At 44.9% G+C, this 52,905-nt stretch carries 46 protein-coding genes and 1 pseudogene; 19 read left to right on the top strand and 28 right to left on the bottom strand.

The window, feature by feature from the left end; translation table 11 throughout:
• Together AC4MRV_RS10860 and AC4MRV_RS10855 are read left to right on the top strand one after the other, a co-directional pair.
• Positions 1 to 621, top strand: a 621-nt coding sequence (locus AC4MRV_RS10860; RefSeq protein ID WP_491187365.1) for a helix-turn-helix transcriptional regulator, incomplete at its 5' end; no start/stop codon positions are given.
• Positions 622 to 763: 142 nt separating this feature from the next.
• Complete coding sequence (locus AC4MRV_RS10855; protein ID WP_491187364.1) at positions 764 to 1,612, top strand: tetratricopeptide repeat protein; 849 nt, start codon at positions 764 to 766, stop codon at positions 1,610 to 1,612.
• A 43-nt stretch (positions 1,613 to 1,655) separates the two neighbouring features.
• Here AC4MRV_RS10855 and AC4MRV_RS10850 read toward each other — a convergent pair whose 3' ends face one another.
• Positions 1,656 to 2,159, bottom strand: a complete 504-nt coding sequence (locus tag AC4MRV_RS10850; protein ID WP_491187363.1) for a GNAT family N-acetyltransferase — start codon at positions 2,157 to 2,159, stop codon at positions 1,656 to 1,658.
• A gap of 327 nt (positions 2,160 to 2,486) precedes the next feature.
• On the opposite strand from AC4MRV_RS10850, the gene AC4MRV_RS10845 reads away from it, so the two are divergent.
• Complete coding sequence (locus AC4MRV_RS10845) at positions 2,487 to 2,984, top strand: copper resistance protein NlpE (RefSeq protein WP_491187362.1); 498 nt, start codon at positions 2,487 to 2,489, stop codon at positions 2,982 to 2,984.
• Between the two features lie 53 nt (positions 2,985 to 3,037).
• Here AC4MRV_RS10845 and AC4MRV_RS10840 read toward each other — a convergent pair whose 3' ends face one another.
• From AC4MRV_RS10840 to AC4MRV_RS10825, 4 genes are all read right to left on the bottom strand, one after another.
• Entirely contained in the window at positions 3,038 to 4,318 is a 1,281-nt protein-coding gene (locus AC4MRV_RS10840; RefSeq protein ID WP_491187361.1) for a DEAD/DEAH box helicase, read from the bottom strand.
• A gap of 188 nt (positions 4,319 to 4,506) precedes the next feature.
• Positions 4,507 to 5,493, bottom strand: coding sequence for a cytochrome-c peroxidase (locus tag AC4MRV_RS10835; protein ID WP_491187360.1), 987 nt, complete (start codon positions 5,491 to 5,493; stop codon positions 4,507 to 4,509).
• A 408-nt stretch (positions 5,494 to 5,901) separates the two neighbouring features.
• The gene (locus AC4MRV_RS10830) at positions 5,902 to 8,331 is read right to left on the bottom strand and encodes a M9 family metallopeptidase (protein WP_491187359.1); all 2,430 of its coding nucleotides are present in this window, start codon (positions 8,329 to 8,331) and stop codon (positions 5,902 to 5,904) included.
• 236 nt (positions 8,332 to 8,567) lie between these two features.
• Entirely contained in the window at positions 8,568 to 8,906 is a 339-nt protein-coding gene (locus AC4MRV_RS10825; RefSeq protein WP_491187358.1) for a GFA family protein, read from the bottom strand.
• 183 nt (positions 8,907 to 9,089) lie between these two features.
• Here AC4MRV_RS10825 and AC4MRV_RS10820 point away from each other — a divergent pair, with 183 nt between their 5' ends.
• Positions 9,090 to 10,418, top strand: a complete 1,329-nt coding sequence (locus tag AC4MRV_RS10820; protein ID WP_491187357.1) for a sphingomyelin phosphodiesterase — start codon at positions 9,090 to 9,092, stop codon at positions 10,416 to 10,418.
• A complete protein-coding gene (locus AC4MRV_RS10815) occupies positions 10,415 to 11,374 on the top strand; it encodes a chromosome partitioning protein ParA (RefSeq protein ID WP_491187356.1) in 960 nt (319 codons plus the stop codon). Before AC4MRV_RS10820 ends, AC4MRV_RS10815 begins: the two co-directional genes overlap by 4 nt.
• An 87-nt stretch (positions 11,375 to 11,461) precedes the next feature.
• Here the strand turns inward: AC4MRV_RS10815 and AC4MRV_RS10810 are convergent, their stop codons facing one another.
• On the bottom strand, positions 11,462 to 12,016 hold the full coding sequence (locus AC4MRV_RS10810) for a hypothetical protein (RefSeq protein WP_331400782.1): 555 nt from the start codon (positions 12,014 to 12,016) through the stop codon (positions 11,462 to 11,464).
• 266 nt (positions 12,017 to 12,282) lie between these two features.
• On the opposite strand from AC4MRV_RS10810, the gene AC4MRV_RS10805 reads away from it, so the two are divergent.
• Positions 12,283 to 13,236, top strand: coding sequence for an AEC family transporter (locus tag AC4MRV_RS10805; RefSeq protein WP_491187355.1), 954 nt, complete (start codon positions 12,283 to 12,285; stop codon positions 13,234 to 13,236).
• Positions 13,237 to 13,274: 38 nt separating this feature from the next.
• Here AC4MRV_RS10805 and AC4MRV_RS10800 read toward each other — a convergent pair whose 3' ends face one another.
• Positions 13,275 to 15,227, bottom strand: a complete 1,953-nt coding sequence (locus AC4MRV_RS10800; RefSeq protein ID WP_491187354.1) for an amidohydrolase — start codon at positions 15,225 to 15,227, stop codon at positions 13,275 to 13,277.
• A gap of 160 nt (positions 15,228 to 15,387) precedes the next feature.
• Between AC4MRV_RS10800 and AC4MRV_RS10795 the strand changes: the two genes are divergently transcribed.
• On the top strand, positions 15,388 to 16,278 hold the full coding sequence (locus AC4MRV_RS10795; RefSeq protein WP_491187353.1) for a LysR family transcriptional regulator: 891 nt from the start codon (positions 15,388 to 15,390) through the stop codon (positions 16,276 to 16,278).
• A gap of 75 nt (positions 16,279 to 16,353) precedes the next feature.
• Here the strand turns inward: AC4MRV_RS10795 and AC4MRV_RS10790 are convergent, their stop codons facing one another.
• Positions 16,354 to 17,145 carry a hypothetical protein gene (locus AC4MRV_RS10790; RefSeq protein ID WP_491187352.1) on the bottom strand — a complete coding sequence of 264 codons (792 nt, stop codon included), beginning with the start codon at positions 17,143 to 17,145 and terminating at the stop codon, positions 16,354 to 16,356.
• Positions 17,146 to 17,269: 124 nt separating this feature from the next.
• The gene (locus AC4MRV_RS10785; protein ID WP_491187351.1) at positions 17,270 to 18,169 is read right to left on the bottom strand and encodes a LysR family transcriptional regulator; all 900 of its coding nucleotides are present in this window, start codon (positions 18,167 to 18,169) and stop codon (positions 17,270 to 17,272) included.
• 120 nt (positions 18,170 to 18,289) lie between these two features.
• Here AC4MRV_RS10785 and AC4MRV_RS10780 point away from each other — a divergent pair, with 120 nt between their 5' ends.
• A complete protein-coding gene (locus tag AC4MRV_RS10780) occupies positions 18,290 to 19,975 on the top strand; it encodes an amidohydrolase (protein ID WP_491187350.1) in 1,686 nt (561 codons plus the stop codon).
• Between the two features lie 153 nt (positions 19,976 to 20,128).
• On the opposite strand, the gene AC4MRV_RS10775 is transcribed toward AC4MRV_RS10780, so the two are convergent.
• The 12 genes from AC4MRV_RS10775 to AC4MRV_RS10720 all read right to left on the bottom strand — a co-directional run bounded on the left by AC4MRV_RS10775 (position 20,129) and on the right by AC4MRV_RS10720 (position 32,636).
• Positions 20,129 to 20,407, bottom strand: a complete 279-nt coding sequence (locus tag AC4MRV_RS10775) for a hypothetical protein (RefSeq protein WP_491187349.1) — start codon at positions 20,405 to 20,407, stop codon at positions 20,129 to 20,131.
• A 149-nt stretch (positions 20,408 to 20,556) separates the two neighbouring features.
• Positions 20,557 to 21,561, bottom strand: a complete 1,005-nt coding sequence (locus AC4MRV_RS10770; RefSeq protein WP_491187348.1) for a porin — start codon at positions 21,559 to 21,561, stop codon at positions 20,557 to 20,559.
• Positions 21,562 to 21,747: 186 nt separating this feature from the next.
• Positions 21,748 to 23,007 carry a hypothetical protein gene (locus AC4MRV_RS10765; protein WP_491187347.1) on the bottom strand — a complete coding sequence of 420 codons (1,260 nt, stop codon included), beginning with the start codon at positions 23,005 to 23,007 and terminating at the stop codon, positions 21,748 to 21,750.
• A complete protein-coding gene (locus AC4MRV_RS10760) occupies positions 23,000 to 24,589 on the bottom strand; it encodes a vWA domain-containing protein (protein WP_491187346.1) in 1,590 nt (529 codons plus the stop codon). Before AC4MRV_RS10760 ends, AC4MRV_RS10765 begins: the two co-directional genes overlap by 8 nt.
• Entirely contained in the window at positions 24,589 to 25,611 is a 1,023-nt protein-coding gene (locus AC4MRV_RS10755) for a VWA domain-containing protein (RefSeq protein WP_491187345.1), read from the bottom strand. Before AC4MRV_RS10755 ends, AC4MRV_RS10760 begins: the two co-directional genes overlap by 1 nt.
• Positions 25,604 to 26,107 carry a DUF4381 domain-containing protein gene (locus AC4MRV_RS10750; protein ID WP_491187344.1) on the bottom strand — a complete coding sequence of 168 codons (504 nt, stop codon included), beginning with the start codon at positions 26,105 to 26,107 and terminating at the stop codon, positions 25,604 to 25,606. The genes AC4MRV_RS10755 and AC4MRV_RS10750 overlap by 8 nt, the downstream gene beginning before the upstream one ends.
• Positions 26,097 to 27,047 (bottom strand): DUF58 domain-containing protein, encoded by a 951-nt coding sequence (locus AC4MRV_RS10745; RefSeq protein ID WP_491187343.1) that lies wholly within the window; start codon positions 27,045 to 27,047, stop codon positions 26,097 to 26,099. The genes AC4MRV_RS10750 and AC4MRV_RS10745 overlap by 11 nt, the downstream gene beginning before the upstream one ends.
• Before the next feature lie 9 nt (positions 27,048 to 27,056).
• Entirely contained in the window at positions 27,057 to 28,016 is a 960-nt protein-coding gene (locus AC4MRV_RS10740) for an AAA family ATPase (RefSeq protein WP_491187342.1), read from the bottom strand.
• Positions 28,009 to 28,992, bottom strand: coding sequence for a HEAT repeat domain-containing protein (locus AC4MRV_RS10735; RefSeq protein ID WP_491187341.1), 984 nt, complete (start codon positions 28,990 to 28,992; stop codon positions 28,009 to 28,011). The genes AC4MRV_RS10740 and AC4MRV_RS10735 overlap by 8 nt, the downstream gene beginning before the upstream one ends.
• Positions 28,989 to 29,507 carry a hypothetical protein gene (locus AC4MRV_RS10730; protein ID WP_491187340.1) on the bottom strand — a complete coding sequence of 173 codons (519 nt, stop codon included), beginning with the start codon at positions 29,505 to 29,507 and terminating at the stop codon, positions 28,989 to 28,991. Before AC4MRV_RS10730 ends, AC4MRV_RS10735 begins: the two co-directional genes overlap by 4 nt.
• Before the next feature lie 8 nt (positions 29,508 to 29,515).
• On the bottom strand, positions 29,516 to 30,811 hold the full coding sequence (locus AC4MRV_RS10725) for an anaerobic sulfatase maturase (protein WP_491187339.1): 1,296 nt from the start codon (positions 30,809 to 30,811) through the stop codon (positions 29,516 to 29,518).
• 247 nt (positions 30,812 to 31,058) lie between these two features.
• Complete coding sequence (locus AC4MRV_RS10720) at positions 31,059 to 32,636, bottom strand: arylsulfatase (RefSeq protein WP_491187338.1); 1,578 nt, start codon at positions 32,634 to 32,636, stop codon at positions 31,059 to 31,061.
• A 264-nt stretch (positions 32,637 to 32,900) separates the two neighbouring features.
• On the opposite strand from AC4MRV_RS10720, the gene AC4MRV_RS10715 reads away from it, so the two are divergent.
• The 5 genes from AC4MRV_RS10715 (at position 32,901) to AC4MRV_RS10695 (ending at position 37,732) form a co-directional block, all read left to right on the top strand.
• The gene (locus tag AC4MRV_RS10715) at positions 32,901 to 33,689 is read left to right on the top strand and encodes a helix-turn-helix transcriptional regulator (protein ID WP_491187337.1); all 789 of its coding nucleotides are present in this window, start codon (positions 32,901 to 32,903) and stop codon (positions 33,687 to 33,689) included.
• A gap of 78 nt (positions 33,690 to 33,767) precedes the next feature.
• Entirely contained in the window at positions 33,768 to 34,586 is an 819-nt protein-coding gene (locus AC4MRV_RS10710; protein ID WP_491187336.1) for an SDR family NAD(P)-dependent oxidoreductase, read from the top strand.
• A gap of 171 nt (positions 34,587 to 34,757) precedes the next feature.
• Entirely contained in the window at positions 34,758 to 35,084 is a 327-nt protein-coding gene (locus tag AC4MRV_RS10705; RefSeq protein WP_491187335.1) for an MFS transporter, read from the top strand.
• On the top strand, positions 35,078 to 36,301 hold the full coding sequence (locus AC4MRV_RS10700; protein ID WP_491187334.1) for an HlyD family secretion protein: 1,224 nt from the start codon (positions 35,078 to 35,080) through the stop codon (positions 36,299 to 36,301). The genes AC4MRV_RS10705 and AC4MRV_RS10700 overlap by 7 nt, the downstream gene beginning before the upstream one ends.
• A 210-nt stretch (positions 36,302 to 36,511) precedes the next feature.
• Positions 36,512 to 37,732 carry an OmpP1/FadL family transporter gene (locus AC4MRV_RS10695; protein ID WP_491187333.1) on the top strand — a complete coding sequence of 407 codons (1,221 nt, stop codon included), beginning with the start codon at positions 36,512 to 36,514 and terminating at the stop codon, positions 37,730 to 37,732.
• 34 nt (positions 37,733 to 37,766) lie between these two features.
• Here AC4MRV_RS10695 and AC4MRV_RS10690 read toward each other — a convergent pair whose 3' ends face one another.
• Positions 37,767 to 38,555: a hypothetical protein gene (locus AC4MRV_RS10690; RefSeq protein WP_491187332.1), complete on the bottom strand. Its 789-nt coding sequence runs from the start codon at positions 38,553 to 38,555 to the stop codon at positions 37,767 to 37,769.
• A 123-nt stretch (positions 38,556 to 38,678) separates the two neighbouring features.
• Between AC4MRV_RS10690 and AC4MRV_RS10685 the strand changes: the two genes are divergently transcribed.
• Both AC4MRV_RS10685 and AC4MRV_RS10680 read left to right on the top strand, forming a co-directional pair.
• Complete coding sequence (locus AC4MRV_RS10685; RefSeq protein ID WP_491187331.1) at positions 38,679 to 39,614, top strand: LysR family transcriptional regulator; 936 nt, start codon at positions 38,679 to 38,681, stop codon at positions 39,612 to 39,614.
• Positions 39,615 to 39,698: 84 nt separating this feature from the next.
• Positions 39,699 to 40,142 carry a hypothetical protein gene (locus AC4MRV_RS10680; RefSeq protein WP_491187330.1) on the top strand — a complete coding sequence of 148 codons (444 nt, stop codon included), beginning with the start codon at positions 39,699 to 39,701 and terminating at the stop codon, positions 40,140 to 40,142.
• Between the two features lie 25 nt (positions 40,143 to 40,167).
• Here AC4MRV_RS10680 and AC4MRV_RS10675 read toward each other — a convergent pair whose 3' ends face one another.
• Both AC4MRV_RS10675 and AC4MRV_RS10670 read right to left on the bottom strand, forming a co-directional pair.
• A complete protein-coding gene (locus AC4MRV_RS10675; protein ID WP_491187329.1) occupies positions 40,168 to 40,812 on the bottom strand; it encodes an isochorismatase family protein in 645 nt (214 codons plus the stop codon).
• A 22-nt stretch (positions 40,813 to 40,834) separates the two neighbouring features.
• Positions 40,835 to 41,548, bottom strand: coding sequence for an NUDIX hydrolase (locus tag AC4MRV_RS10670; RefSeq protein WP_491187328.1), 714 nt, complete (start codon positions 41,546 to 41,548; stop codon positions 40,835 to 40,837).
• A gap of 270 nt (positions 41,549 to 41,818) precedes the next feature.
• Between AC4MRV_RS10670 and pncB the strand changes: the two genes are divergently transcribed.
• Positions 41,819 to 43,072, top strand: coding sequence for a nicotinate phosphoribosyltransferase (pncB, locus tag AC4MRV_RS10665; protein WP_491187327.1), 1,254 nt, complete (start codon positions 41,819 to 41,821; stop codon positions 43,070 to 43,072).
• A gap of 4 nt (positions 43,073 to 43,076) precedes the next feature.
• On the opposite strand, the gene AC4MRV_RS10660 is transcribed toward pncB, so the two are convergent.
• Positions 43,077 to 44,030: a LysR family transcriptional regulator gene (locus AC4MRV_RS10660; protein WP_491187326.1), complete on the bottom strand. Its 954-nt coding sequence runs from the start codon at positions 44,028 to 44,030 to the stop codon at positions 43,077 to 43,079.
• Positions 44,031 to 44,134: 104 nt separating this feature from the next.
• Between AC4MRV_RS10660 and AC4MRV_RS10655 the strand changes: the two genes are divergently transcribed.
• Together AC4MRV_RS10655 and AC4MRV_RS10650 are read left to right on the top strand one after the other, a co-directional pair.
• Positions 44,135 to 45,475: an MATE family efflux transporter gene (locus AC4MRV_RS10655; protein ID WP_491187325.1), complete on the top strand. Its 1,341-nt coding sequence runs from the start codon at positions 44,135 to 44,137 to the stop codon at positions 45,473 to 45,475.
• Positions 45,476 to 45,511: 36 nt separating this feature from the next.
• Complete coding sequence (locus AC4MRV_RS10650; RefSeq protein ID WP_491187324.1) at positions 45,512 to 45,970, top strand: hypothetical protein; 459 nt, start codon at positions 45,512 to 45,514, stop codon at positions 45,968 to 45,970.
• Here AC4MRV_RS10650 and AC4MRV_RS10645 read toward each other — a convergent pair.
• Both AC4MRV_RS10645 and AC4MRV_RS10640 read right to left on the bottom strand, forming a co-directional pair.
• The gene (locus tag AC4MRV_RS10645) at positions 45,945 to 49,646 is read right to left on the bottom strand and encodes an AAA family ATPase (protein ID WP_491187323.1); all 3,702 of its coding nucleotides are present in this window, start codon (positions 49,644 to 49,646) and stop codon (positions 45,945 to 45,947) included. The genes AC4MRV_RS10650 and AC4MRV_RS10645 overlap by 26 nt on opposite strands.
• A 393-nt stretch (positions 49,647 to 50,039) precedes the next feature.
• Positions 50,040 to 50,174: pseudogene (locus tag AC4MRV_RS10640) on the bottom strand (phenylalanine--tRNA ligase subunit beta-related protein); the annotation flags it as partial.
• Between the two features lie 382 nt (positions 50,175 to 50,556).
• Here AC4MRV_RS10640 and AC4MRV_RS10635 point away from each other — a divergent pair.
• Positions 50,557 to 52,065: a DUF3360 domain-containing protein gene (locus AC4MRV_RS10635; RefSeq protein ID WP_491187322.1), complete on the top strand. Its 1,509-nt coding sequence runs from the start codon at positions 50,557 to 50,559 to the stop codon at positions 52,063 to 52,065.
• A 167-nt stretch (positions 52,066 to 52,232) separates the two neighbouring features.
• Here the strand turns inward: AC4MRV_RS10635 and AC4MRV_RS10630 are convergent, their stop codons facing one another.
• A complete protein-coding gene (locus AC4MRV_RS10630; protein ID WP_491187321.1) occupies positions 52,233 to 52,361 on the bottom strand; it encodes a hypothetical protein in 129 nt (42 codons plus the stop codon).
• Positions 52,362 to 52,905 lie beyond the last annotated feature (544 nt).

The following is a 52,905-nucleotide window of genomic DNA, read 5'->3' as shown; positions in this document are numbered from 1 at the left end:
ATTGGTTATAACTGCATTCAAAACCAATTCATTCGACGCGAAATCGAGAAGAAAGGAAAATTTGAGTTTACGAGAAAAGCACCACAACACTTTTGCGAACATAGAACTCCGTCATCGAACAAACAGAACATTTGTCTGGTTTCATTCAATGTACTGAACAATGCGACTGAGGATATCCTAGATTTTTTCTCTCATAAGAATAGCAATTTAGTCGTGTATGACGTACCCGATGGAAATGCAGATATTGAACTGTGCAAATATAGAAGCCTTAAAGGTATTCTTTATCAAGATGCTCCTATTGAGCACCTGTTTAGATGTTTAGATGCGGTAAGTACGCATGACATGTGGCTACCACGTAAACTAATGGTGCGAATGCTCAAAGAGTCTAGACCTTACGTATTAAACTACAAGGAATTGAGCACTAATCTGACTAAACGAGAACAACAAACTTTAGAGCGATTGGTTCAAGGCCAATCAAATTTAGAGATTGCAGAGGCACTTTTTGTCGCTGAAAGCACCGTAAAAACACATGTCTACAAACTATACAAAAAACTCAACGTAAAGAGTCGAAAAGAAGCAATTAGTAAGATGTCTCATCAACTATTTGAACACAGCAAGTAGAAAATATTCATGGCTGAAGGAAGGGTAACTTCAGCCAAAACTCATTAGTAAGCCCGCGAAAAACTTCTTGTCACTGATATTCAATCATGTTTGATTTTGCTACTGTTTACCTATCTACTACAACTATAAGCGTAAAGTCAGTATGCGAATTCTCCTCATTCTTATTGCATCTTTTCTTACATTTTCCCAACTTAGCTTTGCCGAGCCTGTCAAACACTCAGACAGTGAACTATTGGACCGTCCGCTCATGGAGCGGTATATCCTTGATGAGCTAAAATCTTTGCGCCAAGACCAGCAGGATCTTGAAAAGAAACTAACAATACAAATGACAGATCGTGAACTTGCCGTTGCTGACAAATCACTTAACTATGCCAACGTAACCGTTACCTACTTTTTCTATATTATCGCGGGAGTTGCATCCTTGATAGCATTTGTAGGTTGGCAGTCTTTACGTGAGTTTAAGAACAACACCAAAGAAATGGCTGACAAACGCTTAGAAGCCATCGCTGAAGAGTATGAGAAAAAATTCAGCGCTCTTGAAAGAGATTTGAAAAGAAAGACGCGTATTATCAGCGAGAATAACAAAGAAATTGAACGAATTAACGAAATACACAATCTATGGCTTCGCGCTCAAAACATGCCAACTGCAGAGCAGCGTATCGAGGTTTACGACGAAATCCTATCCATTCGACCAGGTGATCTAGAAGCACTCACATACAAAGCCGATGCCGCCATGGAGATAAAAGAGTACAACTGGGCATTAAGCTTGTGTAACCGCGTCTTAGAGCTCGATACAACAAATGGGCCGGCTCTCTATCAACGCGCATGTGCATTTTCACGCTTAGGTATTGAAGAGCAAGCTATTGAAGATCTTGAGCGCGCAATTGAAGCGACACCATCAATTAGAGACTTGATCAATACTGAACCAGATTTGGAAGGGCTTCATGGGAACCCGCATTTTGAATCACTGATATCAGCTAATGATGAGTAAATAGCGAGACGTGAACAAAGTTAACGTTAGTTTCCTAGCCTAACTAACTCAAAATGTATTCGAAAAAGACAACGTTACTGTCTTGCGCAGCTAGCTTTTTAAAACCAAGCTTTGTCAGTAAACCTGCTGACGCTTGGTTTTGAGAGTCCACTCCACCAACCAAACGCTTCCAGCTGGTTTGAGTCAACGCGAACTCAATAAAAGCTTTAAGCAGCTCTTTTGCAAATCCCTTCTGCCAATGGGGCTCTCCTAATAGAAAACCTATATGCACATCACCATCGCAGCCTTCATAAGTAAAAAGAAAACCGAGCGCCTCACCAGTTTGTATACTCCTAACCAAATAGAGCTGACTCTCCGATAGCATTTTATTTAACCACTCTTTAGCAGCGCTTTTAGTCGTCAAATCATGAAAGTAAGGAGGTAGGTTCTCTACTACATTTTCCGTTAATATATCAGGCAGTTGTGTAACCAGCGTGTCTTTTTTAAGCGAGTCAAAATCAGAGTTAATACTGATAATCTCAAGCCGTTCTGTCATTAACGTTGCCATATACGCTCCTCTAATCACCTTCAAAAATCATCTCTATCATTTACAGCATTTCTACATAAGTTGCCAGTCGCCTTCACTCTTCTCCTCTTACAGGTGAAGATTACGCTGCTATTTTTCAGAAATAAGATGAGCACGAGATGCAACCCAGTTGAATTCATTCGAAAAAGCAAATTGCAAAACCTAGACATTCATCTATCAATCACTCCCTATGTCAAAGCTTAACCAATAACCTCACTAAAACCTGTTGATGATCTCACGCAGCTCTGACGAGCGACAACTGTCATAACTTACCATTAAGCCACCTCCCCCAACCCATAGGAAAGTAAGATGAAAAAAGCGCTATTACTTTTAAGCCTTACTGGTGCTGTAACTGTACTCGCAGGCTGCCAAGATGAACAAGTTGTTGAACCCACTGCATCAGCAGAACAAGTTGTAGTTGAAACGGAAATTACCGCACCTGAAAATGACGCGACCGAAACAGAGTTAGCGACAATAGATGAACACACAGCGAACAACGCTCTTGATTGGAACGGCACTTACTTTGGCACCCTTCCTTGCGCGGATTGTGAAGGCATCGAAACTCAAGTCACACTTAACCATGATGGTAGCTACAGCGTGAATCAAACTTATCTAGGTAAAGAAGATGGGGTCTTCCAATCACACGGCCAGCTTAGCTGGAATGATAAAGGAACAATTATTACCCTAGAAAATGAAAGTGGTGCCAACCAATACTTTGTTGGTGAAAACGTGCTGTTCAAATTAGATATGAATGGAAAGCGAGTAGAAGGTGATCTCGCTGAGCACTATCAACTTCAAAAGCAGTAATACATCTCTATACATAGAGAAAACAAAAGGAGCCATCTAGGCTCCTTTTGTTTTTAAGAATTTTTACTGCGAATCATTCGGCGTAAACGAGAGCGTCGCTCTGCTGCCCCTTGGTTTGAATCACTTGGGTTGTTTTGACGCGTTCTACGGTTCTTGAACGCTGGCTTAGTGTGCATACGTTCTAGTAGCGCGTCTCGGTTTTTCGGCTCGTACCCTTCTAACTCTTTACGATAGATACGCTGGCCGATTAAGGTCTCAACCTGTTGCAGCGTAAGCTCTTCTTCGCGGTTTACAAAAGATACCGCATTACCTCGCTGACCCGCACGTCCAGTACGGCCAATACGGTGCACATAATCTTCCGCTAAGAATGGCATATCAAAGTTCACCACGTGTGGCAGATTTTGAATGTCGAGACCACGAGCGGCAACGTCCGTTGCAATCATTACGCGTGCTTTGCCCGATTTAAATTCATCTAATGCACGACGACGTGCACTCTGCGCTTTATCACCGTGACAAAGTACCGCTTTAATACCGTCTAGCTTCAGCTCTTTCACAAGCTCATTCGCTGTCTCTTTGTAGTTTACAAACACCAGTACTTGCTGCCAGTTTTTACGACCAATCAGTTCAGAAAGCAGTTCACGTTTCCGCTCTTGTTCTACAGGGTAAACCACGTGCGCAATCGTATCGGCAGTCACGTTTTCACGCGCTACGGAAACACGTTTTGGTTGGCGAAGAATTTTGCCCGCCAAGGTGTTCATTTGAGCTGAGAATGTGGCGGAGAAAAGCATCGTTTGTGGCTTAGTATTAACGCCCGCCATAATACTCTCAATCGCAGAGATAAAGCCCATATCCAACATGCGATCAGCTTCATCAAAAACTAAGAACTCTAGGTTTGCTAGAGACACATTGTTCATATCCATGTGCTCAATCAGACGACCAGGAGTCGCGACTAACACATCTACGCCAGCTTCCAACGCTTTCTGTTGAGATGACATTTTCGCGCCGCCGTAAATGGCCACGGTCTTCACATCTGTGTACTTGGTGTAATCTTGGATGTTTGATGCGATTTGCGCCGCAAGCTCACGAGTTGGAGCCAGAATGACCGCACGAGTTTGGTGACGTTGGCGCGGCTTTTCGTTTTCCAGAATGTTCTGGACAATAGGAAGAGCAAACGCTGCAGTTTTACCTGTGCCGGTTTGCGCATTAGCTAGAATGTCATGCCCTTTACGAGCAAAAGGGATCGCCTTTTGTTGGACTGGAGTCAGTTTCTCATAGCCACACTCTGTAAGTGCTTTCACGATTTCTGGAGAAAAGTTTTGTGATGCAAATGACATATGTTGTTCCTAAAGCTAACGGCTAATTCAAAGCATAACCAAAATAACGGTCGCAGATTATAGAGCAATATTCGAATCATTGGGGAGTTATTTTAAATTTAGTCAACATAACGGTGAAAATCGCAGCGAACTTGTCGAAATTTGCCAGCAATGTAAACGAAAAGAGCCCAATTAAGGGCTCTAGAGCGTTAGATGTTAGGTCTTGCTGTCTCGTCAGCGGAAGGCGGTAAGTGTGGCAACGTAATACTCGGCTGCTCACCCGTTAACGATTTGAGGAACTCAGTAATCTTACCGGATTCATCTTTAGTCAACTTTTTGCCCAGCTGTAAATCCGCCATCATCGAAACGGCTTCTTCCAACTGCCAGACAGAACCATCATGGAAGTAGGGATATGTAAGTTCAACGTTTCGTAAGGTCGGAACCTTAAAGACAAACTTATCAAACTCGTTTCCAGTAATGGCTTTGCGCCCAATATCTGGGTTATCGGTCGCGAACGGTTTCACGAGTCCCATTTTCTGGTACATCTGACCACCAGCAAGCGGGCCACTGTGACACGCGGTACACCCTTTCTCTTTAAAGAGCTGATAGCCTTCAATTTGAGCGGTCGTCAGCGCGCTGTCCTCCCCTTTGAGCCATTGATCAAAGGGCGAGTTCGGCGTGCGAAGGGTTTGCTCGAACGTGGCAATCGCGTCGGTGACCTCAGTGATTGTGATCGTGTCGACACCATACGCCGCTTTAAACCAAGCCTGATATTGGGGAATAGACTGTAACGTATCAACCGCTAAATCATGGCTGAACGCCATTTCCAATGGATTTTCAATTGGACCCGCCGCCTGCTCGCGCAAATCTTTAGCCCTACCGTTCCAAAATTGAACGAAGTTAAGATCGGAGTTCAAGACAGTTGGAGAGTTAATAGGACCTATCGCCCATTTGTGACCGATCGAACTTGGGAGGTTGTCTACCCCGCCTTTCGCTAGGTTATGGCAAGAGTTACAAGAGATGGTGTTCGAGGCTGATAAACGTGGCTCAAACCAAAGTGTTTTACCCAAGTCGACTTTGCTCTGGTCCAAGCCAACAACAGGCTCTATGACTTGGATTGGCTCGCTCGATTGCCGCTCGGCAAAGGCAGAAAACGACAACGCAGTTAAGAGACTGGCAGCTATCAGTGTTTTCATAGTATGGCTTCCTTTTCAAGTGATGGTATATCTCACTAGAGTGGCGCAATTTCTTATTGATGCGCTCTGGAAACCACGGTAATAGAATTGATTTCAGCTATGAAATGCAAAAAATCGATGGTTCTTATGGCAAAAAACGATGTTAAAACTGATTATTTTTTAAACACTACGGCCAATAAAGCACACAGGATTTGATTAACATTCATGAAACAAATCTATTAACAAAATAATCAATGATAAGATTGACCTATATCAATTAACGACCTTCTATTGTAAACCAAACAAATAACGTAAAATAAATCATAAGTTTAGTGAGAATATAAACTTGTTAGTTAACCTTCCCTTCTAAATTCAACCAATACAATGACGCAGCAAAGCCGAACAAATGCTCGGCTTTGCTTGGTTCCATTAATGGAAATACACGACCATCTCCACATCGTCGCCTTGTCCATCGGCAACCAGTGAAAAGTGCACATACCCAGCTTCCTTTACCGAAAGCTCTAGGTATTCATTACTGCCCCAATAGTTGGATGCGTACTCGTACTGCCCCTCGGTTGGCCAATAGGTTTGGCTGGCGTACAAATCAACGTTGCCGCGCCCTGACTTGTCCGTTAGCCATACTCTTACTTGTTGAACACTTTGCGGTACATAAACCGCAGCGTAGCGTTGTTGGTGCACCGTTAAAGTTCGCGCTTGGCCAGATTTCAGAACCACTGGAGTTAAGTCATCTTGCTCTTGTGATGGTGGCGCTGGAATTTCTGTTTCCAATGATGCTTTTAACGCCACATCATTAAAGTCCGAACGGCCCGCAATGCTGATGTAGTAACGACCCGGTTTGATGTAACCCGATTGCTCTTGCTCAAATGTCACAATTTCGTTGCTGCCATCGCCATATTGGCTGTATTCAAAATCGTAGTAATGGGCTTCTTTTTCAAAGCTGATGTACAAATCTGCATCGCCTTGGCTATCACCATGAATTGCCACATCAAAGTGAGTCGTGTTCTCTGGCACATCAACGTAGTACAGCTGCTCGCTATATGCTGCACCACTGAGCACCACACTCTGATTTGCTGCGAGTTGCTTTACTTGATCAGAAGGCTCTGTCGGCTCAACCGGATTTGGATCTGGGTTCGGTTCAGGCTGCTGAGGTTCACTAGAGACAGAATCTAGCCAACGGGAAAACTCACCATTGTACTGCTCACCCAATAACTGTGCCTGCTCAGCCCACTCAGCAAACTGACCAGTTCGAGAAAGTGCCAGTAAGCTATCCACCTCTCGCGGATGCTCTTCCAACATAAAGCGCACTGCGAGATAGCCCCAGCGATAGACCCGATTGGTATCGTGAGAGTAAGTAGTCGCGAATACATCCGATAGGCTCATCTTTCCACTAGCAATTATGCCAATCGCTGCCTCGTAACCTTGTTTGTAATGCATGTATTCAGCAAAACCTTCTAGCCACCAAACAACGTAGCCATGCGCCAAATTGTCACTGAACGATCCATACTGATTAAAGCGAGCATCGAGGTAATGAACATATTCGTGCTCTAGATTGAGAATAGAGAGCGCCTCACCGTTGTCATAGCGGTAAGCGACAAAGCGCGCCACGTTGCCTGCTTGTGCCGGATTACCTTCCAAATACTGACCGCCGTTATCTGTCGTGTTACCAAACAAGAAAGAGGAGTAATCCACATAGCTGCTATTGTTGGCAAACACGGCGACTTCAACTCGCTCATTGCTGTCATCTGCCACAGGTTGATAGCCCGTATTCGCCACTTGATGGAAGTCAGCCTCTTTTTCAGCCAACACGTCACAGGCACGAATCGCTTGATCTTGCGTGAGATCTTGAGAGCGAATGATCGCAGGTCCTTGACACTCATGACGATTAGGCAGTACGCGAGCCGCCAAATCACGTTTCGCCTGCTCGATATCCAAACCATTCAACCCCTCTGGCGCGTAAAAGCTCATCATCTCGACGGCGGCCAGCCACAACTTGTCGTGTTCACTACCAAGCGGGTTTTGCTCCATCACTTGCTGCATAGCGCGCAGCGCTTTCTCTTTGGTGGCTTGGTTTGGGCTGGCTAGTAAACGTCCGGTTTCGCGAACGGCGTTGTAAACCAAGAAGCTCGCATCTGTATCCAATGCCCAAGCATTATCACGAGCAAACGCTGCTAACGTATCAATGTGCTGCGTATGGTTCGCCATGTATTGGTAGAAATCATTTCGCGCCGTATGGCCAGCCATCGCACGAAAAAGATTATTCAGCCCATCGACCCACTGTGTGTCTTGCGCCGTCTCACGATTGAAGTGACGTAGCGCCGCAAGTTGCGCGTCCATTGTGAGAGGCAGTTGCTTCACATTGTCGACCATCAACGTCAGACTTTTCATCGCCCCCACTTGTTCGCGCCCTTGGTCTAGCGCGTGTGGGTTGGCCAAAAACGCATTAATCGACTGAGCAAAACGTTGGCCTAAAGCCTGAGAGAAGTCCGGCTGTTGCGCGTTAGAACGAACGTAATAAGCCGCACGTACAAACTCACCCAGGTTTTCGAGTTTGCGCGCTTGCTCTGCTTCACCGCGATAGCTTGCGATGGCTTGATTTAACGCGATTTGAATACGGCTTAAGCTCGCTTCACTGTAGATATCGTCGAGTGAATCAGCAGGTGCAGAAAACCAATCACTGTAACAATGATGAGAGGCTTCAGACACAGCAGACGCAAGATCAGGGGCTTGTTGAAGATCGGTGACATCGCACTGCTTTTGAGCGAATGAGAAACTGGAAACACCAGCAAGCATGCAAGCGAGCGCCAAGCGATGACGTGGGAATAGACGGGTATGAGACATAACAACACTCATTGATTAGTTATATATTTGAGCGCGTTGTTATATTCACTACAGCATCCAAAATGAATTGAGTTGCATAAAATTTATGAGGCTAGTTCATAAAATAGATATTTAGCTCCAATTTATAAAGCAGCTTGCCAACTATAGCTCTGAGAAATGTTGTACAACTGATTGAAATATCAAAGATAAAGTCAGCGGACTAGAAAGAGAAAAGCCAGACTTGAGCCTGGCTTTAGTTAGTAATTTTTACCATCAATGAGTCTTAGCGGGATATCTTTCAAGGCTTCCTCTTCTGCCATTCGCATATTGATCGCTACAACATCAGTATCGCACGTCTCTGTCGTAACATAGTGTGTTAAACACCCGCACAGATTACAGCGATGAAACTCTACTTCTTTGTCTCCCCAAATATAAAACACAGAAGGCTCTTTCAAATAGCGAACCGTTACTTGCTCTGGTGAGTAGTACGCCCAATACGCTGCGTATCGGCGGCAGATAGAGCAATTACATGATGCTATCTCTTTCGGAAGATCCGCTTTAACAACGATGTTACCGCAATGGCAGGTGATTTCCATATCCACTCTTATCTCTAACTATGTCGATACAATAACTAACCACAAATCCCTCAATTTAATCCGAATAAAGATCACAACTCACGAACTCTTTCTGGTGAATCGTCACTTGTCATCCATATTTAACGTGCCAGTCATATTAATTAATAAGAATGATTGCTCTAACACAAACTATGGAAAAACAAGATGAAATTGACGCAGTGGACTCTTTTGCTAGGCGCTTTGGTTGCGCTACCTAGCTTAGCAGATACGGATGTATACCTGACGAATAACTCAGCTCAGCCGCTAACTATTCAAGTGAAACACGAAGGCAGTGATTTACTGAAATACGGTGAAGAATGGCAACAGCATGTGCAAGTGCTCGGTCCTTGGGAAACCAAATCAATATTGAGCTTTAACCGCTGGGAGGGCGTAAAGTCTGGCCAGCACTATCGCTTCGACACTGTGGTTTCTAACCCACTAGGTGAAAGCGTCACCTTGAAGCAAGTCATGAAAGGTCATTGGTACAACTCAAGCATTGAATATGGAGTCTCTGCGGCGGATGTGGATCTCGCGCTAAAAGACGATCGCAATATTCACCGCTCTAGTACCAATGCATTTGGTGAGCGCACGTCAGAACTGGCGTTTAAGTCTGCCAGCACAGCTCGCTATGATGATTTGTACTACACCATCACGCCTAGCAAGGTCGATGAGGTCGTCGATACCGATGAGCAAAACCTCAAGCTGATGACTTACAACATCTGGGCACTTCCGGCGATTGCTTCTCATATTGGCGATCGTTACGAGCTGATTCCTGACTACGTCAAAGGTTACGATGTTTTAGCGCTGCAAGAGGTCTTTGCCAGTGGTCGTGATGCCTTCTTGCGCGAGCTCGCAAAAGAGTACCCTTATCAAACAAAGATACTCGACAAAGATGGCTTTAACATCCATGACGGCGGCGTCGTCATTGTGAGCCGCTACCCTATCGTTAATCAGGCTCAATACGTATTCCCAGATTGCTCGGGTACGGATTGCTTTGCCGATAAAGGCGTGAATTATGCGGAGATCATTAAAGGCGGTCAGGCTTACCACGTGTTCGCAACGCATACCGCCTCTTTTGATACCGACACCGCACGTGAGTATCGTCAGCGTCAGTTCAAGCAGATGCGAGCTATGGCGAAGTCTCTGAACATCCCAAGCGGTGAAACTGTGGTTTACAGTGGTGACTTCAACGTCAACAAATTGAAGTTCCCAGGTGACTATCAACAGATGATTGCTAACTTGAGTGCAATCGAGCCCCGGTACTCTGGTTATACAGCGTCGACCTTCGATCCTCGCATCAACAACTTTGCCGGTGACGCTTTATCTGGTGGCGAGAATGTAGAGTACCTCGACTACGTGATGGTGAGTAATGAATACGGCGTGAAGTCATTTAACGATAACCGTGTCGACGTTCCGCGCTCTACCGCTGAGAGTTTGTGGAAACACTACAATCTATCGGATCATTTCCCTGTTAGCGCCGTGATCAAGCCATGAAGCGTATTCTACTAATCTCTGTGCCCGCCATTTTGGCGTGCATAGTTTGGGTTTCTGTTGCCGGGGATGAGAATCAAGAAGCGCCGTTACCGATAACAACCTCCTCAAATAAGGCAGAAAATCCATCGCCCAACGACGTTTTTTCAAGTTCAGTTCAAAGCGCAGACGAACAACCAGAGTCAAAAGGAAAACACTCAACATCCCCAATCAATGGGCTTGCTGAAGTGTTAAGTGGCGCAAAGGGGCGAGCATTGAAAGGTGAAATCGAATCCTTTTGGCATCGTTGCACAACCCGCAACAACTGCGAATCTCAACTTACCGAACTGGAAAGCCGTTTATCGAAAGAGCGGTTTGTTTTGCTCGTGAACTACCATCGGCTCAATGATGAATGGCAGCAAAGTGTCGGCAATTTGTTGTTCGATGATCAGCAACCGCTCGCCTCTCGCATTGCTCTTCTCAAATCGGAAGCAAGAAAGATTTGGGGAGAGTTGGCGGATGTCATTTTTGCTGATGAGTTTGCGTTGTACGACTTCAGTTTACAGGCAGAACAGTTAGGCGCAGCGCCCGCGCAAGACTACGTACAAGCCTTTGACGATTTAGTGAAAAATTGGCAAGGCAGTGAGGAAGCTCTGGGATTAGCCAGTGAGCAAGCAAAATACGAACGAGCCGTCACGTTAATTCCGAACCATATTAGCCAAAGTGAACGCGAGGCGTTAGTTCAGGCACTTGCGCAAACATACTTGACGCAACAACAGAGTGACGACATTCAGGCTCGCAAGCAGCAAATCGTCGATCAGCAACATCAAGTTCGTGACTATCAGCACGAGTTAGAACAGCTGAAATCTACCCTAGAAGCGCAGCGTTCAAGTAGCCATGCCCACATGTCAGAGCCACAATGGCAGAGCTATTACCAACAGCAGATCGCGAGCTTTCGTCGTGATTTCTTTGCAAGCTAAAGCCGAAATCAATGGATAGAAAACACGTAGTAGCAAGGCATGTCGCTCACCAGAATGTGAGCGACAGCCACTAATTTGAGTTCATGATTACAATACACGCAAGCACTCTTCCGGCGGTAAGCTCAACAATGTGTTTGCGAAGTTTATCTTCTCATCTCGCCATCTTGCCGCGGCTTCGCGGCTATCTTGTGATTGGCGATCGGCTTCAAAATAGGTTTGACGAGGCAAACCATTCGCTGGTGTCATCACCATCGATTGCTCGTTGGCTCGAATGGTAAACAAGAACTGTCCACGTTGACCAGATTGGGCGGCAGGGTGATTCAATGTCGTATCGCAGCAGTAGCGACGATCTCGCAGCGCTCGACAGGTGTATTCAAAAGCATCTTGGACACCGCGGCCAGGAAACGCCGTATAGATGCTAATGCCGTCACGCTGCAACGGGAAGTCTCCAGCAGACAGTTGCACCGCATATTGCATCATCCGAAAGCCGAGCACGACCCCACCAATACTATTTAAACCACTAAACTGAATGGCTCCTTCCAAGCTTAGTTTCAGTCGGTCTTCACCTTCATACAAATAGAGATCTGGAGATACCCAATCGCTTTTTGGAATCAGAAGTTGTGTGATGTCGGAATGTCCCATTTTAGTCTCCAAGATTGAAGTTTATCGCGAGACATTAAAGATATAGTAATGATAATTATTATCAATTAATTTGTTCTTATTTCTATATCACTATCCGAATAATTCGCTTTCATAGGCACACAAAACATCCAGCGTAGAATAGTTTTCGTACCTGCACTAAATAGCATCACCTTTCCTTCAAACAAAAAACGAGAAAATATTGCACATTTCTCAGTCACACTCTGATAAGGTATTGAGAGGGGATGATTTTTTGTGTGATGAGTCGAATGGATTTACTCAGCCAGTTGCAATTTTCTGTATCAATCACAGGGCCAATTTGTTTGATGTTGGTGCTGGGTATCGTATTCAAACGTATTGGTTTGATAAACGACAACTTCATTGAGATCGCCTCAAAACTGGTGTTTCAAGTGACACTCCCTACCATGCTGTTTCTAAGCATCGTAGTTTCAGAACATGATATCTCAGCCGCGAGTCACTTCATCTTGTACGGAGTACTGTCCAGTGTGGCGTTTTTCGTGTTTACATCAGTTTGCGTAAAGGCGCTCTTTCCAACCTCTCCAGACCAAGGCGTGATCATACAGGGCGGGTTTCGCGCGAACACTGGCATTATCGGCATCGCTTATGTTGCCAATGCCTATGGTGAGCAAGGCATTGCATTAGGCGCGATATTTGTCGCCGCAACCACATTGGTTTACAACGTGTTGGCGGTGATTTGCCTCACTCCTAAGCATCAAGAGTCCGGAGCAAAGGTAGGTAAAATGATGGCGGCTACATTGACCAAAAATCCTCTCATCATCTCTATTTTGCTCGGCATCGCGTTTTACATTCTTAGCATTCCTGTGCCAACCATTGCGATTGATGCAGGCAACTACCTTGCCAAAATGACATTACCTCTTGCCCTTCTGTGTATTGGTGGTTCACTTAATTTAAACTCTCTCAAGAAAGAACAAGCGCCCTCTTGGACGGCAAGCGGATTTAAGTTGGTGGCCGCACCAATACTCATCACTGGATGTGCCTATTGGTTAGGGTTTGAGGGGATGGAGCTTGGAATCATCTTCTTTATGAACGCTGCGCCAGTGGCGTCTGCCAGTTACATTATGGCAAGGGCGATGAACGGAAACGCTGTGCTCGCGGCCAATATTATTGCGCTAACCACGATTCTTTCCACATTCACTTGTACCTTTGGGCTTCTATTGCTGACGCTGTGGCGTCTAATTTAAAAAAGAGCGAGGCCAAACCTCGCTCTTTTGATTCATTGTTACTGATACTGGGCTGATAACACCTGTTGGATGTGCAAGCTCGTCTCGCAGACATCATGGTCATGGTGGTGACTATGACCGTGGTGATGGTGACTGTGACTGTGACTATGGCTATTTAGCTTATTAAGAACGTATCGATTATTTTCGTTCAATAGCATCCCTGTTCGACCCGATGTCACAGGAGCGACCAGACCACGATATATCGTTGCTTCCACTCCAATCTGGTTGATTGTTTCTGGTGAAACAACGTAAGGGTTGGCATCTAGCACCGTGAAGTCTGCGTACTTTCCAGCTTCTATCGTTCCTACTTTATCCTCCAACCTAGCGGTATAAGCTGCGTTAATTGTGATTGCTTTCATTGCTTCATCAACCGTAATACGTTCTTCCGCGCCCATTACTGTTTCTCCTGATAACCCAATCCTATTTACAGCAGCCCAAACTAAACTAAGCGGCTGAGCGGGAGCCATTGGCGCATCAGAATGCAGAGAGAGCAGCCCACCAGCATCTATGAACGAACGTCCTCTTGACATAACAGCGGCTCGTTCCTCTCCCACACCATCTTGGCTATACAATTCAGCCAACACATGAGTGTAGTATGGGTTTACACTGAAGTTCGCTCCGGACTCAACAGCTCTAGGAATATCTTCTTTGTCAGTAATGCCCAAATGATGGAAACTGGTTCGGTGATCGTTTCGCGGTGACTCTTCATTCAAGCTTTCTAAAATATCCAACGCTGCGGCAAAGCCTAAGTCACCATTTGCATGAATCGCGATTGTATAGTCATCATTCCAGTATGGGCGCATACTGTCTTCCAGTTGCTCGGGTGTTTGCAGCCACTCACCTTCATGACCATCGGTGTAACCATCTTTTAGCTGCATCAACTGACTATACATCGCACCATCTGCAAACAGCTTGACGAACTTTGGCAGCCATTGAATTTGCTCTTGCCCCTGCATCTGCTGAGTTTGCGCTTCAGCAATAGCCTTTCCTCTTTCTGCATCAAACTCTCCCATCATGTAGGTAATGTTGCCAGCAGGGATCAACCAGTAGTCCATAGGCAATTGACCATCCAATAAAACAGACAGCATCTGGTCATAGAGTTCCGGAGTGATCACGACACCAGGATCTACCGCTGTCGTAATACCGCCAGCATGGACATAGTCTTTCGTGCGCTCAAGCCCCGTTGCAAAGCGACCACTTTCCATCACAAACTTTAGAACATTGGGCAGCAACACTTTCATACCATTCTCATAAGCATGGCCGCGTCCCCAGTCGAGCTGATCGTAGCCAGCTCCATCGCCCTGCCAGTCGGACTCTTGCCATCCAAGCATTGCAATCGCCGCATCATTCATGAAAAACTCATGGGCACTGCGATGCCATACAATTATTGGGCGCTCGTTCGACACTTGGTTGAGCAATTCACGACTCATTTCGCTCCCATGAAAGTAGTTATGATAGCCCCAAGTAAACAAAGGCTCACCTTCAGGTAACGTTTTGTTCAATTCATTTAAACGCGCAAAATAGGCTTCGTTGCCTTGTACACCTTTAACATCGCCCCAAGGGAAGCTCCAATCTGCAGGAGTCACAAAATCTGTACTTAGGAATATTGCACTCATCCAAAGGTGAATATGAGGCTCTATGAAACCAGGAGTGATAACCTTATCAGAGAAAGTTTTATCAAGCGTATAACCATCAAGGTGATGATACTTCTTGTTGAGGGCTGTTTTATCCCCTACTTCCAAAATGACACCATTTTGTACCGCAACAGCGTTCGCGTTTTCCGGAGTGCTATCAACCATCGTCAAAAGATCATTTGCAACAAAAACAGTCACTGGGGCATCGGACTGTAAATCAACCTGCGCTAAGTTTGCTTTGTTAAAATCAGATTGGCTACACCCAACTACTATAGAAACGCTTACCGCCAACGCACTATATCGAAGTACTTGTTTCATCTTGTTCACCTATCAATATTGGATTTACTGTCCTATCTCTATTTAGAGCGTGAGTTGGCTCTAAAGGTGATCTCCTTATCCTCGATGACGCTACTCTAACAAGCTATATTCGTTCTAAATAATACATATTGATGGGTAAAATCCATCATTTGGAGTTGTTATGTTTTCATACGAACACCTCGCTTCCTTCTGCGCCACGGTAGAAGAAGGAAGCTATAGCCAAGCGGCCAAAAAGCTCAACAAAGATCGCACAACCATCCGCGAACAAATTAAAGCATTAGAAGATAGCTATGCTGTGGAGCTATTTGATATTCAAGGTAAAAAAGCTGTTGTAACTGAGGAAGGCAAAGCCGTTTATCGACAAGCGAAATTGCTAGTTCGTAATAGTGAACAACTCCACACTCGAATGATGGATAGCTACAAAACAGAGTACACCCACTTCGATATCTACCATGACATTTTGGTGCCAAACCAACTCATTCTCCATTTAGAACGATACATTTCTGAAGCGTTCCCTCATATCCAAGTTAACTGGTTGCATCGCAATAGATATGAAATCATTGACCGAGTTTGCACTGAAAAGAATGCGCTCGCCATTATGCAAAATAAACTCATCAATAGTGCAGAGAAAGCATACGATTACATAAACTTAGGCACAGACGAGCTATCGGTATACTGTCGCCCAACGCACCCGTTAACGGAGCTGACGCAAGTCACCATCGGAGATCTAGAATTAGCAAAGCAGTACATCAGTGAAAACCATTATTACACCATGCCCGAAGTATTCCATGTATCCGCAAACCGTCGTTTAATTAGTAATAACGATGTACTTATAAAGCTACTGCAAGATGATGGTTGGGCAATACTCAGCAATAGCTTAGTCGAACCGTTTGTCCAAGCTGGTAAACTAACGGCATTACCGATAAAAGAGATGACGAATACGCTGAAGATTGGTTTATCTTTTTACTATCCCCTCACCTTAAAAAGCTCTAAAGAACTAGATGGGATAACAAAAACATTGAAGAGCTACGCGAGCAAATACCTAGCTTAATGCTACTCTAAGCCGCGAGAGTTAAAAGAAAAAACTCATCCCTGAGCGAACTTATCCTTCGTTGAGCCTATTCTTCTAGAAGAACCACTTCACCCCTATTTCAGCTTGGAGTTCGATGTCTCCGTCGATCTCAAAGCCATCCGGAGTAACGATATCTGTGCTGCCATACTCTAGTTTTGTCATCAACCATTGAGTACGGTCTGATTTGATGGGAGCGTTGAACATAACATTAATGGAACTAGATTCCATCTCTACTGTATCGCCTTCGACTTTAAAATACTCTGGCCACGCTTGAACAAATGCGCCACTGTCACCAATCGGCTGAGTAACGAACAAGTTCAACATATAGCCATCCGCTGATTCTCCGAATACCTTACCAGTCGTATAAGCGACATTTGGAAACACCATAGCCCCTGCGGTGTATTGTGGGTTGATTAGACCAATCGCTCCGAGTGAAAGCAACGTAGTATCTTTGTAACCTAGGTCTTTCAGTACCCCTGCGCTACCATTTTGATGGATCAAATCAGTCGATAGGCCAATTCTTGGCATAAACGGGTTATCCATAGCATGCACTTGGAAGTACTGCGCGCGACTCTTTTGGTAATCTATACCAAATTTATCTTTGCCTTGTTGCTTGGCTTTGTCGTTGCCGAAGTTACCCTCTACAAAGCCTGCGAACTGAACATCTTCACTCCACGCCCCTGTAAACATGGATGATACACGTACGTCCGCGTCAGAAGTGACAAACAGAGCAGCTTGAGTATATACACGAGTGAGATCGGATGGATCAATTACCTCAGAATCATCAGAGAAAACAGGTGTCGAAGGCAATGACAGTAAAGTGGTTACTAATAGTGTTTTTTTCATAAACGTTCCTTAGTAAGAATCCTACTAGCAAGCTTCCTTTCCCGCAGCGGATGAATCAGTTGAACGCCAATTTATAGAGAAATCTACACACTAAAAAGTTCATTTTGATGGGAAAAACCTAACATTATTTCTCCGTCTGTAGTAGATACCACTCTGTCATCCAATCGAGGATGCAAGCAAATACTTCAATGTCTGATTTACCAAAACAAAAAAAGGCGTTTAGACCAAATCGAAGCGACTGTTCGACCTCTTTCAATTTGATTTCGACAAGCTCACCTTTTTCTACCCAAGGGGTCATATAAGACTTAGGCATAGCCGTCCAGCCATTGAGTTTCACCAACTCACACAATAGATCACTATTGCTCACGGTATGGACTTTCGGTGAGATCTTCACGCTTAAAAAGTCTGAATTGAACGTGGCAAAATTTTCGGTGATGTATTGAGTATCTAGCATGAGCTCTTCAAGTTTGAGCGCTTTACGTTGCAATAGTGGGGAGTTCGAACCAACATAAAAACCAACTTCAACATTGCCTAATGCTTGCCAAGTGACTTCTTTTTCAGCAATCGCCCTGCCTTGATTAGGCAAGATCGCCATATCACACGTACCTTGCATAAGAAGTTCCAACGCTTGCTCACGGGTTCGATGCAGCCAGTTAACGGTAAGATCGTCTCGATACTTAAGCACTTGATCCTCAACATAAGCGATGAGGCTGAGTGGCGTAATTACGTCGTAACAAATATTAATTGTATGCACATCGGTTTCATACAGTGTCTGGCTCTGAGCAAAGAGCGACCGATTCTGCTTTTCAACCAATTTTGCTCGGTGGTAAAGCTGGTTAGCTTTATCGGTAGGAACGGCTTTTCTGCCGTTGATAACAAACAGCGAATAACCGAGTAAATCTTCATAGGCGACCACATGCTCACGAACCGTGGTACGTGACTTACCTAGCAGTTTTGCCGCATTGCTGTAAGAGCCTTGCTCATAAACCGCCACAAAAGCGCTAATTTGTTCCAATGTGTGCATTATTCAATTTTCTTTTTCGTCATTTGTTAGGGATACCCTAACATAATCGATTTCTTTGTTTTGAAAGTGCATGAAAGAATTGTAGCCAGTTCACTAAATAGACAAAAAGAAGAGGACGTAATGAAAAGATTTCCCCTTACTCTGCTGGCTTACCTTGTTGCTTCACCTATGGTCATTGCTGCACCGGACCTTATTCTAACCAATGGTGATGTTGTCACTGTGACAGGTGAGAACGCGCGCGCACAAGCGGTGGCAATTAAGGATGGGAATATCGTTGCTGTTGGTTCTAATCAAGATGTTCTAAAGCAAAAAGGGAAAAACACCTATGTACGCGATCTTCAAGGTAAGACGCTCGCTCCCGGCTTTATTGATAGCCACGGTCATTTTGCACAGTACCTACCATTGATTGAGAGCGAGTTCCTTTACCCATCTCCTATGGGTAGTACCAATTCTATCGTAGACATTCGCACTCAAATGACGCGCTACTTCGCGCAGCCAAATTTGGATAAAGACATTTTGCATGTCGCCTTTGGTTATGATGATGCCGAGCTCAACGAAAAACGTCATCCTACCAAAGAGGAATTCGACAAATTTACCGGTGATTACCGTTTCTGCGCAGTGCATATTTCAGGGCACCTAGCGACATGTAACAGTAAAGGCCTAGAGTTTATCGGCTATACAAGTCAAACCCCAAACCCTGAAGGAGGGGTTATTCGCCGCGATAAGAATGGTGAAATGACCGGAGTTTTAGAAGAATCCGCCGTATATGCGATTTTAGGCAATCTACCTGAGATGACCCAAGAGGATGCGATTCGCCGCTTTGGTAAAGTGCAAGATATGTACGCTAGCTACGGCATAACAACTACGCAAGAAGGGCTCGCTACCATGCCAGCGCTACGCGCAATGAAAACCATGGCTGAAAATGATCTCATGAAGATCGATCTCCTCGCTTATGCTAAATGGGTGGATTTAGAAGAAGCGATTGAACTGATGCCAATGAAATCCACCATCAATGGCTTGACTCTTGCTGGTGTAAAAATGGTAGGCGATGGCTCACCTCAAGGTAAGACGGCTTACTTATCAACACCTTACTATGAGCCACCACACAGCCATGCTTACGACTACCACGGCTACCCTGTACTCAGCCAGGAAGAAATGAATCATTGGGTAGAGATGGCTTACAGAGAGGGGGCACAGATACTCAGCCATTCAAATGGTGATGCGTCTGCAGACATTTTGCTAAATGCGGTGGAGCGAGCTGACGATATGTTTGGTACAGAAGATCGCCGAACTGTAGTTATTCACGCGCAAACAACTCGTTTAGATCAAGTGAAAAGAATGAAGCAAAACGGCATGATTCCATCGTTCTTCCCAGCGCATACCTACTTTTGGGGAGATTTTCATAAGAGTTCGGTATTAGGACCATGGCGAGCATCAAACATCTCACCGATGGGGTGGGCAAATTCAAATGATCTACTGTTTACCATTCACATGGATGCTCCCGTTTTGTTTCCTGACATGATGACCAATATGTGGAGCGCAGTAAACCGCGTAACACGAAGTGGCGAAACTCTAGGCGAGCACCACAAGATTACCCCATACCAAGCATTGGAAGCCTTAACCATTAATGCCGCTTATCAAAACTTCGAAGAAAGTACGAAAGGGACAATTGAAGTAGGGAAACGTGCTGATTTTGTTATTTTGGACAGCAACCCGCTAGAGATTGCGCCAGAGGATATCAATAAGATTCAAGTTCTCGAAACTATAAAAGATGGCGAACCAATTTATACAAGTAACAAGAGCTAACTTTTAAATATGTGGTTAGGTGAGGCAACTCAGCTTTGCCTAACTGCCCTGCCTATGAGCTGCTTAACTAAGCGTTAAGTCAGACATTGAGGATAGTTTGTTGTCCACTTTCTGTTCCGCTGAGTATTAAAGTAGTTTCGTTTTCAGATGTCGTCACAACGTAATCAACTGACAAGAGCTAAATGGTCTAGCAACTCGGCGTGGAATGTTAAACTTATGACTAGTCAAGATAACGTAGTAATCCCCCGATTCCATTTTGCTCCGCACTTCTTCAATACATTCGACATAAACTCGATTGTTGCGATTGAAAGGTTTACCTATTCCTTGAACGTCACGTCTAACCAGTTCGTACTGTCCCTGCTTGTTACGCTCTAAATTGAATGTGGTGGCGTTACCGTAAACAGTGCCTGAAGAAGTAATATTGACCAGCATACTGGCTCCTAAAAAAAGCCACACTCAAAGGACAAAAAGTGTGGCGATTAACCCAAAGACAGTGGAGTTTGTTAGGTATAAGAAGGTGAACTATAAGGTTAGCTGGCTAAGAGAACGGCTCTCTTAGCCAACTTGTCGAGAGCTAGGAGTTAGAAGTAGTAGTATGCAGCAGCAAATACGTACGTTTCTTCGTCATTACCTTCACCAGCATCGATGTCACGTTTGATATCAATGCCCATGTCAGCCTTGTCGCTTAATGTATACATTGCAGCAACGTTGTAGTAACTCTTATCAATGTCTGCAGCATTATCTTCTTCAGTTGTGTCTGATGCATAACCCGCAGCTAAGGTCAGTTGCTCATTAAGCGTGTACGCTGCTGACAAGTAGTAACCTGTGTTCTTAAAGTCAGAGGTATTCTTTTCTACGTCTTTTTTGCCTTCGTCAATCCAAGAGTTGAAGCCCACTTTTACAGCGCCAAATGTTGCATTACCCGAAACAGAAACCACTTGGTAATCAGCTACATCACGATCTTCATAACCAGCATACACGTTGAAAATATCGTGCTCAAAGCCAACATAACCGTTCACACCTTTGTCTGCATCAGAGTGTTTGTTCTCCGTTTCGAAGTAAGAAACTCCGTATGCAAAACCAGACGTCGCACCTTGGAACTTGACTACATTGAATGCATCACTTGCATCACCCGCTGATGCGCCAAACTCATACGTCATGTCGCCTGCGCCATCAACTTTATCTAGCGCGGTATCATTTTCCCAACCAAACGAAGCAATACCCACACCTGTGTCAAAGCCTAACCACGCTTTGTCGATGTCCGTATTGAAACCAGTTTCCACATCCCAAGGATTAGTGTTGTTATCGGTAGTCCAATTCAACTGCAGGTCAGCTTCCACATAACCAACTAAACGGTTGTTACGGTAGTTCACTGCCAGTGTTAGACCTGTCGCCCAATCATCGTAGAACGCGTCTGATTCAGTATCGTAGTAGCCGCCAAGGCCAAATGAGCCTGATACCGAGAACTGATCTTTATGCACTGGATCAAAATCAAATGCTGGCTTGCTGTTTTGCGAACTTGTTTGAACCGCAAATGCTGAAGTAGCCGTCGAAGCGATGAGAAGTGCCAGAATTGTTTTTTTCATTTCACTACCTTTAGTGTTTTTATGCTTGTTCAAGAAGGCTGAACAACGCTGCTTGTCTGTTGGTAGTTATTCTGGGTATTTGGCCGTTGAATACATACAGTAAATCTACTGCAATAAAACATCGTTTTAAATAACAGTGAGAGCAAGATCAAATGGGAGCTCAATAGTGAGCTCCCAATTATTGTGTTATTCGGTTATTCCATTAGACCCGCTGCGCCGCTTTCTCCATAGCTGCCATAACTGGTAACGTGTAAGAGGCGATGCGTGCTGCTTGTTTTGCTGCCATCGGTAACAGAGTTGAAAGAGCTCAGGTTGCAAAAGCAGTGCTCCGATTCCCAACACCTGACAGTAACGTAGTCGATATTGATAAAAAATAAACAACCCTTCATCAACGCTGCCTCTAACCCAAGCACGAAGAAATCTAACGTGCAGCTTAAGTAGGCACGTTTCTTCAAGCTCCAGGTATTTTTTCTTAACTAGACTCAAGCTTGCTACCAGCACAGGGAGCACCATCAAGATAAGCAAGAACTCAAATATGTATGCCTTTATAAAACTCGTCGCTGTATGACGCACTTGATAGCGCTGCTCACTAAACGCAACTGTTTTTGTTTTCCCCTGCGCCGTGTCCCAATAAGTCACCTCGATTTCTGGAGCAACGAATTCCCCTGCCCGTTTTACAATATAGGTTGTCTCTATGGTTTGCTGAGCGAAATAGTCCCCTCGATTTCCTCCGTCAACACTGTTCAGCACTCGCGTATGGCTGTCTGCGTTTGACATCCTATCTATCTCTTCAGCAAGATCTGGCAACAACATTACACTGCTATCTTGTACGGTCATCGTGAGTTTGCGAATAAGGGCATCTCCAATATTCAGTTCACCTGACAACGCTTTTTCGCTGCCGCCTACAACTTGCCAAGATTGCGTCAGAGAAACGCTACTACTGGCAAACTGATACTGAATACCTTCAGTTTTTGACGAGCTTTCTACCTCAAATTCCAGCGGCTCACTGACTAGCGGCTCATCAAATATGCCATCACTCAATTTCGTTGTGACATTAGCAACAATACTCGGCACCTTATATAACCCAGCATCTAATGGATACACGACCCATTCCCATGTTTGACGCACATGCGTTCGGCCATGTATTTGCACTGTCTCATTAAAGGCAAATGGATTGCGCTTAACGACTAAAGCACCAGGGATAGTGAAAGCATCAATCTTAGTCCCTTTAGAAAACCAACCTGGCGTTGTCAGAACAACGTTTAGCTTGGCTTGCTGAAAAGGATGGAGTTCATTTGAAGGCTCAATAACGACTTGAATTGTCGCCCTTTCGTCTAGCTGTAACGTTGGAAAAGGCTGAGCTGCCTGAACGTTTGCAAAACAAGCAATCAGGCTACCCCAGCACAACATGCAGTATTGAACAGTACGTGAGCATTTTCTAATCATTGGCATGCCACTCGTTTGTTGCAACGCCTAGCTCTAACTGCTGGCGAAACTTTAGCTGCATAAACTGGCTCAAATCACTTTGCACGCGCTTCATCCATTTATCCTGAAGCGTTTGATCTGCCAATAACATCTGTGCATCAAACTGTTGTTCGATCAGTTGGTCTTGCTCTACCACCTGTTCGACTCCATCGGAAGTTTGCGGTTCTTCCCCTATTTCTCGACTTGATTGGCGTTCTCCGTTTTCAGCTTGGCTTTGACTAAAATCGTTGATTTGTTGAATGATGGAGTTCATTAGTTGCAGGTTATGTTGCGCATCCGAACTTTGCGGGTATTCAGCGACAATCTCTTGATACAGTTGCCTCGCTGCCACATATTCTCTCTGATGAGCCAGCGCTGCTGCGGCACCTAAACGAGAACTCAGGCTATCAAGCTGTAAGTAGTAAGCTTGCGCTTTCTGATAATCTCCAGATAAATAATAGGCATACGCTTTGTGTTCTGAAGAATCAAACGATTCGGCAGCTTGCTCGTGTAGACCTTTGTTTAAGTAATATTGACCTTGCTGATCAGCGGTCAACCAAGGGTCAAGCCAATTTGCCGCCAGTGATTGGTTTGGAAAAGTCATACTTGAAAGTATCACTAAACACATTGTCCATTGAACATGCCACCCTCTGCGAAACCACAACAACAATAAAGGGATCATCGGCCAGAGAAGCCAATAGCCAGCATCATACCAAGGAAGTGTCGAGTCACTTTGGAGTTTGGCGTAACTGCTAATGTCGGCGATGATTTCTTCAATATCTTCGTTATCTATGCGAATGGAGTGATATTCCCCTCCAACACTAGCGGCAAGATGACGCAATTTAGATTCCTGCAACGGGGTCCCTAGAGTGTGGTTCTTTTTGCCCACGCCATAGACGACAAGCTGGTCTTCATAAGCAGAAAAATAGGCGCGCCAGTGTCTCGAGGATTGCTCAGTAATACCATCCGTCACCAACAAAACCGTACCATGCGTTTGCTCCTGCATCAGTTGTTCAACTAACGGTAAACTGTAGTGAGAGAACTTGCCTTCTCTTGGCATTACCGAGGGTTCTATCTCTTCTAAGATTGAATAAAGCACGGATTTATCTTGTGACAGTGGCATGGCAATATGCGCGCTTCCCGAGAACACGACTAACCCCACCTTTCCCTTATTGTGCTGCTCCACCAAAGTCCGAACTTTTTGCTTCGCCATATAGAGACGGCTTGGCGCAATATCTTGCTGTTGCATGCTCTTGGATACATCCAAAACAACCACTAATGGCGCGATATCTTCACTAAAAGGCGACGCCATTCGATACCAAGTTGGTCCTGCGCTCACGAATATCGCAAGTAACGCTAACCCAAAAGCCCCAATCAATGGCAACTGGTTTCTCCATTGACTGGGCTTCTTTATTAACGCCTTTCTTAGATGTTTAGGTAACGCGTTTAACCAAGCCGTATGCTTCGAAACTCGCTGTACTCGCCAATACATCCCCCCCAACAACGGAAGGATAAGAATCAGATAACCTGGTCGAAGGAAATGAAACGATTCAAATAGATTCATTACCCGCCCTTTTTCACTCGATTAGTTGCAAACATGATTCTCACAACAACATAAACCCAATATTGGGCTAAGATAGCCACAACTAACCAATGATGCTGTGTGACTTTAGGTTGAAAGGTGTAGCTTTCAAAAACCTTGGGCTCAAGTCGGTCAATTTCCCCGTACGCCTCTTCCAGCTCTTGTTTAGACTGTGCCAAAAATGCCAAGCCACCGGTTTGATTAGCAAACTCATGCATGCCATCCATATCCAAAGCCTCTTCACCTGTAGTATCTAAACTACCCATTGCAATGACATAGAGTGTTATCTCTTTTGCTTTCGCTATCTTGGTCGCTTCATGAGGTGGAACCAAGCTGTCAGTGTCATTCCCGTCGGTCAGCAATATCATGACAGGTTTGGCTTTGGACGTTTTATCTTGTGATGACAATAATCGGTTTTGCTCACCTTGCAGCACTTTGATCCCTAACCCAATTGCATCTCCTAACCGAGTGCTTTCGCCCGCCATACCAATTTCAGCTTCATCCAACAGCACGTTCCAAGCTGGCATATCCGCAGTAAACGGCGACTGAACATAAGCTTTGTCACCAAACAGAATAAGGCCAAACCGATCACCTGCGCGGTGATGGCTAAACTCCCCAAGTACTTGTTTCGCTGCTTGCAAACGAGAGATAGGCTTTCCTTCATCTATTGAGAAATCTTGCGTTGCCATTGACCCTGATAAATCGACCAGAATCATGAGATCGCGCCCAGAGAGTTCACGAGTCTGGCTTTCTCCAAGTGTCACAGGCTTGGCCACAGCAGCCACTAGTAAGATCCAACTGCTCAAAATCAGCCATTTTTGCCACAACTGGCTTTGAACTACAGCCCCCTCTTTATGTTTCTCGACGCCCAGTGCCGCCACTAAGTTAGTAAAGTGAGGCACTCTTATTGATAGAGATGCTGAGCGATGTGGGGGAAACAATCGATACACCAACCAAGGCAATGGCAGCAACCACCATGCGTATGGGAACTCAAACTCAATCATGGTACCCCCAGCGATGTTGCTTAATCCAAATCGAGGCCGAATCAATCAGCACCTCTAACTCCTTCTGGCTCCACTCTTGAGTCTCACAAGGTTTATATAGGGACAGTTGCCAGCGAAGAAAGAGCGGTTGAATGAAATCCACCTCCGCTTTTGAGTGGCGTAGCGAGTATCCAAGAAATGCCAGCCATTGCTGTTGCTGCAAAGACGCGACTTTCGACAACGGATATGCATGACAAGCGGCTTGCTTAAGTAATGAGTTAACACCAGATAGCACTCGCTCTGGGCTCTGAAACCTGAGTTTTTGCAGTGCAGCTAACGCAACCCTTCGGTAGTGATTTCTGTGATACCGCTTTACCGCTTTTAAGAACGTCAACAAGGCTATGCCTGCGATTAAAACAAGTAGAAGTTTCCAGCCCCAAGCCATTGGAAGCATTGCAACAAGGCTAGGTGCATCTGGCTCTATCAAGCTTCTTAGCAAAATATTGTTATTTGACATACGTGGGCCTCGATAGCTGGCTCATCATCTGCTCGATATGCTTGCCCGAGGTATCTAGTGAGAACAAAGGCGTATCTAACGCCTTAGAATAACGATGCAAATTGCTGCGCTGATCCAAACGAAACTCGTTCAAGGCTTGTAGGGCAAGATTATCATTAGCGCCAATTGATGCTTGGTCGGTTCCATCGGTGACTTGAATCGTCCCTTCTAGCTGGCTTTGATATTCCGCCTCATCTTGAACACGACAAAACACTAAGCGATTGGCGCGAGAAATATGGTTGAATTCTTGATAGGTACATTTAGCGCAATCATGAAAATCACTAATTATTGCAATTAATGCCCCTTTAAACTGAAAGCCACTAATAAGTTTCAAGGCCGACGTCAGAGAGTTTTTTCTCTGTCGAGGCAACTGGGCTGGCGTGTTGAGCGCCATACTCACTTTTTCCAGTGAGCGAAGAATATTTGAAAGGCGACCTTTAGTGCGTGTGGGTTTCATCCAGAGGAGTTCGTCGTCAGTCACAATGAGAGCTGAGACTCGCTCACAATCTGATTGCGATGCGCCAATCAAAAACGCTGACACCTCTGCCGCAACAACCGACTTCATTACTTCGACAGACGCGAAATACATTGATTGTCGTAAATCAACGATAAGCACCAATGGTCGTTCTTTTTGCTCTGAATACATTCTTACATGGGGTTGTCCAGTCCTTAGCGTCACTCGCCAATCCAAACCGCGAATATCGTCACCTGCGAGATAATGACGGTACTCTTCGAAATCCAGCCCCTTACCGCGTTTACGGGAAAGATTCGCCCCTGAAAGTAGATTTAGAACACGTTGTCCTTTGGGCAGTTTCAACCGACTGAATCGACGCTGAATCAAAGCAAGTTGCCGATAATTTGCGTGCAACCTTTGGTCGATCAACACAGGTGTTTTTGTCACACTTACCTCCTAACTGAATGGTATGTGCAATAGCAAATCTTCAATCACATCTTGAGAAGTAATCCCCTCAGACAGGGCGTCAAACGTCAACGTAATTCGATGCGCTAAAACCGACGTGGCGACGGTACGAATATCATCTGGCATGACAAAGTCTCGTCCCTCCAACCAGGCTTGAGCTCGGCTGCATCGATCCAGTGCAATACTCGCCCTTGGACTTGCTCCAACTTCAATCCACTGGGTAAACTTGGGGGAAGTACGCGTGGCTACGACAAGGTCGGCCATATATTGCTCCATACTCTCTGCAACGTGAACATGTAAGACCGCTTGCTTTGCGCGTTCAAGTGCTAACGATGCATCAGGGACAGCCCCTAAATCCTGCGATGATTGGCTTTGCCTATCTTCTTGACGCATGAGACGAATGATTTGCTTCTCATGCTCTAACTCTGGGTAATCAACGGTTACTTTTATCACAAACCTATCTAGCTGAGCCTCGGGTAACGGATAAGTGCCTTCTTGCTCGACCGGGTTTTGCGTCGCTAAAACCATAAAGGGTTGTGGCAACGGCATCGTGGTACCACTTGTTGAAACCGTTCCTTCTGCCATGCCTTCGAGCAAAGCCGCTTGCACTTTAGCAGGCGCACGGTTTATTTCATCAGCAAGAATCATTGAGTGGAATATAGGTCCTGGCTGGAAATTCAGCTCTGAGGTTTCATGCTGATAAATCTGGCTTCCCGTGATGTCTGCGGGTAACAGGTCTGGGGTAAACTGAACGCGTGCAAAGCTCAAACCCATCAGCTGAGACATAACTTTTACCGCTCGCGTTTTGGCCGTACCCGGTAAACCTTCAATCAACACATGTCCCCCTGTCAGCAATGCTATCAGCATTGCTCTAGTCACATGAGGTTGACCTACAACGTAGTGGTCTATTTGCTCTGATATTTGGCAAATAGTGCGATGACAATCAGACATGATTCGAATCCTGCTTATGCTGTTGGATAAGTTGCTCCACGACTTTTTTTGGAGCTACTTGACGCAATGTATTGAGACATTCATCCCCTTCCTCACCGTTGGCAAGTTGCACATCGCATAACGCGTATAGGTGCACTGGATCTTTAGTGCGACGGTAAAGGTCGTTGAACAGCGTTTCCGCTTGCTTTGGTGCCTGCTCACTTAAGCTAATGGCATAGACGTAGGTGATCTCATTGTTGCTCGGCTCTAACTGGTGAGCTTGCTGAAACAACCGAGTTGCCTCCAGTTGGTTTTGTTCGGCGTAATGAATTAGCCCAAGCTGATAATGAAGCTGAGCATTGCTTTCACTATCCTGTATCGCTTGCTGCAAAACCACTTTTGCTGACTGATTGTCTCCAACTCGCCTCAATAGATTAGCGTACCCAATTGCAACACGAGTTTGTTGAGTTGTGCTGTGCAACTTTTCCAACCTTGCTAAGGCAGATTGATGATCACCAAGTGACATTTCTATCCAAGCAAATTCGAGTTGATCATCAAGACTGTTTGTCAGCTTTGCCAAATAGCCATCCACGTAGAACGTTAGCTTAGCTTGATAGCTTGGCGTCATCTTTTTCCAATGAGGTAGCAAAGAAAACAAAGCTGTATTTCGGACACCGACCACGTCATCCGATAGCAAGGGCTCAATCACATCCCAACGCGCTTTTCCTTGCCATTGCGACGCAGCCATAATTGCCGCAACTCTTAAGTCTACAATTTCTGAACGGCTTGCTCGCCCAACAGCAATGAGAGCGTTGGCACCGGAATACTCTCCAAGAGTTGCGGTAGCATGCGCTCTCTGTTCGATAGATAGTGATTCATCTTGAGATGCTATTGCCAATTGTTGCTCGCGCTCATCTCTGGTTTCACCAGCTACAGACAAATGAGTGAAAAACAGTGCGCTCAAGCCAAAAGCAACAGGTACCAGGAAGCGGATCATAACTGACTCTCCAAACTTGAAGAGGCCATCGCTTCGGTACGAATCATCAATTGATGCAGCAGATAGATATTGCCATCGTAGGTCATATCATTGTTTGACAACCACTTGGCCGTTGCTTTTTGTATCGCTTCAGGTTGGCTTAATTGTGAAGACTCAACATAACCTAGCGTCTGCAAATCATGTGTTAACTCTTGCTCACTAACTTTTGGCATTAGCAAGGTACGAAACTCACTCTGCCACACCATAAGTAACACTTTGTAGTTGGCTTCAGCCCACTGATAGTCACTTTGAAGCTGAGCATATTTTTCACCACAATCGCTGTGTGTTGGCTTTTGTTGGCAGAAATTAAACATTACGGCGAAATCTGTATATCTCGCACTCTTCAACTGATATGCCTGTTTAATACTTAGTTCCACTGCACTTTGATTAAAGCCAACAGCCTCATCTTCTGAAAAAGAGGCGAAGGAAAAAACCGCCAGACAAAAACTGACCGCGTATAAAATCGACTTAAACATGATTCGCCCTATCTGAATTTGATTTTCATTGCTTCGGCATTAATGCCCTTGTGAACGGGATAACCCATGGTTGCCACAATCATTGATATGTAGGGATCGATATGGGTAAAAAACTGCTTCCAACCGCCACATAAGTAGTTGAGTCCCGTTTCCCCCGCCAGGGTTTTAATAAAGCGATTCTTTGGGCACTCCCCATAACACGCGAACTGGTATTTGCAATCTCGGCACTGCTTAGGTAAGGATCCTTCTTTCGCTCTTCCAAAGGCTTCTTGACCCGATGAAAACTGCAAATCTTCAAGTTGTTCATCATTGATATTGCCAAGTTTAAACTCAGGATAAACATAGTGATCGCAAGCAAACACATCACCGTTATGTTCAATAGCGAGCCCTTTGCCACACATTGGCGCTAAGGTACATAGAGGATTAACGCGCCCCATCCAAGTTTCTATGCAGGCTTCGAAGTAAGGGACGTTGATCTTCCCGATATCATTTTCCAACCATTCATCAAATACAGTGCAAAGGAATTGCCCCCATTGAGTGGCGGAGACACACCAAGGCTCTACAATGGATTCCGGATGACTAGGCTCCGTTTGTGGCATGCCTTGAAATAAGACCTCACCTTCCGGCCAATATTGAGGAGCAGTGCTGCGAAAGGACTTAGGCTCAACAATTGGAATAAATTGCATCTGCTTTGAACCAACAACATCCCGCAAAAATCGATAAACGTCTAACGGGTTTGCACCTGAGATATTGTTTACACAGGTTAACGTCGCAAACTCCACCCGATGCTTGTGGAGCAACTCAACTCCTCGCATCGTTTGTCTGAACGTACCTCGCCCAGCTCGGTTAGTACGGTAGGTATTGTGGATCAATTCTGGGCCATCAATACTCAAGCCGACCAAAAAGCGGTTTTTACTTAAGAATTTCCCCCACTCGTCATTGAGTAGCGTGCCATTGGTTTGCAGGTTGTTTTTGATGGTTACGCCACTAGGACAGTACTTCTTTTGCAGCCGAACCACATCACGAAAGTAGTTCACACCGAGTAAGGTAGGCTCACCACCTTGCCAGTGAAAGACCACTTCATGATGATTTTGTTGCTCGATATAGGATTTGATGTAGTGCTCTAACATTGATGCAGACATTTGAGCCGAGCATCCCTTCTCATGCCCCAAAAGCTCTTCTTTGCTTAGGTAATAACAATAAGAGCAATCTATGTTGCACGCCGAGCCAATCGGCTTAGTCATAATATTCATGCGCTTGGTCAGACCGCTCATCGGACTAACAGTACGTTTCGATTCTGCCATTACAGTGCCTCTTTTTGCCTTACCCTCCTTGGGTAACAAGACCATTACCACCATCAAAGTTCACATCAGCAGAACAAGTAGAGAGTGGCTGTGGTCGCTTAATCCATAAGAGCCGTGATGGATGCTATTATCGAATGCTAAAGCGGATAGTTAATCAGTATTATTACTGCATTATCGAAGGCTTTAAGAACGATGAAATGCCAAAAGCCCCGCGTAAATGCGGGGCTTTTAAAACTCAAAAATCAAATTACTTGTATTGAGCGCGCTGCCAAATATTCATCTTCTCAACAATCTGGTCTATTGAAAATGAACCAGGAACTTGGCGAGGAGGGAACTCTTGGAACGTCTGTAGGAACTGCGCGGTTGTTGCCGCCCCTAGGTAAAGATAAGGCAAGTGTTCAATGTACCATTTGGTGTACTGCCCTTCTTTATCAGCGATCTCATATGGGTCTTGGCGAAGGTTGTACATTTTAGGTGCTCGAAGCTCCTCAAACGCACAGTTCCATGTTTCTAACCCATGGCAGTTGTTTACACTGAACATGACCTTATAGTCACCGACACGAACCGCTGAAATGTCTCCGCCATCCGTCGCGTAGATGTAGTATTTACGTGGCCACGACGCCAGATTATGTTGAGTTGTAGCTTTACCGCTTTCTAGCGCAGGCAGTAGGTTGTAACCATCAAGGTGCACTTTGTACTGCTTGCCGTTCAGCTTCTTGCCTTTTTTCAGCTTTTCAACAATGTTGTTCTCACCTGCTGCCGCTAGGAAGGTAGGAGCCCAATCATTATGTGAGGCGATTTCGTTAGCAAATGAACCCGCAGGGATTTTACCTGGCCAACGCATCATTGCAGGTACACGGTGTCCACCTTCCCAAGATGAGTTCTTCTCACCTCGGAATCGCACTGTACCACCATCTGGCCACGATAGTTTTTCCGCCCCGTTATCTGTGGTGTAGGAAACAATCGTGTTATCAGCAATGTTCAGTTCATCAAGTTTATCAAGCAACTGACCTACATGGTTGTCGTGTTCAACTAGACCGTCACCGTAAATACCACCGCGCTGAGAGATGCCTTTTGACTCTTCTTTAAGGTGTGTCCATACATGCATTCGAGTTGAATTAAACCAAACAAAGAAAGGCTTCTTCTCTTTATGGGCACGATCAATGAAATCTAACGCCGCGGTTAAGAATTCTTCATCAACCGTTTCCATGCGCTTTTTCGTCAACGGGCCCGTGTCTTCAATTCGTCCATCAGCATAAGAATGAATGACACCGCGCGGACCAAATTTTTTCTTAAATGCAGGGTGTTTTGGATAATCTGGATGCTCGGGCTCTTCTTCCGCATTTAGGTGGTACAGATTGCCAAAAAACTCATCAAAGCCATGTTTCGTCGGCAAATGCTCATCAAGATCACCTAGGTGGTTTTTACCAAATTGGCCCGTCATGTAGCCTTGCTCTTTTAGCATGGTAGCTATTGTCGGGTCTTCAGGTTTTGAACCTTGCTTCGCCCCTGGCATCCCGACCTTTGTTAGGCCAGTACGGATTGGATGTTGACCTGTAATGAACGCAGAACGACCAGCAGTACACGAGTTCTCACCGTAAAAATCGGTGAACAACACCCCTTCATTGGCAATACGATCAATATTTGGCGTCCAGTGGCCAGCTTGACCTTTTGTGTAAGCACTTAGGTTATCCATGCCAATATCATCACCCCAAATCGCGAGGATGTTAGGACGCTCAGCATCGGTTGTGGCATAGCTCGCCATTGCAGTTGTCGCTAGAGCCGCACCAACCGCTAGCTGCAAAAATGTTTTCTTCTTGAACATAAGCTCAGACCTATACGTTTTGGAAACTAAAAAATCATGAGCCATTATTCAAACTTCTCTACGGGGGTAATCAGTATATTTACGGTACGAATCGAGAGAGCCGTTTAAAATTGATCTGCGCGCAAATAAAGTCATTTATTTAGATAGATCGAGTAGTTTTACGGTATTTTTGATTGACCCTTTGTGGTTTATTACGCGTTGACAAAGGAAGGGTCAAAACACTAATTTTACTGCACGGCTGTTGCTCTAACTTTGGGAAAGACAATGATCAAAGAAATGCCAGAAAACTTTGAAGCACTTTTAATGCATCAATCGAATATCCTAACGGCGAGTAAACCCAATGAATTTGGTATTAACTTCATTGAGCTTGCGTTACAAGCATTAGATTGGTTCAAGCTGGACCGATTGACTCTCTTTCCTAACTCAATGATCTTACTCAACGACGGAAAAACCGTCTCCGTTTCCAAAGAGGGCATTCCTGACTTGGATAAACAGCGCTTTGTTAAAGGAAACTACAAAGACTATCTTAAGATTTTACGTTCAAAACAGCCTTGGCAAATCTTTGAAAGTGATGATCTTAAAACGCATAAATTGGATCCCATTAAAGAGTTGTATCGAGAAGGGGCACGCTGGCATGGAATTGTTAGATTGGAACTATTCGGCCAAACATGGGGAGCGCTTGCATTTTCTCGCTTTAGCCTCGATCACCCTCCACTTACCGATCTCGATATAAAACGAATTAAACTGCTGTGCGACATGTGGCTCTGTTTTTGGCAACATTCAACCATGACTCGTAACCTGAGTTTAGCCACTGACAACCATGTTGATGAAAGTGAAAAGCTGCTGCTGCTCAGTAAAAAGCAGTGCACAGTCTTGACCCTTTTGGCCCAAGGTTATACCGCCAAGCAATGCGCAGAGAAGTTGTTCCTAAGCCCAAGAACTATCGAGTCCCACAAATATAGAATGCTCGATATTCTCGACCTCGATAATCATACCGAGCTGGTTCAGTTTGCCCTTAGAAATGGCTTGGGTATTGAGTCAACCGATCGCTAAATGCAGTAGTTTTTACTCTATAGGTTCTCAACACGCCTTCATACCATGTGAGTAATTTAATCTCATGCGAGTACGAGTATGAAAAAAAACATTTTGGTCTTGGGGGCATCGTCAGGCATCGGCTTTGACCTGTGTAAAAAGCTGTTGAGTGAGGGGAATACCGTCTATTGTGGGGCCCGACGAGTAGACCGATTGCAACCGCTGGTAGAGCTCGGAGCAAAGGCTCATCAAGTGGACGTCTGTTGTCAGGAAGATATTGATGCGATCGTGCTGCTTATGTTGGAGCAAGTACAATCTATCGACATTGTCTATGCTAACGCAGGTTTCGCTATTGCCGGTCCCATTGAAGAGACGCCCATTGAAAAGGTGGCTCAGCAGTTCGATACCAATGTCTATGGCGCTGCACGCATTTGCCGATCGGTTCTCCCTCATCTACGCAATCAAGGTTACGGGCGAATCGTCTTTACCACATCGATCGCTGCACGAGTATCCACCAGCATGAACGGATGGTATTCAGCCAGTAAGCATGCTCTCAATGGCATGATTAAATCTCTCGCTCAAGAAGTTGCAAAGTTCAATATCCAAGTCGTCATGGTTGAGCCTGGGTGTGTTCAAACCGAGTTTGATGCCTTGCAGCTTAGCGACATGAAGCGTACCACCGCCCTACCTGAGTACACCGACATCGTCGACAAATCTCATGTCTTTTTAGAGGGTGCGTACCGTTCAGGTTCGTCCACTCTCTCTACCGTAGATACCTTAATCAAAGCAGGAACGGTTATCTCTCCTAGACTCAGCTATCGAAGTACACTAGACGCAAAGCTTATGTATTTGGCACAGCGCGTATTCGGAGAACGTTTAATGGGGAAACTGTTCATCAAATTGATCGATAAACAGTAAAACAAAACATTAAGTGGCGCTGGTTCAGGTGCCACTTCGCTTTCCTCTTTGCTATCACTAACTTCAAACTTTGTTACATTCCTCGATGAGTGCGGTATTTTTACTGCTTATTCCCTCGCTGTAAATTTCTACCATTTTGCTCCAACACAATTCACTTTTTTAGGAACTGTTATGAGCTTAATCACCATGCCGTTTGTCGATACAGGGTTTGATACTGGTCTCCATATCGTCTCTGCTGTTGTCCTCGTTGGCACCATTATCGGAGCCTTATATGGATTTTGGAAACTTCATGAGCTTCCGATCCACCATGCAAATAAGCAGAAACATGGCCAGATTGCCCTTGTCACTATGCTGACTTGGATAGGATTTATCTGGTCTTGGGTCTGGGTCGTCGCCATTATTATCGCCTTTTCCGACCTTGAAAAAATCATTCTCCACATACGCAAAGTATGGGGAGAAACATCACCAAACCCAGCAGAAGGAAAAGCATCATGTTAGAAGGGTTAGCTATATGGGCTCTTATTATCTACCTCCTGCGCTTAATCGGTATTCCGTGGACTAAACCTTTTAAGATGTTCGCCTATGGGGGCGGCACTATTTGGCTCCTGTTTGTCTGGGTAGGTTTGATTACTTGGGCGCCAATGGATCTCTCCGGTGGCTCTGTTGTTCAATCTCCACACGTTCAACTGCGCCCTGGCTCAACACGAGTCACAGGGATTATCGACAAGCTTCATATTTCACCTAACCAGCAGATCAAACAAGGTCAGCTGGTGTATGAGTTAGACAACCAACCGTATGTTATTTCTCTGAGCAAAGCCGAGGCTCAACTTTCGGTTGCCCGTACCGCGTTGAAATCAGCAGAGCAAGATGTCGCGATTGCGAAAACTAACTACCAAGCCGCACTTGAAGATATTGAAATCATTGCCAACCAGATATCGGCAGCGCAACAAGACTTCCGACTTAAACAACGTACCCTGAAACGCTACTTAGACCAAAACTCTAAAGTCAAAAATACAGTAACGGAGAGCAGCCTTGATCAGCAAAAAACGCTCGTAGCCGTCGCTAAGAGTCAGCTCGCTATTTTGCAATCTCAATCTGACAAAGCGTTAATCACAGCAAACAAGTCGAAAAACTTATTCGATAAATCACTACTTACAGTGTTGAGTAAAGAAGCAGACTATAAAAATAAGCTTGCTGCTAGAGAGCAAGCTGAATGGGACTTGTCGCAAACCAAAGTCTACGCGCCCACCGATGGTTACGTAACGAACTTTATAATCCGTGAAGGCCAGTTCATTGGTACCGCACCAAGACTAAAAATGTTCAGTAATGAAAAGTTTGTGATGATGCGTATTAATCACCAAGCGTTTCGCAATATAAAAGTTGGCCAAGAAGCCGAGTTTGCTTCTGCAATTTATCCAGGAAAAGTGTTCGCGGCAACAGTGGAAGGCATTGTTGAAGCAACAGGTGAGTCTCAGGGTTCGCTGCTGGCTAGAGAAGTCAATGTACGCTCAACAACGGGTAAAAACGTTCTTAATAAGCACCATTTTGTGAGGCTAAAAATCCACGAGCCAGAGGGTTACGACATCCCCGTTGGCGCGGTAGGGCTCGCTTGGGTTAATGCAGAAAAACCTATCCCATTTTTGAATTTCCTCAACGTAATTCGCGGCATCATTATCCGAATGAAAGCCCAGATTTACTACATCTACACCATGTAGGAGACACTATGCTTACACTGCTACTGAATGAGTTAGATTCCATACACCGTTCAAAGGTCCAAGTTATCTTACTCTCTCTTTTCTTGCTCGTGATCTACTACTGATCTAAATCCCTGACCAGTTTGGCGGTGTGCAGTAGTTTTACCGATTACACCTCACCGCCTGTTTCTTATATTCCCAATCATCTCTACCCAAACGAAAGAACAAACCATGAAAAAAACCGCTCTCGCAATGCTGTTGTGCTCGCCATGGGCACATTCCAGTGGTCTGCTTTTACAAGAAGCCGTAACGGCTAACGCTGGTACTGGAGGTGCCGGTGACGGCGTGTATACGCAAACCGCCACTGCCAACTGGACCAATCCCGCAACCATGTCCCATATGGGAGAACAACTGACTACCATCAACACCCTGCTGTTCAACCTTCAAATGGACTACTACGACGAATCGCCATCCTCAGATACTGGTGAGCACACAGGAAATGCAGATGCCCAAACCATCATGCCTTCTATCGGCATTTTTCACGTAATGCAGCTAAACGAAGAAGTTCACCTTGGCCTTAACTTTGGCGCCGTTGGGGGCTCTTCGATTGAATATGGCACAAACTGGGACGCGGCCAATCACTTAGATCGAGCCTTCATGAGTGCTATGCAATTTAATCCCAACGTCAGTTTTGCCATCACCGAGCACTTCTCTTTCGGTTTTGGCGCGCAAGTTAATTACGGTCTGATTGAAGTCAGTACCTCAAGCTTTGAAACTGAAATGGGAAGTGATTGGGCATACGGATATAACTTCGGCGCTATGTATCAAGAACAAAATTGGGCTCTCGGCGTCAGCTATCGCTCTAAGCTGGTTCATGAGTTTGATGTTGACGCTCAAACCATTCAAGCGGCTAACCTAGGACCAACAATTAGCCTACCGACTAGTACGCCGTTTGAAGTGGGTACAGAATTAGTCGTACCGACAATTATCGACCTAAGCGGTAGCTATTCAATCACTTCCGAGATCGATTTATTAGCATCGATACAATACCACCGCTGGAGCGAATTTAACGAAACACCAGTTTACAACGACACACTCAATCAATTGGAAGTCCTCGGAGTCCCCCAAGCAATCGATAGGGATTGGCAAGATGTTTGGAAGTTTGCTATCGGTACAGACTATCAACTCAATGCAGATTGGGCGCTTAAAGCCGGCTTTTCCTATGAAACCTCACCACAAGATGACCCTACTAAGCAATGGGTTGACCTACCTGTCGGAGAGCAGTATCGCTATTCCCTTGGCGCAAGCACTTATTGGAAAAAGAGCCGGATCGACCTCTTTTATGAATATGCGGACTTTGGCGAAATGGACATTGAACGAGAGCCCCTGGCACAAATATCCGGAACGTTCAGTGGCAATATCCACTTTATCGGCGCTAACGTTACCTTTTAGTTGTTAGCGCTCGTACCTAGTGGGTGAACATTACCTAGAAGCGATAGTCGATACCAATCGAAGCAGTGACTTCTTCAGAGTTCTCATCAATGTTCTGACTATCGTTTTGCACACTTATCACGTCATATTTAAGCTCAAACATGATATTGAAATCCTTATCAGCAACTTTGGTTTTGATCCCTTGTAGCCACATGATGTTCGCCACTTGCATCTCAACACCACTGTAAGACGAGCCTAGATTAACGTTGAAAACCGAAAAGTGAGTCTCATTCCATGGGTGCAGCGCATACATATTAACGGAACCAAGGTGCGCTTCATTTCCATCTAACAGCATATCGATATGCTGACTGGTCACTTGAGGTAACGAGCCGTTGAGAGACAAACGAGAGTTCAGTGCATCGGCTAGGCTGTCGGTTTTGAAATCTACATAGGTATAGTTCAAAGAAGGGAAAAACAAGGTTCCATCACTACTCGCTAATGGCAGCATATAGCCAGTGGTGTACATGTTGGCGGTTTCGTCCAAGTGGTAGACATCAAGGTAGACGCCACCAAACTGGTCGAAATGTGCAGCTCGAATACGTGCGTTATTTGACTGAGTGTAGTACTCACCGAAACCAACAGTTTGCGAGATATCACTGGTTAGTCCGGAAAAACCACCACCAGCTAAGAGCTTAAGTTCACCCTCATCATCAGAAAATACAGCAGCTCTCATGCTGCTGTTTCTTGGGTCAGCGTCATGATACTCGGCAGATGCAACCCCTGCCATTGGAAGTAATACGAGAGAAGCAACCAGGGCTTTCACGATTGGTTGTAATGAAGTCATGTTTTCACCAGCAATTCGTTGTTTTGATGCTGACGAGATTATGCATTTCACCACGTTCAAGCCACTTATTGAGGCTATTAGTAACGCTAATAGCTGAACACTACTGATTATGAGGTTTACAACATGCATCAGCCCTACTCGGAGCGACTGAACCTTAACTATTTGCGCGTTTTTGATGCCATATACAAATACAAGAGCACATCCAAAGCCGCCAGTGCGCTCGGCATCAGTCAATCAGCGGTAAGCCAAACGCTCAGCAAATTACGTCACCACACTGGCGACCCACTTTTCTATGTATCAGGCAATCAGCTTGAGGCCACGTATAAGGCAGACACTATTGGGCGCGGGCTTGCACAGCAGATTTCTCTTCTCGATAGTAAAGTCTCCGATGCAGATTTTTCTGATCCAACATCATTTTCTGGGCAGCTCAACATCGCTGTGTCGAGTGTTTTTATGGAATCCATAGCCACAGAGCTTACCAGTACTGTGGTTTTTGAACACTTACCAAATGCGAAGCTGAATATCACGAACTGGAATGAAAAAACGTTAGAGAAAATTGACACGGGTGACATTCAGATTGGGCTTAACTTCTACCCTATCCAAACACCTAAATCGATTCGCGCTGTACCTTTAACCTCCAGCAGAGCAATGATCGTCGCGCGTAAAAATCATCCATGGATCACCGAAGGTTGTCAGCAAGAGAGGTTCAATGACTATACAACTGGCGGGATCTTAGTTCCTGGCCTCACTGAGCTAAATGCAGTCCTAGAACGCCACCCCTCTGGTTTTTTTAACTTCCAATATCGAGCTGCGAGCATGTCTGTCCTTTCGAGTCTATGCCTACATTCAGATCTCTTAGCGGTTACCGAGAATTTATCTGCCTCAATGTGTGACGGCGAACTTGCTTGTCTTCAACCTCAGTGGTTAGACACCTTCATTCCAGAGTCAATGAGCCACGCGATTTACTATTCACAAAGAAACCACCATCACCCCCTATATCAGTTTTGCTGCGATATCGTCAAAGATAGCCTCATAAAACGACTACTAACCGAGGTTTGAACCGTGAATGCGGTAATTATTACTGCATGAATGGACTATCGCTTTGATTACTCTATTAACAGTCATCTTCAACCAGAGCGTCCTATGTTTTTTACCAAGTCGTTTTTTACCAAGTATCTAAGGCCCTTCTTAATTATCGGGGGCTTGGTCACTATGTATGCGGGGATTTACGCCATCAATCCCGAAACCGCACTCAAAGATATGAACAACCTCGCCTACCATTCAGACTATCTGTTTTTGATTCGACATTGGGGAATAATGGTAGGGCTTATGGGCTTTTTCATCACCCTATCGGCGTTTATTGAACAATGGCAAGCTCCAATTATGCTTTACTCATTTTTAGAGAAGCTGTTTATGATCTACCTCTATTGTTCCAACTTATTTAACCCAGAAACCGCTCACCTCAATGCCGAGTTTATCCCTTTCGTCGTTACCGACATTACCATTTGTACCTACACACTTGGTTACTGGTTTGAACGAAGACAACATTCTAAGCCGTTAAAAGTAAACAAAAATGGAGCCATTTAGGCTCCATTTCTGCTATTGAAAGAAATTATACGATTAGCGATTCTGAACTCTCGACTAAAACAACACCCTTTTCAGCTAACGCCTGTGCCACAGTATCAGCATTCTCTGGAAACACCGCACGTGTCGAGGCTAGATTGAGGATCACTTTAAAACCTGCATCCACCAGCTGCTCAACGGATTTTTTAACGCAGAAATCTAACGCCAAACCACCCACAATCACGGTATCTATTCCTTTTGAATGTAGAAACTCTATCCCACCAGTCGATAAGGTATCGGCTTGATCATGATAGAAAGCGCCGTAGGGATGAGCGTCTGGGTCGATGCCTTTGTTCATTTGGAAGTCATAATCGCGAATCGCTGGCAAACCAGGCAATAACTCTACGCCCGATGTACCCACCACACAGTGTGGGTTCCACTTGATATCCACTTCTGGCAAACCGACGGGCTCTAACATGTGAGCGGGAGTTTCCGCTTCCCACGCTGCGCCTGGAGGGTGCATGTCACGCGACACCAGCTTGATGCTCGCCTTGCTGTGATTAGCAACCAGCTCTTCTACAATATCTAGCGCTCCCGCGACAGGTAACTCATTCGGACAAAGCTCGCTGAAGCCCTTTTGAGGATCAACATCAACCGATGCTGTTTTTGCTCGTTCAATTTGTACAGTTTTCATTGAAATAAACACTCCATCTCGGTTAACGCAGGCAAGTCTGAAAATAGGTCACGCTGTTGTCGCTCAAACAGTATACTTGCGCAGGCTTACCACCCTTTCCTTTATTGGTTGAAGCCATCTTGTTGGCACTCACGATGACACCCGTTTCAATCAAGCGTCGTTTAACTGTCATTCGGTTCACATCAACTCCAAATTTGGCATAAGCCGAGATGATGTCAGAGACAAGAAACTCTTTATCAAGCGCAAAAAGCGCAACAGACGTATACTCAACCGCGGCGCGCAGTTTTTTCCACGCAAGCTTGATGAGGTCAGCATGATCGAATGCCAACTCAATCGCATCTTGCAACACACTCTCTAAACAAAACCAACGCAAATGCTCAGCGCAAAGGCCACTTTGCTCGATTTGTTCAACATTAGTGCGATTGAGTAACGCATAGTGTGCAATGGTAACACTCCACCCTTCTGGGTCGCGTTTGGGATTACCATCCACCATAGGTTCGCTAATGTAATGAGGGTAAGTATGAATTTTTTGGCGACAGATACGTCTTCGTGCGGCATCAAAATCTTGATCCGCCGCTTGTCCTCCCTGTGAGGTTAAGTCTTGCTCAAACACGAAACCTCCAGGTATTGACCACATTCCTGCTTGAGGCCGAGTTTGATCCTTTCGTTTGATAAGTAGTACTTCTAGTCCTTGCTCACCAACTCTAAGGCAGATCATGTCTATCGTTACGATCATCGAAATTACCCTAACTCCTTTATTGCTCGATACATTACCACCGACATACAAAATTTAAAATAGAAAGTAACCAATCGTTCATAACTATTAAATTGAACTCACCCTCCTTTTAGTGAGCCCAAATAGTTTAATCTATTGATAACTAAGCATCACCACCATCTTATCTCAACATGAATAGCAAACCATGTTAGTAACACAATTTGACAAACCACTATCGGTTATTTAAAGTTCAATCAACTTTCTGTCTCTGACTACCGATAGGATGGCTGAATGGCTGCCAAACTTTTCAATAACTGCATCATCCAAAGCGCTCTTGATCTCGATGTTTACAAGATCAATATGATGCAGGCTGCATTTACGCATTATCCAGACACAAAGGTTCGTTATGAGCTTATCGTTCGTTCTGACGAAGACTTATCGGATTTAAAAACTGACGTAGAAAAAGAAATTGGAAAACTCGCTGATTGCCAATTCACCCAACAAGAAGTCCATTACCTATCACAGCAGGCTCCTTACCTATCGGATACCTTTCTTAGCTACCTAGAAACCTTTCGATTCCAGCCAACGAAACAAGTCTTGGTCAACCACGCGTCCCATAATGGCGGGCAGCAGCTACAAGTATCAATCTCTGGTATCTGGCATGAAACGATTCTTTATGAAACGTTGGTTATGAGCATCATCTCAGAAGTTCGAAATCGCCATCGCTGGAATGATATTCCTTACTCTCAATTTGAAACTGTTCTCAAGTCAAAAATAACAAAGCTCAAAGCGGAATTAGAACGTCGTAATATTGATAGTTTCCAGTTCTCGGAAATGGGCAGTCGACGTCGTTTTAGCGCTCAAGTACAACATGATGTGGTGGATTACTTGCACCAAAATGCACCAGAGTTGATGACGGGTACAAGTAACTATTATTTAGCGAAGAAGTTGGGCTTAACCCCAATTGGTACGGTAGCTCACGAATGGTTTATGGCACACCAACAACTCGTCAATCCAGCGAGTTCACAACAGGTGGCCCTTGATGTTTGGCATCAAGCGTTTGAAGGTAAACTCGGCATTGCTCTAACCGACACCATAGGTATCGATGCCTTTTTGAATGATTTCACCTTTGAACGAGCGACGGCTTACGCTGGCGTTAGGCATGACTCTGGCAGCCCTTTTGAGTGGGGAGACAAGATCATCGCCCACTATGAGTCTCTAGGTATTGATCCAAAGTCAAAGATCCTAATCTTCACTGATGGGCTTAATTTTGATACTGCCTTAGAAATCTGCGAGTACTTTGCTGGCAGAGCCAATGTGAGCTTTGGTATTGGTACTTTCCTTGCCAATGATATGGGAGAGTGGCAAAAAGATGGCGTTCACTATCGTCCACTTTCCATGGTGGTCAAAATGGCTGAATGCAATGGCAAAGCCGTCGCTAAAATAAGCGATGAACCGGAAAAAGCCATGTGTGAAGATGAGTCGTTTCTCACTGACTTAAAACGTAGCTTTGGCTTAATCCCTAATTTTGATAAAGCAAGCTAACGGCTTACCACTCAACATCTTGCGTGCTCCAAGAAAACTTCTGACAAAGACTCTGTAGCTGGCTCACTTCCGAGTGAGTCTGCTCAATTAACCACTGCAAAATTTCATTCGCGATAGGTGTGTGGCTGTTTTGATAGCAAAAATATTGCCAATCACTGTGTTGTAGCGCTATTTGCTCTGGGCATTTTAAGAACTGTCGTTTGAGCTCAGGCAGTACAAGTAGCAAGTCTGTCACTGTCACCCCTTGCCCAGACAAACATGCGCTTAACGCCAGATCTAAACTAAAAAATACGGTATCTCGGCCGAGTTTTTTCCCGCGTAAATCTGCATTGGAAAGCCACAGCTTCCAGTCGCGATGGTCTAATGTGGCATGAAGATGAGGTAGTGTCAGCACATCTTCAATTTTGATATTGCTACTAGACAGCAGCTCTGTATATACAGGAGCCATATACTCTGCGCGCAAAAACGTAATACCCTTCCGATTTATATAACGCTCTTTTTTGCGCGTGTTGAGGATCAGCAAATCGCAATCTTCATCTTCTAACACTGGATCTTCATCAATTGAAGGTATGATGACGATTTCATGCTCGGGGTACTTTTCGTTCAACATCGCTACATTTGGTAGCAACACACGCGTTGCATAACTCAAGGCACTTTTGATAACGATTCGCTTTTTGCTCGGAGCTTTCCACTGAGCAATTAATGAGTCTAGGTTATGGTAACTCTGGCGCAGAACCTCATATAGATCTTTACCCTCAATCGTCAATTCAATTGTACGATGCTTGCGGATTACTAAGCTAACACCAAGCTCAGTTTCAAGCTGCTTGATCTGACGGCTCACCGCACTTTGAGTCACATTGAGCTCGTCAGCAGCAACAGTAAAACTCATCAGTCGTGCTACTGCTTCAAACACCTTTAAAGTATTGTGTGAATATGGAAGGTTCACATAAGGTCGCATTGTCATCTCCCATGATTTTAAATCATGCCAGATTGGCATAAATGTCATTTGAACACCAGCGGGAATCTCCGTACCTTTATGTGATACTGATCACGAGGCTCACAATGAAAAAAATTCTCACACTCGCTATTCCGCTGATAATCTCGCAAATGATATCAATGGCATTGGTTCTTACTGATGTTTGGATGATGTCGCGTTTGAGTGTATCTGCTATCGCCGCGGGTGGCTTGGGGGCTTCTGTTTACTCATTTGTTTTCATCATCGCAGGTAGCACTGTTGGCTGTGTGGCTAACTTAATCGCTATCGCTTACGGGCAACGAATCGCGCGCCCAGAATTTGGTAATCAACAAATTCGCCTTGCGGTAAAAGGTGCCGTACTGCTATCTGTGGTACTCACGGTAATCTTAACCATCAGTTTTGCTTTTGTGCCTCAGTTACTTGCATTAGCGAATCAACCTAGCGAGCTCGCAGAGCCTGCGATGCAATACGTCGATACTTTGAAATGGGCAATGCTGCCTTCTTTGTTATTGCTAGTGCTGCGTGGCTTAACCAGTGCATTTGGTAATGTACGCTCTATTATGGTGATGTCGCTGTTAACGGTTTTCCTAAACGTACCAATTAGCTATGCGTTAGCCTTTCCTTTAGGGCTCGGTTTGGCAGGACTTGGGGCAGGGACAGCATTGGCGGCAACCATTGTAATGCTAGGTTATGCAGCATGGGTGTTTAAACGTCCTGAATATGCGTCCTTTGCTCCTTGGCTGAATCGTGAAGAATACTCATGGTCGCTTTTAACACCACTTTTGGCGATGGGCTTACCCATCGCATTGGCAGCGTTACTTGAACACGGGCTTATTTACGGTGGTACCTTAATGGCTGGCACAATCAGCATTGCAGCACTCGCCCTACACCAAATTTTGCTGCAATGCTTAAGCTTCACTTGGAATATCAATTTTGGTTTTTCCCAAGCTGCCGCTATTTTAGTCGGCCAAGACTTCGGCGCTGAAAACTACGATGGTATCAAACGCACTGCGTTGCGCAGTTTTGGTATTACTACACTACTGAGTGTCGTTTTGGCAGGTGGCTTTATGTTATGGCCAGAGCTTATTGCTGGAATCTTTAACCTCGACGCAGACCTAACCCACTTACTGACTATGGTTCTTTGGGTGGTCGCACTGTCATTCGTGGTTGATGCATGGCAACTACTGGCCATTAATCTCTTGCGCGGTATGAAGATTGTCATGGGTCCGACGATTATGACGGCGATCGGCTACTGGGCATTTGGACTACCAGCGGCATGGTTATTAATGCCAAGGTTTGAATTAGCTGGCATCTGGGGTGGTATTGGTATTGGATTAGGAGTAACTGGTGTGTTACTGCTTGTTCAGCTTCTATTTGCAATTCGAAAGCAAAGAAACACAGATTCGCTTGCGATGGCAGTGAGCTAAACGATACACTCGCGACACACAACTGCGGGCAAAACCATGACAGATTTAGAACTCGAATTTGAACATATCTATCTAGAAGTAAAAGCTGAGCGTTGGCATCAAATCGAAAGATTTCTATTTAGTTATTACTGTTTTAAGCATGGTTATATTACGAAGCAAGGTAAACCAGACTGGGAATATGCGCGGCAGAGTGCGCCTCGTTCTGCTCAGTGCGAAAATGTAAAAGATTCAACCCTTGAGCCCATCGTGCCACTTAACGTCATCGTTGGTGAGATAAAACGATACTGGCGAGATGGTGAACTCACGCCTAGCACTATGTCTCGCCTTCTCGATTGCTTACTTGGCTACATGGTCATTAGCAAAGCCGAATTACAAGCAGTAAAAAAAGCTGGCTTGCAAAACGCAATGCCAGCTTCTTGGTATCAAAGTGAGGATAAAGATCCTCACTTACGATTTAACAGCATAGGTATTACTGCTCAGGAAACTTCTGAGTGAGAGTATAAACATGGCTCCACATGTCACCCTCATCGCTTTCTCCGATACCTGGCCAACCTTCATCATTAGCTTTAGATAACGCTTTAATAGAAAGCTTGGTGCCGTCTGTACCTACAATCGCCAAATAGTCGATCGCGGTGACGGTATCAGCAGTAATAGTTACAACCAACAGTTTGTTCTCACTATCAATTGCCCATGTGAAGTCATAGTCAACCGCAGGCTCTTCACTTAAGTCAGTGTAGAAACCTGTACCATCACTATTGAAGGTATACTCTTCGTCAGCATCCACTCCAGTTTGAGAGATCACAATCTGACGATCGTCTCTGTCGAAGAATTCTTCGCTGAACCAAACTTCTTCAGCGAGATCTGACTTACATTCGTCAATCGCTTCTAGGTACTCAGCGAATGATGCAGTGGTAAGTGGTACATCGTTGACATCATCCCATTCTGTGTTGCCCGTTTCGCACTCGAACACTCCGTACATCGAGCCATCCACGTATTCATCAACACCAAATTCACCATCGTCAGGGTAAAACTCAGCCATTACATATTCATCACCGTCGCGTTGAATAATGGCATATTGCTCGTACACGATGCTGGTATCATTAGGGTCCGTGGTTTGAACTTTGTTCCCGTCAACAATTGTCCAAGCAAAGTCGCCATTGTAAACACCGTTGCGATATGAAGATCCTGAACCATCACCATTGTAGACTTTGGCTCTCATCTCACCACGACTGTTGGTACGAAGTAATGTCTTACCTTCTACATCAGATGCCGACGCAGATACGACCGTATTGGTACATGCTTCATAGTCAGAGATCGCAGTGTTGAAGTCCTCTTGAGTCGCGCCTGTCTCCATTTCGGCAAATGGACATACCGCTTGGTCAATCAGATCAAAGGTTTCAGACCAAATAGCGCTAACAGCGACTCCAGCATCATCGGTGTATTGCTCGAAGTGTTTCACCGACCAAGTGGTTTCTTCTGTTACCACTTTAGCTTCAACTTCGCCGCTTCCTTCTGTGACCGTATCAATTCCTACAAGCGCCCATGTCCACACATTGCCATCTTCAAATGTCATCACTAGGTAGCTACCGTCAATCGCCCAAGTTGCATCGAACGAATAAGTACCGTCTTTACCGACGTAAACAACACCGCCTTCCGCAAAGGTGTATTGACGAGATGAATCATCGTTTCTGAAGCGTTGGAACGTATTACCAACCACCATTTCACTTGTGATTGCTTTTTCAATACCACCACAAGCGGCAATCGCTAGTTCGTAATCCGATAGTGTCGCACCAGACTCTACATCCTGTGCATGACACATGCCGAATGGTAGTTTAATCGCATCGAAGATATCGTCTTTAGCTGTTTCGCTGATAAAGACAAGATCGTCTTCTTCAAGAGCAACACCCGCTTTCTCTACACTTCCTCGAACAACTACGCCATCGTAAACCGTGAAGAGTACAGTCGTGCTATCTTCATCCCACATGTCACCCCAAGCTGTAAGTGCTTCCTGAGGTACTGTAACTTCAATAAGCTCTACAGAAGTCACGCCTCCATCTGACCATGTACCTGTCGCGACTCGAGTTGCGTAAGTATCAAAGGTTTCTGGATCAATGTTCTCCCAATCCATGGTGTAGAAGTTGGCCGTGTTGTCTTCTAGTAACTCTACCGCCGCAGCCATTCCATCTCCACCAGATAGGTGTGCACCTACGAAGTCTCCAGTACTAACTTGCTCCCCAACAGAGGTCATTACGATAAGTTCATCTAAACTGGTTGCCTCACCATCAGATGCTCCACCGTCACCTTTGAAGACCCAAGCAGAATCACCATCATAGAGTCGATATAGGTCCTCTTCAGGCGTTAACACGGCTTCGATCATAAACGCGCCGTTTGCAAACGCTAGAGTACTATCTTCGAATTGATCCCAAACTTCTTCGTCTGTTAGTAGAGTAGATACAACAGTACCTTCAAGATCGGTCAGTACTGCTGATACCGAGTAGCTTACAATCTCAGGATAGTTTGTCGCGTAGGCAATGATGTCACTACCACCAGAGAAATCTAAACTGTACTGGCCATCTAGCTCCGTCCAGCCGGTGGAAGTAAGCACAACATCACTGTCTTCTCCCAGCTCGAACTCAAACATACCAAAGCTATTTACCTCAGCAATGCTGACCAAGTTCGCAATACCGTTGTCGATCTCCATGGTTTCTAAGAACACTTCGTTATCTTCGATATCCGCATCGAAAATAAACGCATAGTTTTCACCATATAATGCGCTGGAGGCTTTAGCGTTATCGGTTGCACCGGCCTTATCATCTAGAGGCGCCGTATCGAGTGAATCAATAACGCCATCTCCATCATCATCATCGTCCGCGTTGTTACCGATACCGTCACCATCAGTATCAACCGATTCATTCGGATCGCCTGGGAAGGCATCTTGTAAACCGTCGACCCCATCACCATCTGCATCACCCGCTTGGGTGTTATCATCTGGGAACTCATCATCTAAGTCATCGACGCCATCACCATCACTATCACCGGCGCGCGTTGGATCTCCTGGGTATTGGTCTGTTGCACTGTCAACACCGTCGCCATCAGAGTCCCCTACTAGTTCAGGATCATTCGGGAATTCATCATATAGGTCATCAACACCATCGCCATCCGTGTCACCCGCTCGCGTATCATCGTTCGGATACTCATCATCCGTATCGGCAACACCATCGTTATCATCATCTAAGTCGGCGTTATCACCAATGTTATCCTTGTCCGCATCTGCCCACTCACTACCATCGGTTGGGAATACGTCCACAGTATCTGCATAGGTATCATCGTCATCGTCAGTATCGGCATTATCACCTATTCCATCGTCGTCTAGGTCATACTGCTCTGACGCATCATTAGGGAAAGCATCAAGTAAATCAGGAACACCATCACTGTCAGTATCAGTGTCTACATCAATGGTGTCATAGTTTTCAGGGTTACTGTCATTAACTTCTTTAATCGAGGAAGAAAGGCTATCCGCCGATTCTAATAATGTGTCGTCCGTGCCATCGGCTGCATCCCCCAGATCTTCCTCATCGCTAGGCAGTACCTCCTGCTCAACGATGGTTTCTGCAGCAAACGCTGCGTCATCCAGTTCTTCTTCAATGAAATCACCGAGGACATCTTCTTCATCAATGCCCAAATCTTCAGCAACTTCTGCAACCGCAGCGTCTTTTGCTGCTTGGATTTCTTCCTCGGTCGAGTCATCATCGGTGGTTTGTTCGAGGATCACGTGAACGAGTGTAGAAAGAGGAGTAATATCTGTTTCGCCTGCGGGCGCAGACATAACATAAGCAGTGGTCACAAGACCATTATCTTCATCTTCTGTTTGTCCGGGTATCGCTTTAACTACCACAGGGTAGTTCTCAGGATTGGCGACGTTTGATACGTCTAAATTTGCGACACCACCTGCACCAGAAGTAGCGGAAGGTTCATTGTCATCTTGTACAAAATCACCATCGAGATCGAGCCAAACTAATGCTCCTTTAAGATAGCCATCAATTGCTGTTACGCTGTAAGTACTACTACCAGAAGAGTCTGAGTCAGAAGAGGAACTGCTACCACCCCCACAACCTGTGAGAACAACAGCACTAGCCAGCCCAAGAGCTAGCGAAATTTTGTTTAGTTTCATACCTATATCCATTAGTTTACCAACCAACACATATAAGCTAGTTCTAAAATATCACATTCGCCAATTTGCGAGTCATAACTAAAAAATAGTTAGTTTGTATTATTGAATCTAAAAAAAGCAATACTTTTCAAAGCGATAACTAATCAGCCGACTGAATATCAAAAAGAACAACTCATAAACACTAGATATTAATAACCTTATTTATTAATAAGTTAGTTAAATGGTACAAATTTTTGAAAGGAGTGTAATTTTTGCTCATAGTCACAATACTTAAATTTAAATAAGAGAAAGGTTTACACTCTTTCACCCAGGTTACATAACCTTGAATTCGAATATGTAGACATAAAAAAACCTGCTGATTGAGCAGGGCTTTTTCTATCTAATCAGAAGTGATTAGTCACCCAGTGACGCACCAAACTTCTCAGAGACGTGAGCAACGATAGCGTCAACCGCACCAGCAATGTCTGCACCTTCAAGCGTACGCTCAACTGACTGTAGCGTCAGGGCGATTGCTCGGCTCTTCTTACCTTATTATCTATCACCTTCATACTTACAGCCTAACTCTACGACTAATGTCTAACTCACTGAGACTATTTGTTTTTTTGAGTTTGGTTTATGGTACTAGCGACTTCAATGATTCGTTTATTGATAGGGCAATTTGTTCTTTATATTTAGCAGTGAACCTCAAGCTTTTTACAACAATACCAACGATATTCATGCTTGTTTTCGACCCTATTCTTAGTCAGTCACCTTCACTTTTAAACAATAACTCAAGTTACCCCTACTTTAGATTTATCGAATCCTTTGTAGAAGAACGACTATCACTCACTACTCCGCGACATCTTCATGCCGTGAGTACATTACGTTTGTTGGAACAACACACCTCAGAGTGTGAACGAAAGGAATCAAAATGAGCAGTACTTTAGAGTCCGCACATATAAGAACAGATAAGCCTCAAGCCAATGAGGATGAACTCAGTTATGAACAACAACACAAACCAAGCTCGGAGTTTGAGTCCCGAGAACAGTATCTAGAGCACGAACTGCAAATCATGTCGCCTAAACGCTGGCGTCCAAACTTGCCTTTTAAAGATTATCGATTTGAGATTGAAGACACCATCCCAGCAATGGCGGCGACCATTGGTAAAGTGGTGATGGTCGGTGCGATTGCAGCCACTTTCGCTGGAGCTCTAGGGCTAAACGAAGGGTTTATTCTAGAAAACGTCCGATATGAATTACTGATCGCTTCTGTTTTCATTATTCTTTTCTCCGGTTTTTTATTACCGACAGCAAACCTCGCAGGTACACACGGTCCACTTATCCCGTTAATTCCTATTGTTGTCGCCGCTGGCGGACACCCAATGGCCTTTGGCTTGCTGATTGGTGCTTTTGGCTTAATGTTGGCCATCAGCAAAGGTGGCAGCATGTTGGCCAATCTCACCAGTAAAGGCGTGTGTGGCGGCTTATTGCTCTACCTAGGTTTTGTTGGGACCGTTTCTCAAGTTAAAAAGCTATTTGCTTGGGCAGAAGGAATTGGTATGAGTCACATCGCTTTCATCGTGATCTTTTGTACCATTGTTTTGTATGCGCTGTTAGAGCATTTCCGTAAACGTTGGCTAGCCGTACCTCTTAGTTGCTTACTGGGTGGCTCGTTAGCTTTTGCTATGGGCGCACCGTTTTCTTTTCAAACCGAGCCTGGTTTACCTCATCTGAACCCGATGTATTGGTGGGGAGAAGAGACAGGTTGGATGCTCGGCCTACCGACAATTGAACACTTCATGGTGGTATTGCCCTTTGCGATTTTAGCCGTGGCGATGTGGTCACCAGATTTCTTAGGCCATCAAGTATTTCAAAAAATCAGCTACCCGGAACGTACCGAAAAAGTACACATGAACATTGACGATACCATGACCACAGCTTCTATTCGTCAGACGTTTGGTTCTTTGCTCGGTGGCACTAACTTTACCTCTTCATGGGGGACTTACATCGTGCCAGCGGCTATAGCTAAACGCCCTATTCCTGCAGGCGCTTTGCTGACGGCTCTGTTTTGCATCATCGCCGCAATTTGGGGCTACCCGATGGATCTAGCTATCTGGCAACCGGTACTTTGTGTTGCACTGATCGTTGGTGTATTTGTGCCATTGCTAGAAGCTGGCATGGAAATGACGCGCGAAGGGAAAACCACTCAATCGGCCGCAATCGTTGTATTTTCATCAGCGCTAGTAAACCCTGCATTTGGTTGGTCGCTCACTATGCTGTTAGACAACTTAGGCTTAGTCGGTTGTAAAGAACGTAGCGGTGAATTGAGCAAGATGAGCCGCTGGATGTTGCCTGGCATTATGTTTGTGGTACTAACCAGTGTGATGGCGTTAGTTGGCCTTTTGCCAGGGATACCTGCAATTATTCCAAGCTTTCGCTAACCGTTAGACGCAAGTTAAAGCCAATAGGTATTTCACCTCTCGGTTATACCTGTAAAAACTAAGGCCTCGCTATTACGAGGCCTTTGGTTTCTGAGGAGATGAACAGCTAGCTCATTTTTGCCCCATTATGAGTTAGATGGATCCTCTACAGAGTATGCATCTAACAACTATTGCTCCAAGATGATTTTTATTTTTGAAAGCTCAGCGTATCCTAAATCACCACAAATTCCATCCATCTCTGTTTTTACTAGATACAATAATGTGCGCACTTGCTCATCTGTCAGTTTCAGTTCCACTTTTCAATCCTGATTGTCATGCTCTCCACTAATTTAGCAGTTTCAATCTTGGGTAACAAAAAATGTTCAAAGGAGTGCTGATGGGGTATGTAACATGTAATTGTCCACTCCTTATTTCATGACTAATTTTTAATTACTCATTATGCTACAAAGTACTTAATATGAGTTTCGAATCGAAAGGCAAGTTATGAATAAAAAGCGGTTGTTAAAATAGACCTTTTAGAAAGATTAACAATTCATACTGTACACTTTGATGAACTCGCGGCTACAAGTGAATAAAACTGCGGTGCTTAGTCGGAAATAATATGGATATAGCGGATAGCGATTTTCTAGTCGAACGAGGCGATGTTATTAACTCTTGTAAACTGAATACTCACTACGGTGGTGATAAGTTAGAAGATTATATTACTTTAAAGTACCCCATATCATCGCTCTGATTGATTTCTGATGATAATAGGCTTCGGGAGCCATTGCAGGAATTCTTCAGAAGGCATGGGTTTAGCATACACATACCCTTGAATCTGGTAGATACCACGTTGGTTAA

Source organism: Vibrio sp. (genome assembly GCF_984391705.1).
Note: the sequence above shows the minus strand (reverse complement) of the source record. Positions and strands in the feature narration are given on the sequence as shown.

Excerpts from the sequence above, each read along its gene's own strand:
- AC4MRV_RS10855 (WP_491187364.1), top strand. The coding sequence starts at position 764 with ATGCGAATTCTCCTCATTCTTATTGCATCTTTTCTTACATTTTCCCAA.
- AC4MRV_RS10850 (WP_491187363.1), bottom strand. The coding sequence starts at position 2,159 with ATGGCAACGTTAATGACAGAACGGCTTGAGATTATCAGTATTAACTCT.
- AC4MRV_RS10845 (WP_491187362.1), top strand. The coding sequence starts at position 2,487 with ATGAAAAAAGCGCTATTACTTTTAAGCCTTACTGGTGCTGTAACTGTA.
- AC4MRV_RS10840 (WP_491187361.1), bottom strand. The coding sequence starts at position 4,318 with ATGTCATTTGCATCACAAAACTTTTCTCCAGAAATCGTGAAAGCACTT.
- AC4MRV_RS10835 (WP_491187360.1), bottom strand. The coding sequence starts at position 5,493 with ATGAAAACACTGATAGCTGCCAGTCTCTTAACTGCGTTGTCGTTTTCT.
- AC4MRV_RS10830 (WP_491187359.1), bottom strand. The coding sequence starts at position 8,331 with ATGTCTCATACCCGTCTATTCCCACGTCATCGCTTGGCGCTCGCTTGC.
- AC4MRV_RS10825 (WP_491187358.1), bottom strand. The coding sequence starts at position 8,906 with ATGGAAATCACCTGCCATTGCGGTAACATCGTTGTTAAAGCGGATCTT.
- AC4MRV_RS10820 (WP_491187357.1), top strand. The coding sequence starts at position 9,090 with ATGAAATTGACGCAGTGGACTCTTTTGCTAGGCGCTTTGGTTGCGCTA.
- AC4MRV_RS10815 (WP_491187356.1), top strand. The coding sequence starts at position 10,415 with ATGAAGCGTATTCTACTAATCTCTGTGCCCGCCATTTTGGCGTGCATA.
- AC4MRV_RS10810 (WP_331400782.1), bottom strand. The coding sequence starts at position 12,016 with ATGGGACATTCCGACATCACACAACTTCTGATTCCAAAAAGCGATTGG.
- AC4MRV_RS10805 (WP_491187355.1), top strand. The coding sequence starts at position 12,283 with ATGGATTTACTCAGCCAGTTGCAATTTTCTGTATCAATCACAGGGCCA.
- AC4MRV_RS10800 (WP_491187354.1), bottom strand. The coding sequence starts at position 15,227 with ATGAAACAAGTACTTCGATATAGTGCGTTGGCGGTAAGCGTTTCTATA.
- AC4MRV_RS10795 (WP_491187353.1), top strand. The coding sequence starts at position 15,388 with ATGTTTTCATACGAACACCTCGCTTCCTTCTGCGCCACGGTAGAAGAA.
- AC4MRV_RS10790 (WP_491187352.1), bottom strand. The coding sequence starts at position 17,145 with ATGAAAAAAACACTATTAGTAACCACTTTACTGTCATTGCCTTCGACA.
- AC4MRV_RS10785 (WP_491187351.1), bottom strand. The coding sequence starts at position 18,169 with ATGCACACATTGGAACAAATTAGCGCTTTTGTGGCGGTTTATGAGCAA.
- AC4MRV_RS10780 (WP_491187350.1), top strand. The coding sequence starts at position 18,290 with ATGAAAAGATTTCCCCTTACTCTGCTGGCTTACCTTGTTGCTTCACCT.
- AC4MRV_RS10775 (WP_491187349.1), bottom strand. The coding sequence starts at position 20,407 with ATGCTGGTCAATATTACTTCTTCAGGCACTGTTTACGGTAACGCCACC.
- AC4MRV_RS10770 (WP_491187348.1), bottom strand. The coding sequence starts at position 21,561 with ATGAAAAAAACAATTCTGGCACTTCTCATCGCTTCGACGGCTACTTCA.
- AC4MRV_RS10765 (WP_491187347.1), bottom strand. The coding sequence starts at position 23,007 with ATGATTAGAAAATGCTCACGTACTGTTCAATACTGCATGTTGTGCTGG.
- AC4MRV_RS10760 (WP_491187346.1), bottom strand. The coding sequence starts at position 24,589 with ATGAATCTATTTGAATCGTTTCATTTCCTTCGACCAGGTTATCTGATT.
- AC4MRV_RS10755 (WP_491187345.1), bottom strand. The coding sequence starts at position 25,611 with ATGATTGAGTTTGAGTTCCCATACGCATGGTGGTTGCTGCCATTGCCT.
- AC4MRV_RS10750 (WP_491187344.1), bottom strand. The coding sequence starts at position 26,107 with ATGTCAAATAACAATATTTTGCTAAGAAGCTTGATAGAGCCAGATGCA.
- AC4MRV_RS10740 (WP_491187342.1), bottom strand. The coding sequence starts at position 28,016 with ATGTCTGATTGTCATCGCACTATTTGCCAAATATCAGAGCAAATAGAC.
- AC4MRV_RS10735 (WP_491187341.1), bottom strand. The coding sequence starts at position 28,992 with ATGATCCGCTTCCTGGTACCTGTTGCTTTTGGCTTGAGCGCACTGTTT.
- AC4MRV_RS10730 (WP_491187340.1), bottom strand. The coding sequence starts at position 29,507 with ATGTTTAAGTCGATTTTATACGCGGTCAGTTTTTGTCTGGCGGTTTTT.
- AC4MRV_RS10725 (WP_491187339.1), bottom strand. The coding sequence starts at position 30,811 with ATGGCAGAATCGAAACGTACTGTTAGTCCGATGAGCGGTCTGACCAAG.
- AC4MRV_RS10720 (WP_491187338.1), bottom strand. The coding sequence starts at position 32,636 with ATGTTCAAGAAGAAAACATTTTTGCAGCTAGCGGTTGGTGCGGCTCTA.
- AC4MRV_RS10715 (WP_491187337.1), top strand. The coding sequence starts at position 32,901 with ATGATCAAAGAAATGCCAGAAAACTTTGAAGCACTTTTAATGCATCAA.
- AC4MRV_RS10710 (WP_491187336.1), top strand. The coding sequence starts at position 33,768 with ATGAAAAAAAACATTTTGGTCTTGGGGGCATCGTCAGGCATCGGCTTT.
- AC4MRV_RS10705 (WP_491187335.1), top strand. The coding sequence starts at position 34,758 with ATGAGCTTAATCACCATGCCGTTTGTCGATACAGGGTTTGATACTGGT.
- AC4MRV_RS10700 (WP_491187334.1), top strand. The coding sequence starts at position 35,078 with ATGTTAGAAGGGTTAGCTATATGGGCTCTTATTATCTACCTCCTGCGC.
- AC4MRV_RS10695 (WP_491187333.1), top strand. The coding sequence starts at position 36,512 with ATGAAAAAAACCGCTCTCGCAATGCTGTTGTGCTCGCCATGGGCACAT.
- AC4MRV_RS10690 (WP_491187332.1), bottom strand. The coding sequence starts at position 38,555 with ATGACTTCATTACAACCAATCGTGAAAGCCCTGGTTGCTTCTCTCGTA.
- AC4MRV_RS10685 (WP_491187331.1), top strand. The coding sequence starts at position 38,679 with ATGCATCAGCCCTACTCGGAGCGACTGAACCTTAACTATTTGCGCGTT.
- AC4MRV_RS10680 (WP_491187330.1), top strand. The coding sequence starts at position 39,699 with ATGTTTTTTACCAAGTCGTTTTTTACCAAGTATCTAAGGCCCTTCTTA.
- AC4MRV_RS10675 (WP_491187329.1), bottom strand. The coding sequence starts at position 40,812 with ATGAAAACTGTACAAATTGAACGAGCAAAAACAGCATCGGTTGATGTT.
- AC4MRV_RS10670 (WP_491187328.1), bottom strand. The coding sequence starts at position 41,548 with ATGATCGTAACGATAGACATGATCTGCCTTAGAGTTGGTGAGCAAGGA.
- pncB (WP_491187327.1), top strand. The coding sequence starts at position 41,819 with ATGGCTGCCAAACTTTTCAATAACTGCATCATCCAAAGCGCTCTTGAT.
- AC4MRV_RS10660 (WP_491187326.1), bottom strand. The coding sequence starts at position 44,030 with ATGCGACCTTATGTGAACCTTCCATATTCACACAATACTTTAAAGGTG.
- AC4MRV_RS10655 (WP_491187325.1), top strand. The coding sequence starts at position 44,135 with ATGAAAAAAATTCTCACACTCGCTATTCCGCTGATAATCTCGCAAATG.
- AC4MRV_RS10650 (WP_491187324.1), top strand. The coding sequence starts at position 45,512 with ATGACAGATTTAGAACTCGAATTTGAACATATCTATCTAGAAGTAAAA.
- AC4MRV_RS10645 (WP_491187323.1), bottom strand. The coding sequence starts at position 49,646 with ATGAAACTAAACAAAATTTCGCTAGCTCTTGGGCTGGCTAGTGCTGTT.
- AC4MRV_RS10635 (WP_491187322.1), top strand. The coding sequence starts at position 50,557 with ATGAGCAGTACTTTAGAGTCCGCACATATAAGAACAGATAAGCCTCAA.